58 protein-coding genes (1 of these 58 cut by a window edge) are annotated in these 54,457 nt (G+C 70.7%); 34 read left to right on the plus strand and 24 right to left on the minus strand.

Features of this window, described 5'->3' with window-relative positions; genetic code table 11:
* Nucleotides 1-200, minus strand: a 200-nt coding sequence (locus BM396_RS17860; RefSeq protein ID WP_210187140.1) for a transposase, incomplete at its 3' end; no start/stop codon positions are given.
* A gap of 203 nt (nucleotides 201-403) precedes the next feature.
* Between BM396_RS17860 and BM396_RS17865 the strand changes: the two genes are divergently transcribed.
* Both BM396_RS17865 and BM396_RS17870 read left to right on the plus strand, forming a co-directional pair.
* Nucleotides 404-2,155, plus strand: coding sequence for an LLM class flavin-dependent oxidoreductase (locus BM396_RS17865; RefSeq protein ID WP_043388937.1), 1,752 nt, complete (start codon nucleotides 404-406; stop codon nucleotides 2,153-2,155).
* Between the two features lie 284 nt (nucleotides 2,156-2,439).
* Entirely contained in the window at nucleotides 2,440-3,297 is an 858-nt protein-coding gene (locus tag BM396_RS17870) for a hypothetical protein (RefSeq protein WP_236952771.1), read from the plus strand.
* Between the two features lie 316 nt (nucleotides 3,298-3,613).
* On the opposite strand, the gene BM396_RS17875 is transcribed toward BM396_RS17870, so the two are convergent.
* Nucleotides 3,614-4,147 (minus strand): TetR/AcrR family transcriptional regulator, encoded by a 534-nt coding sequence (locus BM396_RS17875; RefSeq protein ID WP_244447712.1) that lies wholly within the window; start codon nucleotides 4,145-4,147, stop codon nucleotides 3,614-3,616.
* Between the two features lie 140 nt (nucleotides 4,148-4,287).
* Between BM396_RS17875 and BM396_RS17880 the strand changes: the two genes are divergently transcribed.
* From BM396_RS17880 to BM396_RS17890, 3 genes are all read left to right on the plus strand, one after another.
* Nucleotides 4,288-4,986, plus strand: a complete 699-nt coding sequence (locus tag BM396_RS17880) for a glutathione S-transferase family protein (RefSeq protein WP_043388943.1) — start codon at nucleotides 4,288-4,290, stop codon at nucleotides 4,984-4,986.
* Nucleotides 4,987-5,559: 573 nt separating this feature from the next.
* Entirely contained in the window at nucleotides 5,560-6,474 is a 915-nt protein-coding gene (locus tag BM396_RS17885; protein ID WP_043355261.1) for a manganese catalase family protein, read from the plus strand.
* Nucleotides 6,475-6,783: 309 nt separating this feature from the next.
* Nucleotides 6,784-8,919, plus strand: a complete 2,136-nt coding sequence (locus tag BM396_RS17890; RefSeq protein ID WP_043388945.1) for a S9 family peptidase — start codon at nucleotides 6,784-6,786, stop codon at nucleotides 8,917-8,919.
* Nucleotides 8,920-9,057: 138 nt separating this feature from the next.
* Here BM396_RS17890 and BM396_RS17895 read toward each other — a convergent pair whose 3' ends face one another.
* Nucleotides 9,058-12,513, minus strand: coding sequence for an AsmA family protein (locus BM396_RS17895; protein ID WP_043388946.1), 3,456 nt, complete (start codon nucleotides 12,511-12,513; stop codon nucleotides 9,058-9,060).
* A 500-nt stretch (nucleotides 12,514-13,013) separates the two neighbouring features.
* Here BM396_RS17895 and BM396_RS17905 point away from each other — a divergent pair, with 500 nt between their 5' ends.
* The 7 genes from BM396_RS17905 (at nucleotide 13,014) to BM396_RS17935 (ending at nucleotide 19,888) form a co-directional block, all read left to right on the plus strand.
* Nucleotides 13,014-15,395 carry an ATP-dependent helicase gene (locus BM396_RS17905; protein ID WP_043389230.1) on the plus strand — a complete coding sequence of 794 codons (2,382 nt, stop codon included), beginning with the start codon at nucleotides 13,014-13,016 and terminating at the stop codon, nucleotides 15,393-15,395.
* Nucleotides 15,396-15,814: 419 nt separating this feature from the next.
* The gene (locus BM396_RS17910) at nucleotides 15,815-16,531 is read left to right on the plus strand and encodes a PhoH family protein (protein ID WP_012321860.1); all 717 of its coding nucleotides are present in this window, start codon (nucleotides 15,815-15,817) and stop codon (nucleotides 16,529-16,531) included.
* A 133-nt stretch (nucleotides 16,532-16,664) separates the two neighbouring features.
* Complete coding sequence (locus BM396_RS17915) at nucleotides 16,665-16,913, plus strand: hypothetical protein (protein WP_043388949.1); 249 nt, start codon at nucleotides 16,665-16,667, stop codon at nucleotides 16,911-16,913.
* Between the two features lie 148 nt (nucleotides 16,914-17,061).
* Entirely contained in the window at nucleotides 17,062-17,346 is a 285-nt protein-coding gene (locus BM396_RS17920) for an accessory factor UbiK family protein (RefSeq protein ID WP_043346993.1), read from the plus strand.
* 290 nt (nucleotides 17,347-17,636) lie between these two features.
* Complete coding sequence (locus tag BM396_RS17925; RefSeq protein WP_043346992.1) at nucleotides 17,637-18,146, plus strand: type III secretion system chaperone family protein; 510 nt, start codon at nucleotides 17,637-17,639, stop codon at nucleotides 18,144-18,146.
* A gap of 14 nt (nucleotides 18,147-18,160) precedes the next feature.
* Nucleotides 18,161-18,964: a pyrroline-5-carboxylate reductase gene (gene proC, locus BM396_RS17930; RefSeq protein ID WP_170867487.1), complete on the plus strand. Its 804-nt coding sequence runs from the start codon at nucleotides 18,161-18,163 to the stop codon at nucleotides 18,962-18,964.
* A gap of 102 nt (nucleotides 18,965-19,066) precedes the next feature.
* Nucleotides 19,067-19,888 carry a hypothetical protein gene (locus BM396_RS17935; protein ID WP_043388951.1) on the plus strand — a complete coding sequence of 274 codons (822 nt, stop codon included), beginning with the start codon at nucleotides 19,067-19,069 and terminating at the stop codon, nucleotides 19,886-19,888.
* Between the two features lie 13 nt (nucleotides 19,889-19,901).
* On the opposite strand, the gene BM396_RS17940 is transcribed toward BM396_RS17935, so the two are convergent.
* Nucleotides 19,902-21,848: a methyl-accepting chemotaxis protein gene (locus tag BM396_RS17940; protein WP_081948919.1), complete on the minus strand. Its 1,947-nt coding sequence runs from the start codon at nucleotides 21,846-21,848 to the stop codon at nucleotides 19,902-19,904.
* A 540-nt stretch (nucleotides 21,849-22,388) separates the two neighbouring features.
* Nucleotides 22,389-22,823 carry a response regulator gene (locus tag BM396_RS17945; RefSeq protein WP_043346983.1) on the minus strand — a complete coding sequence of 145 codons (435 nt, stop codon included), beginning with the start codon at nucleotides 22,821-22,823 and terminating at the stop codon, nucleotides 22,389-22,391.
* A gap of 228 nt (nucleotides 22,824-23,051) precedes the next feature.
* On the opposite strand from BM396_RS17945, the gene argJ reads away from it, so the two are divergent.
* The 3 genes from argJ to BM396_RS17960 are packed head-to-tail and all read left to right on the plus strand — an operon-like array spanning nucleotide 23,052 to nucleotide 25,440.
* The gene (gene argJ, locus BM396_RS17950) at nucleotides 23,052-24,302 is read left to right on the plus strand and encodes a bifunctional glutamate N-acetyltransferase/amino-acid acetyltransferase ArgJ (protein WP_043388955.1); all 1,251 of its coding nucleotides are present in this window, start codon (nucleotides 23,052-23,054) and stop codon (nucleotides 24,300-24,302) included.
* Nucleotides 24,299-25,015 (plus strand): SIMPL domain-containing protein, encoded by a 717-nt coding sequence (locus BM396_RS17955; RefSeq protein WP_043388958.1) that lies wholly within the window; start codon nucleotides 24,299-24,301, stop codon nucleotides 25,013-25,015. Before argJ ends, BM396_RS17955 begins: the two co-directional genes overlap by 4 nt.
* Nucleotides 25,012-25,440 carry a (deoxy)nucleoside triphosphate pyrophosphohydrolase gene (locus BM396_RS17960; protein ID WP_043346979.1) on the plus strand — a complete coding sequence of 143 codons (429 nt, stop codon included), beginning with the start codon at nucleotides 25,012-25,014 and terminating at the stop codon, nucleotides 25,438-25,440. The genes BM396_RS17955 and BM396_RS17960 overlap by 4 nt, the downstream gene beginning before the upstream one ends.
* Nucleotides 25,441-25,610: 170 nt before the next feature.
* Here the strand turns inward: BM396_RS17960 and BM396_RS17965 are convergent, their stop codons facing one another.
* The 5 genes from BM396_RS17965 to BM396_RS17985 all read right to left on the minus strand — a co-directional run bounded on the left by BM396_RS17965 (nucleotide 25,611) and on the right by BM396_RS17985 (nucleotide 29,620).
* A complete protein-coding gene (locus tag BM396_RS17965) occupies nucleotides 25,611-26,588 on the minus strand; it encodes a Gfo/Idh/MocA family protein (protein ID WP_043388961.1) in 978 nt (325 codons plus the stop codon).
* Nucleotides 26,589-26,688: 100 nt separating this feature from the next.
* Nucleotides 26,689-27,510, minus strand: coding sequence for an alpha/beta fold hydrolase (locus BM396_RS17970; RefSeq protein WP_043346975.1), 822 nt, complete (start codon nucleotides 27,508-27,510; stop codon nucleotides 26,689-26,691).
* Between the two features lie 37 nt (nucleotides 27,511-27,547).
* Nucleotides 27,548-27,958, minus strand: coding sequence for a DoxX family protein (locus BM396_RS17975; protein ID WP_043388964.1), 411 nt, complete (start codon nucleotides 27,956-27,958; stop codon nucleotides 27,548-27,550).
* 34 nt (nucleotides 27,959-27,992) lie between these two features.
* Nucleotides 27,993-28,625, minus strand: a complete 633-nt coding sequence (locus BM396_RS17980) for an alpha/beta hydrolase (protein WP_043388965.1) — start codon at nucleotides 28,623-28,625, stop codon at nucleotides 27,993-27,995.
* 71 nt (nucleotides 28,626-28,696) lie between these two features.
* Entirely contained in the window at nucleotides 28,697-29,620 is a 924-nt protein-coding gene (locus BM396_RS17985; protein WP_043388967.1) for a ring-cleaving dioxygenase, read from the minus strand.
* Between the two features lie 119 nt (nucleotides 29,621-29,739).
* Here BM396_RS17985 and BM396_RS17990 point away from each other — a divergent pair, with 119 nt between their 5' ends.
* Both BM396_RS17990 and BM396_RS17995 read left to right on the plus strand, forming a co-directional pair.
* The gene (locus BM396_RS17990) at nucleotides 29,740-30,678 is read left to right on the plus strand and encodes a LysR family transcriptional regulator (RefSeq protein WP_043388969.1); all 939 of its coding nucleotides are present in this window, start codon (nucleotides 29,740-29,742) and stop codon (nucleotides 30,676-30,678) included.
* A gap of 284 nt (nucleotides 30,679-30,962) precedes the next feature.
* The gene (locus BM396_RS17995; protein WP_043346988.1) at nucleotides 30,963-31,658 is read left to right on the plus strand and encodes a GntR family transcriptional regulator; all 696 of its coding nucleotides are present in this window, start codon (nucleotides 30,963-30,965) and stop codon (nucleotides 31,656-31,658) included.
* Between the two features lie 42 nt (nucleotides 31,659-31,700).
* Here the strand turns inward: BM396_RS17995 and BM396_RS18000 are convergent, their stop codons facing one another.
* The 4 genes from BM396_RS18000 to BM396_RS18015 are packed head-to-tail and all read right to left on the minus strand — an operon-like array spanning nucleotide 31,701 to nucleotide 34,880.
* A complete protein-coding gene (locus tag BM396_RS18000; RefSeq protein WP_043388973.1) occupies nucleotides 31,701-32,279 on the minus strand; it encodes a GbsR/MarR family transcriptional regulator in 579 nt (192 codons plus the stop codon).
* A gap of 45 nt (nucleotides 32,280-32,324) precedes the next feature.
* Nucleotides 32,325-32,447, minus strand: coding sequence for a DUF2474 family protein (locus BM396_RS18005; RefSeq protein ID WP_043346965.1), 123 nt, complete (start codon nucleotides 32,445-32,447; stop codon nucleotides 32,325-32,327).
* Nucleotides 32,447-33,454 (minus strand): cytochrome d ubiquinol oxidase subunit II, encoded by a 1,008-nt coding sequence (gene cydB / locus BM396_RS18010; RefSeq protein ID WP_043388977.1) that lies wholly within the window; start codon nucleotides 33,452-33,454, stop codon nucleotides 32,447-32,449. Before cydB ends, BM396_RS18005 begins: the two co-directional genes overlap by 1 nt.
* A gap of 7 nt (nucleotides 33,455-33,461) precedes the next feature.
* Nucleotides 33,462-34,880 carry a cytochrome ubiquinol oxidase subunit I gene (locus BM396_RS18015; RefSeq protein ID WP_043388980.1) on the minus strand — a complete coding sequence of 473 codons (1,419 nt, stop codon included), beginning with the start codon at nucleotides 34,878-34,880 and terminating at the stop codon, nucleotides 33,462-33,464.
* 261 nt (nucleotides 34,881-35,141) lie between these two features.
* Here BM396_RS18015 and BM396_RS18020 point away from each other — a divergent pair, with 261 nt between their 5' ends.
* Nucleotides 35,142-36,362, plus strand: coding sequence for a pyridoxal phosphate-dependent aminotransferase (locus tag BM396_RS18020; RefSeq protein ID WP_043388983.1), 1,221 nt, complete (start codon nucleotides 35,142-35,144; stop codon nucleotides 36,360-36,362).
* A 131-nt stretch (nucleotides 36,363-36,493) separates the two neighbouring features.
* On the opposite strand, the gene BM396_RS18025 is transcribed toward BM396_RS18020, so the two are convergent.
* A complete protein-coding gene (locus tag BM396_RS18025) occupies nucleotides 36,494-37,420 on the minus strand; it encodes a dihydrodipicolinate synthase family protein (protein ID WP_043388985.1) in 927 nt (308 codons plus the stop codon).
* A 328-nt stretch (nucleotides 37,421-37,748) separates the two neighbouring features.
* On the opposite strand from BM396_RS18025, the gene BM396_RS18030 reads away from it, so the two are divergent.
* The 3 genes from BM396_RS18030 (at nucleotide 37,749) to BM396_RS18040 (ending at nucleotide 40,185) form a co-directional block, all read left to right on the plus strand.
* Nucleotides 37,749-38,525 carry an amino acid ABC transporter substrate-binding protein gene (locus BM396_RS18030; protein WP_043357466.1) on the plus strand — a complete coding sequence of 259 codons (777 nt, stop codon included), beginning with the start codon at nucleotides 37,749-37,751 and terminating at the stop codon, nucleotides 38,523-38,525.
* A gap of 221 nt (nucleotides 38,526-38,746) precedes the next feature.
* Nucleotides 38,747-39,427, plus strand: coding sequence for an amino acid ABC transporter permease (locus BM396_RS18035; RefSeq protein WP_043388988.1), 681 nt, complete (start codon nucleotides 38,747-38,749; stop codon nucleotides 39,425-39,427).
* Nucleotides 39,424-40,185 carry an amino acid ABC transporter ATP-binding protein gene (locus tag BM396_RS18040; protein WP_043388991.1) on the plus strand — a complete coding sequence of 254 codons (762 nt, stop codon included), beginning with the start codon at nucleotides 39,424-39,426 and terminating at the stop codon, nucleotides 40,183-40,185. The genes BM396_RS18035 and BM396_RS18040 overlap by 4 nt, the downstream gene beginning before the upstream one ends.
* An 18-nt stretch (nucleotides 40,186-40,203) precedes the next feature.
* Here BM396_RS18040 and BM396_RS18045 read toward each other — a convergent pair whose 3' ends face one another.
* Entirely contained in the window at nucleotides 40,204-40,932 is a 729-nt protein-coding gene (locus BM396_RS18045; protein WP_043388993.1) for an SDR family oxidoreductase, read from the minus strand.
* A 266-nt stretch (nucleotides 40,933-41,198) separates the two neighbouring features.
* Here BM396_RS18045 and BM396_RS18050 point away from each other — a divergent pair, with 266 nt between their 5' ends.
* A complete protein-coding gene (locus BM396_RS18050; RefSeq protein WP_043357508.1) occupies nucleotides 41,199-41,423 on the plus strand; it encodes a hypothetical protein in 225 nt (74 codons plus the stop codon).
* Nucleotides 41,424-41,805: 382 nt separating this feature from the next.
* Nucleotides 41,806-42,546 (plus strand): DUF4336 domain-containing protein, encoded by a 741-nt coding sequence (locus BM396_RS18055; protein ID WP_043388996.1) that lies wholly within the window; start codon nucleotides 41,806-41,808, stop codon nucleotides 42,544-42,546.
* A gap of 18 nt (nucleotides 42,547-42,564) precedes the next feature.
* Here the strand turns inward: BM396_RS18055 and BM396_RS18060 are convergent, their stop codons facing one another.
* The 4 genes from BM396_RS18060 to BM396_RS18075 form a co-directional block, all read right to left on the minus strand.
* Nucleotides 42,565-42,810, minus strand: a complete 246-nt coding sequence (locus BM396_RS18060) for a hypothetical protein (protein ID WP_043357477.1) — start codon at nucleotides 42,808-42,810, stop codon at nucleotides 42,565-42,567.
* 297 nt (nucleotides 42,811-43,107) lie between these two features.
* Nucleotides 43,108-43,371 (minus strand): hypothetical protein, encoded by a 264-nt coding sequence (locus tag BM396_RS18065; RefSeq protein WP_043357480.1) that lies wholly within the window; start codon nucleotides 43,369-43,371, stop codon nucleotides 43,108-43,110.
* A gap of 64 nt (nucleotides 43,372-43,435) precedes the next feature.
* Nucleotides 43,436-43,621 carry a hypothetical protein gene (locus BM396_RS18070; protein WP_043389000.1) on the minus strand — a complete coding sequence of 62 codons (186 nt, stop codon included), beginning with the start codon at nucleotides 43,619-43,621 and terminating at the stop codon, nucleotides 43,436-43,438.
* 20 nt (nucleotides 43,622-43,641) lie between these two features.
* A complete protein-coding gene (locus BM396_RS18075) occupies nucleotides 43,642-44,028 on the minus strand; it encodes a hypothetical protein (protein ID WP_043357484.1) in 387 nt (128 codons plus the stop codon).
* 238 nt (nucleotides 44,029-44,266) lie between these two features.
* Between BM396_RS18075 and BM396_RS18080 the strand changes: the two genes are divergently transcribed.
* Both BM396_RS18080 and BM396_RS18085 read left to right on the plus strand, forming a co-directional pair.
* Entirely contained in the window at nucleotides 44,267-44,530 is a 264-nt protein-coding gene (locus tag BM396_RS18080) for a hypothetical protein (RefSeq protein WP_043389003.1), read from the plus strand.
* 173 nt (nucleotides 44,531-44,703) lie between these two features.
* Nucleotides 44,704-44,892, plus strand: coding sequence for a hypothetical protein (locus BM396_RS18085; protein ID WP_043357488.1), 189 nt, complete (start codon nucleotides 44,704-44,706; stop codon nucleotides 44,890-44,892).
* 16 nt (nucleotides 44,893-44,908) lie between these two features.
* Here the strand turns inward: BM396_RS18085 and BM396_RS18090 are convergent, their stop codons facing one another.
* From BM396_RS18090 to BM396_RS18100, 3 genes are all read right to left on the minus strand, one after another.
* Complete coding sequence (locus BM396_RS18090; RefSeq protein ID WP_236961841.1) at nucleotides 44,909-45,154, minus strand: hypothetical protein; 246 nt, start codon at nucleotides 45,152-45,154, stop codon at nucleotides 44,909-44,911.
* Between the two features lie 196 nt (nucleotides 45,155-45,350).
* Nucleotides 45,351-45,680: a hypothetical protein gene (locus BM396_RS18095; protein ID WP_236952769.1), complete on the minus strand. Its 330-nt coding sequence runs from the start codon at nucleotides 45,678-45,680 to the stop codon at nucleotides 45,351-45,353.
* An 85-nt stretch (nucleotides 45,681-45,765) separates the two neighbouring features.
* Nucleotides 45,766-46,524 (minus strand): CDP-diacylglycerol diphosphatase, encoded by a 759-nt coding sequence (locus BM396_RS18100; protein WP_043357492.1) that lies wholly within the window; start codon nucleotides 46,522-46,524, stop codon nucleotides 45,766-45,768.
* A gap of 96 nt (nucleotides 46,525-46,620) precedes the next feature.
* Between BM396_RS18100 and BM396_RS18105 the strand changes: the two genes are divergently transcribed.
* The 5 genes from BM396_RS18105 (at nucleotide 46,621) to BM396_RS18125 (ending at nucleotide 50,599) form a co-directional block, all read left to right on the plus strand.
* Nucleotides 46,621-47,001 (plus strand): hypothetical protein, encoded by a 381-nt coding sequence (locus tag BM396_RS18105; RefSeq protein ID WP_043357494.1) that lies wholly within the window; start codon nucleotides 46,621-46,623, stop codon nucleotides 46,999-47,001.
* A 168-nt stretch (nucleotides 47,002-47,169) separates the two neighbouring features.
* The gene (locus BM396_RS18110) at nucleotides 47,170-47,472 is read left to right on the plus strand and encodes a hypothetical protein (protein WP_043357496.1); all 303 of its coding nucleotides are present in this window, start codon (nucleotides 47,170-47,172) and stop codon (nucleotides 47,470-47,472) included.
* Between the two features lie 352 nt (nucleotides 47,473-47,824).
* Entirely contained in the window at nucleotides 47,825-48,355 is a 531-nt protein-coding gene (locus tag BM396_RS18115) for a Ros/MucR family transcriptional regulator (RefSeq protein ID WP_043389007.1), read from the plus strand.
* Nucleotides 48,356-48,533: 178 nt separating this feature from the next.
* The gene (locus BM396_RS18120; RefSeq protein ID WP_043357512.1) at nucleotides 48,534-48,794 is read left to right on the plus strand and encodes a hypothetical protein; all 261 of its coding nucleotides are present in this window, start codon (nucleotides 48,534-48,536) and stop codon (nucleotides 48,792-48,794) included.
* Nucleotides 48,795-49,123: 329 nt separating this feature from the next.
* Nucleotides 49,124-50,599, plus strand: a complete 1,476-nt coding sequence (locus tag BM396_RS18125) for a protein adenylyltransferase SelO (RefSeq protein ID WP_043389009.1) — start codon at nucleotides 49,124-49,126, stop codon at nucleotides 50,597-50,599.
* A gap of 16 nt (nucleotides 50,600-50,615) precedes the next feature.
* Here BM396_RS18125 and BM396_RS18130 read toward each other — a convergent pair whose 3' ends face one another.
* A complete protein-coding gene (locus tag BM396_RS18130) occupies nucleotides 50,616-50,831 on the minus strand; it encodes a hypothetical protein (RefSeq protein ID WP_043357502.1) in 216 nt (71 codons plus the stop codon).
* A 259-nt stretch (nucleotides 50,832-51,090) separates the two neighbouring features.
* Between BM396_RS18130 and BM396_RS18135 the strand changes: the two genes are divergently transcribed.
* The 4 genes from BM396_RS18135 to BM396_RS18150 all read left to right on the plus strand — a co-directional run.
* On the plus strand, nucleotides 51,091-52,167 hold the full coding sequence (locus tag BM396_RS18135) for a glycine betaine ABC transporter substrate-binding protein OsmF (protein WP_244538905.1): 1,077 nt from the start codon (nucleotides 51,091-51,093) through the stop codon (nucleotides 52,165-52,167).
* A 118-nt stretch (nucleotides 52,168-52,285) separates the two neighbouring features.
* Nucleotides 52,286-53,476: an ABC transporter permease gene (locus BM396_RS18140; protein WP_043389013.1), complete on the plus strand. Its 1,191-nt coding sequence runs from the start codon at nucleotides 52,286-52,288 to the stop codon at nucleotides 53,474-53,476.
* Nucleotides 53,473-54,405 (plus strand): ABC transporter ATP-binding protein, encoded by a 933-nt coding sequence (locus BM396_RS18145; protein ID WP_043389016.1) that lies wholly within the window; start codon nucleotides 53,473-53,475, stop codon nucleotides 54,403-54,405. Before BM396_RS18140 ends, BM396_RS18145 begins: the two co-directional genes overlap by 4 nt.
* A protein-coding gene (locus BM396_RS18150) for an ABC transporter permease (protein WP_043389017.1) crosses the window boundary here: on the plus strand, nucleotides 54,402-54,457 show its start. Its footprint extends 688 nt past the window's final position; the window shows 56 of its 744 coding nt (coding positions 1-56); its start codon is at nucleotides 54,402-54,404; its stop codon lies off the right edge, out of view. Before BM396_RS18145 ends, BM396_RS18150 begins: the two co-directional genes overlap by 4 nt.

Consider the following 54,457-nt stretch of genomic DNA (forward strand, 5'->3'; position numbering starts at 1 on the left):
AAGGGATGCAGAACCCGGCTGGGGTCACGCCGGTCCGGGATCACGGCGGCGAGCTTGTCGGCGATGTCCAACCGCCGGGCGGCCTGGGCGAGCAGCAGGACGCCGCCATCCGAGGTCAGGCGTCCGCCATCGAAGGCGGCTGTGAGCTTCTTGCCCCGAACGGATGGAAACGCGAACGGGAGACACGTAGGATCGGACATGGCGGGCGTGGCAGGCTCGGTGCGGTCTGAAGGCTTGGCGTCAGCACCCAATCCCTAAGCCACATCAATGCTTTACGCTACGCTCGCCATCCCAGATCCACCGTCCTCGTGAATAAGACGGGCTAGCGTCGCAAGGCCCGCCTCAAACACGCGCGCGGCTTCCGTCCGCGACACCGCCCTCCTTCCGGCCGATGGATAGAGTTATGCTGATCGATCAGCGAGCGACGCGACCGCACATCTTCCTCAGTGCCTTCGACATGCACTGCGTCGTCCACCAGAACCCAGGCATGTGGCGGTATCCGGGAGACCAGACGCACAATTACAAGGATATCGAATACTGGATCGAGCTGGCCCGCGTGCTGGAGCAGGGCGGGTTCGATGCGCTCTTCATCGCCGACGTGCTCGGCTTCTACGATGTCTATGGCGGCAACCGCGATGCGGCGCTGCGTACGGCCGCGCAGGCGCCGGTCGGCGATCCGCTCATGACCATCGCGGCCATGTCGGCAGCCACGACCCATCTGAGCTTCGGGGCCACCGTCTCGCTGACCTACGAGCTGCCCTACAAGTTCGCGAAGACGATGACCACCTTGGATCATCTGACGAAAGGTCGTGTCGCCTGGAATATCGTGACGTCTTACCAGCAGAGTGCGGCCGTCAATCTCGGACTCGACACGCAAATCGCCCATGACGAGCGCTACAACATGGCCGATGAGTTCATGGAAGTCTGCTACAAATTGTGGGAAGGCTCCTGGGAGGACGATGCGGTGCGGCGCGATGTCGAGACCGGCCTCTACACCGACCCCTCCAAGGTTCACGACATTCGGCACGCGGGCAAATACTACAAGGTCCCGGGCGCACATCTGTGCGAGCCCTCCCCGCAGCGCACGCCCTTCCTGTTCCAGGCCGGCGCCTCCGCTCGGGGACGGAAGTTCGCCGCGCGCCACGCCGAGGCCGTCTTCCTCATCGGCACCAATCCCAAGGACACTCGCACCGTCGTCGATCAGTATCGGATGCTGGCGGCGGAACAGGGCCGCGATCCGCGCAGCCTGAAGATCATCATCATGCTGACGCCGATCGTGGCGGAGACCGATGCAGCCGCCCAGGAGAAGCTGGCGTTGATCAAGTCGCGCGCGCAGGTCGATGCGGCCCTGGCGCTCTGGGGCGGCTGGACCGGCATCGACCTCTCCGGCGCGGATCCGGACAAGCCCCTCGATCAGTTCCAGGGGGACGGCATCCGGGCCTTCAGCGATATGCTGACGCGCGTGGACAGCGAACTCGTCTGGACGCCGCGGCGGCTCGCCGAGTGGCTCTGCGTGGGCGGGATGAGCGCGAGCTGTGTCGGGTCCCCCAGGACGATCGTCGATCATCTGGAAGAATGGCTCGACGTCGCCGACGTCGATGGATTCAACATCGCCCGGGTGACGAATTACGGCACGTTCGAAGATTTTCGGGATCTGATCACCCCGGAGCTTCGCCGCCGCGGCCTGATCCCGGAGGATCGACCCGCCCGTCCTCAGACAGCCCGGGAGCGGGTCTACGGTCAGAGCCGCCTGCGCGACGATCATCCCGGCGCGGCCTTCAAGGTTGGCGCGGCCCAGGCGTCGGCTCGGCGCAGCGCGGGCCCGGTTACGCTGCGCACCTCACCCCGCAACGTCGGCCTTCTGGTCACGCTCAAGGCAAAGCCGGAGACGAAGGAGCAGCTGGAAACGTGGCTGCATGACATGCAGCAATTCGCCGAGGATGAGGCGGGCACGATAACCTGGTACGCCTTCCAGATCGACGACCTGACCTACGGCATCTACGACACGTTCCTCAGTCATGAGGGACGGGAGGATCACATCCACGGTCAGATCGTCAAATCATTGCGAACGCTGCAGCACGACATGCTGGAGAGCCCGCCCGACATCCGGCCCCTCGATCTCCTGTCCGTGAAGAGCTTCGCGCCGGGCCACTGAGAATCGGTCCGCGTTCGGCAATCCCGCCGGCGCAGCAGACGTCGCGCTCCCCCCGGCCGACGAACCTCGCACCTGTCCGGGACCGCCTGAATGAAAGGCATCGGACGGCGGCAAGGCACGTGAGCCGGGCCGCCCCTCTCCGTGAGCCTTGGCTGTTGACGGCCCGTCATCGCAACGCCTAATACATATAGCACAGGCTATAATGATGGGTCATGGCTATGCGGCAGACGTCCGCCCGACATCGGTCGCCGGTGTCAGGCCCCCTCCTGTGCGGGCTCGCGGTGATGCTCGGGCAGCTCACGGCACCGGCGCTTGCGCAGACCCTTCCCACCGCCGCCGAGAACCTGACGCCCGGTGACCTCGACAGCGAGCATCTGTTCGGGTTCACGGAAGGCAGCGACCTCGGCGTACCCGGGGAAGTCGAGCTGGAATGGGAGACGAGCGGGCGCCTGGGCAAGCGCCTGGGCCGTTTCCTGGCCGTCGACAGCGGGCTCGCTCTGAAGGTCCCACTCACCCGCGACTTCCGCCTGGCGCCGGGGATCACCTTCAACGCCTACGATATCGGCGTGCCCGGCGACCCGACCCGGACCACGGGCGGGTTCAACGGCGGCTTCCTCGAAACCCGTCTGCGTCTGCTGGACCGCCGCACCGCGCCCTTCGGCCTGACCCTCAACCTCGTGCCGGGATACGGGACCGTAGACGGGGGATCAGGCGCACCGGCCAGCAGCTTCGGCACCGAGGTCGGGCTTTTGGCCGACCGCGAGGTCATCCCTGACATGCTGATCGCTGCGGTCAACGTCGGCTTCGCATTCTCATCGGTCCGGATGAACGCGACGGACGCGCGCGTGGCTGGGTCAGGCGTCGAGGTCGCCGGCGCCTTGGCCTACCGCGTGCAACCGGGTTACTTCCTCGGCGGCGAGGTCCGTTATGCCTGGACCTATGATGGCCTGACGCTGGACCGGCTCGCGGGTCAGGCCGCGTATCTCGGGCCTACGGCCTATGTGACCCTGTCGCCGCATGCCTGGGCCTCATTCACCTGGAGCTTCCAGATCGCCGGGCAGTCGGCGGGTGAGCCCGGTCCGCTCGATTTGTCCAGCTTCGACCGTCATCAGATGCGACTGCGTGTCGGTTACAGCTTTTGATCGCGGCCAGGGCAAACGCGCAGCGAGGCTCCACCCACGCCTTCGCGGACAAAGGTGACGCCGTTCACCCTTGTTGTGCCGCGTGATGCCGCCCGCGCACCCCGCCGGGTTCGTCGCACGGCCGACGAACAGCTCCTCGGGAGATCGGAGATCTATCGGACGTCCGACTCGGGCCGGGAGGGCAATAGCCGCTTTGGGTGGATCTCAGCTGCTCCGCTTTCGAACGGCAACGCATCGACGCGGACCTCGCCTTGCCTCTCGCTGACGCCCCACCCCGGCCCCTCGGCGCGTCCCGTCATAGAATACGCGACCCAAGTCACGGGATAAGGCCGCTCTCCCGGTAAGCCGCAATGACATCGGTGTAGTGGGCGACTTCGTCCCGGCCGTGCGCGATCATCTGCGCGCCCGATACCGCCGCGAAGATGGCCTTCGCCCGCCGCCGGATCTCCTCCGGGGCATCCCCCTCCCCCGGGGCCAGCACCCGCGCGATCCAGCGCTCGTTCATCTCGCCCCACCGGACGACTTCGGTCCGGACCTCGGCAGGGAGGTCGTTCCGTTCCGCCGCCAGCATCCCGGCCAAACACATGCGATTGCCGTTCAGCAACGTGTCCCGGAACACGTCGGTGTACCGCCGCATCACGGTCGTGCGGTCCGTGGCGTCGTTCAGGACCTCGTCGAGGTAGCGCTCGTAGCGATCGATGTAGCGCCTCACGATCGCCTCGACCAACGCCCCCTTCGTCGGAAAGTAGTAGTGGATGCTGGCGCTCTTGATCCCGACCGTTTTGGCGAGCTCACGGAAGCTGAGTCCGCTGTATCCGAGATCCTGCACGGTCAGCCGCGCGGCCTCCATGATCCGGTCCCGCATCGTGACGCCACTCATCTCGGCCCCCTGCTACCTGACGCCAGATAGGCTTTGACAGGCCATGCGTGAAGCTCCTATTCCGACCGCACCTACCTGACGCACGGTAGGTGCCCGTGGAGGACGCTACGATGACGGACAAGCCCCGCCTCTTCACCTCGCCCTCGGCCTTCCCCAACCCCCAGCGCGTGCGCCTCTTTCTGCACGAGAAGGGCATCGCCAATCAGTTCGATGAGGTCATCTACGACATGGCCCCCGGTGGAGAGCAGCGGGGATGGCAACACCTCAAGATGAATCCCTGGGGCGAGACGCCGACCCTACGCCTCGCCGACGGCGAGATCCTGTCCGAGACGACCGCCATCGTGCGCTACCTCGACCAAGCCTTCCCCGGCCGCCGCATCCTGGGCGAAACCCCAATGGCTCAGGGCCTGGACGCGATGTGGGACAGCCGCATCTGGGTCCACATCCTCTATCGCATCACCACGATGTTCCACGTCCTGCACCGTGGGCTGGGTCCGAAGCTCGAACTGACGCACAATCCGGCCTGGGGTGAGCACTGCCGCAAGGAGGCGCTGGCTCACGCGGGGCTCGTGGACCGGCACCTGTCGGACGGCCGCGCCTGGATGTTGGGCGGGGATGCGCCGACCTTCTCGGACATCACGCTGGCGACGGCGGTGGCTTTCTCGAAATTCCCCGTCTGCGCCACGCCGCTGGACGAGCGGTTCGAGCACCTCGATGCCTTCTGGCGGCGATGGCAGGAGCGCCCGGCGTTTCGAGCGGCCTACGCCGATCGCAGCAGCGGCGTGCCGGAGCTGGACGACCGTCAGTAATCCCGGCGCGTGATACGGCGGTGATGGGGACCGGCCCGATCGCGAATGCCTCGGCGATCGGGGCCGATCTACCCTCTCACGGGAAGGGCGAAGCGTCCGCTCAGAACGTGATGTCTGCAATTCCGGGTGTGGAACGGCACCTGGCGGCCGCTTTCCACCGCGAGCCGAAGTTGACGGATGCGGGGCTGCTTTCGGGCTCGGCCGACGGCCGTCCCGGCGGCCGGCATGGGTCGGAGGCGGATGCCCCCTTCGGCGCGACGCGCCAGGGGCCGCGCCCCGTTCCAAGCCGAAGCTGCCGGCTGGCCGACAAGGGGCCGCGCCCCGGAACAAGGGGCCGCGCCCCGGAAGCGGCGACGGCGTTCCGCACGGCCGAAAGGGGGCGAAAGCGGGCCGGCCGGTGCGGATGGATATGCGACGGGCTGCTTCTCAGCTGCCACCGTATCGAGGCGGAATTCGTAATCCCGCCTGGCGTAATTGCCAGATCCTGCACCTGTCGATCTGCGAGGCGACAGGAACAATCATCCGCCCGAACAGATGCCATCTTGCGCACACCGCGCAAACGGAGCTGCTCGCATGTTCATGAAGCTCGACCGCCTTCAGGCTGAACTGCCCCAGCCGAAGAAGCCCGATCCCAACGCCGCTGCCGCCCTGCAGGAGCTGCTCGGCGGAAAATACGGCGAGATGTCGACGCTCGGAAACTACATGTTCCAAAGCTTCAACTTTCGCAACAAGTCGAAGCTGCGCCCTTTCTACAGCCTGGTATCGAGCATCTTCGCGGAGGAACTCGGGCATGTCGAGCTGGTCTCAACCGGCATCGCCATGCTGAACAACGGTCCGGGTGACGACACCGAGGAGGTCGACGTCTCCAAGGCCCCCTTCCACGACATGCAGGACATCCGGCTGGCCGGCAGCTTCCTGTCGAACGGCGGCGGCGCGACACCTGTCAACTCGAACGCCCAGTCGTGGAACGTCGACATGGTCACGACCACGGGCAACATCATCATCGACCTGCTGCACAACTTCCACTTGGAGTGCGGCGCCCGCCTGCACAAGCTGCGCGTCTACGAGACCCTGACGGACCCGACCGGTCGCGAGGTCTGCGGCTATCTCCTGGTGCGCGGCTCGGTCCACGCCCACGCCTACGCGCTGGCGCTCAAGAAGCTCACCGGCGTCGAGATCGAGAAGATGCTGCCCACGCCGAACATCGTCCTCGACAAGATACCGGAATGCCAGAAATACCTGCAGGAGGGCTCGCACCGGCGCCTCTACCGGTTCAGCCCCGACGACTACAAGGAAGCGGCGGGCGTGTGGTCGAACGACGAGGTAGCGCTGCCCGGCGATCCGCCTGGCAACCTGGAAGTGGTGGACGGTCTGCCCGAGGGTGGCAAGATCCCCGAGCTCGACGGCAATTACGGGGCATTCGCGCCCAACTACGCGCCCCAGGAGATCTTCGAGATCGCGAGCAAGCTCTACAAGAAGAGCCGCTGAACGGACGACGGTGGATGGAGATCGCCCCGCGGATGCGACGCCGCGGGGCGCGGCGGCTCTCTCGGCGGCTCTCTCGGCGGCTCTCTGCCGCTCGGACGGCCGAGCCGATGGCGTTCAGACCCCGGGCGCGGTGCGCCCGGCCCGGATGCCCCTGGACGGCGGGGTGACGCAGATCCCGGGATTACCGCGCCGTTCTGCCCCGCAACACAGCCCTCGCCCTGCCGCCCTGCGCCCCGGGTGCCTTGCATCCCGGCGCCGGGCGGGACACATCCCGTCACCCGAACGTGACGGGACCCGACGGGAGAGACAATGACGGAGATCGGCCACGGCTTGCTCGCTCACCGGTCCGGCGCGCCGGTCGCCGAGGTCCGGCCGCGACGCTTCAGCGTCCACGGGCATGAGATCACCGACGATTACGCTTGGCTGAAGGCCGAGAACTGGCAGACGGTCCTCAAGGACCCGTCGGCGCTGCCCGACGACATCGCCGCCTACCTGAAGGCCGAGAACGCCTTCGCCGAACAGGCGCTCGCCGGGAGCACGGAGCTGCGGCGGCAGCTGGTCGCCGAAATGCGCGGGCGCATCCAGGAGGACGAGAGCGGCGTCCCGGAGCCGGACGGGCCCTTCGCCTACTACACCCGCCATCGCGCGGGCGGCCAGCACCCGCTGATCTGCCGGCGGCCGGCCACGTCGCCCGACGTGCCCGAAACGGGGCCGGACCCGGACGAGACGATCCTCATCGACGGCGACCGCGAGGGCGAGGGCCTGCCGTTCTTCGAGATCGCCGCCGCGGTGCATTCCGACGACCACGAACGACTCGCCTGGAGCGCCGACACCAAGGGCTCGGAACTCTACACGATCCGGGTGCGCGACGTCGCCACCGGCCTCGATCTCGACGACCGGGTCGACGCGACCTCCGGCGAGGCGGTCTGGGCCGCGGACGGGGCAAGCTTCTGGTACGTGGCGGTGGACGCCAACCACCGACCCGCGAAGGTCATGCGGCACCGCATCGGCACGGGGCAGAGCGAGGACGAGACCGTCTACACGGAAGCCGATGCCGGCTACTTCGTCCATATCGGCAAGACCCAGTCCGGCGCCTTCCTCGACGTGACGGTGAGCGACCATGAGACCTCCGAGGTCCGGCTCCTCGACCGGCAAGCGGAGGACGCCCCCTTGCGCCTCGTCGAGCCGCGCACGCCGCTGCTGATCTACGGGGTCGAGCATCGCGGCGACCGGCTGTTCATCCGCACCAACGCGGACGGCGCCGAGGACTTCAAGATCGTCACCGCGCCGCTGGACGATCCGGGCCGCGCCCACTGGACCGACCTCGTGCCGCACCGGGCCGGGGTGATGATCCGCCACCTGCACCTGCTCACCGGCCACCTGATCCGTCTGGAGATCGAGAACGCCAAGCCGCGGATCGTCGTGCGCGACTTGGCCGACGGCGCCGAGCACACGGTCGCCTTCGAGGAGGAAGCCTATTCCCTCGGCCTGCGCGCCGGCCTCGCCTTCGACACGGCCACGATCCGCTTCGTCTACGCGTCGATGACGACCCCGTCGGAGACCTGGGATTACGACTGCGCGGCGCGCACGCGGGTCCTGCGCAAGCGTCAGGCGGTGCCGAGCGGCCACGATCCGGCCGCCTACGTGACCCGGCGGCTCTTCGCCACCGCGCCCGACGGCGCGCAGGTGCCGATCTCGCTGCTGCACCGGCGGGATCTCGTCCTCGACGGCAGCGCGCCGCTGCTGCTCTACGGCTACGGCTCCTACGGCACGCTGATGCCGGCGGCGTTCCGCACGAACCTGCTGAGCCTCGTCGACCGCGGCTTCGTCTACGCGATCGCCCATATCCGCGGCGGCACCGAGAAGGGCTGGCGCTGGTACCTCGACGGCAAGCGCGAGAAGAAGCCCAACACCTTCACGGACTTCATCGCCTGCGCCCGGGCCCTGATCGCGGCGCGCTACACCGCCGAGAAGCGCATCGTCGCCCATGGCGGATCGGCGGGCGGGATGCTGATGGGGGCGGTTGCCAACCTCGCGCCGGAGCTGTTCGCCGGGATCGTCGCCGACGTCCCCTTCGTCGACGTGCTCAACACCATGCTCGACGCGGAGCTGCCCCTGACCCCGCCGGAATGGCCCGAATGGGGCAACCCGGGGGAGAGCGAGGCCGCCTTCCGGACGATCCTGTCGTACTCGCCCTACGACAACGTCGCCGCCAAGGACTATCCGGCGATCCTGGCGCTCGGCGGGCTCACCGACCCGCGGGTGACCTACTGGGAGCCGGCCAAGTGGGTCGCGCGGCTGCGCGCCACCATGACGGGCGGCGGGCCGGTGCTCCTGCGGATCAACATGGAGGCCGGCCACGGCGGCGCCGCCGGCCGGTTCGACCGGCTGGAGGAGGTGGCGCTGATCTACGCCTTCGCGCTCATGGCGGTGGGGAAGGCTTGAGCGCCGTCGTCCGTGCGGGCGCATGGCCCATGACGGCGATGACGGGGCCATGACGGGGCCATGACGGGGCGCGGCGCCTGAGGCGTTCAGAGGGGCCGGTCCCACGGAGATGGGAGCTGCCTCAGGATGCGGCCGGCCTCATGGTCGGACCTCGGCGGGAGCCGGCGGTTGGGCGATCCCCTCGTCCGGATTGCGGGCCCGCTTCGCCGCCTCCTCGGCGGCCTTCTCCGCGGCGGCTTTCTCCGCGGCCGCTTTCTCGGCGGCAGCCTTCTCGGCCGCGGCCTTGAGAGCCGCCGCGCGGGCCCGGTCCATCTCGATCCGGGCGCGGCGGCGCTGCCGCTCCACCTGGTCGGCCTCGGTCAGCTCGATCGTCTCCAGCTCGCGCTGCAGCACGAAGGCGGCGAGGCCGTTCGACAGGGTGCCGACATCCAGCACCCGCTCCGGCGCGCCGAGGGGCCCGGTCAGGCCGAACTGGACCGCGGGCGGGCCGGCATTCCAGCCCCGGGGGACCGGGCCGCCCACAAGCGTGCCGCGGACGTCGAGGCGGCCGGCGCGCAGGTCGTAGCCGACGGTGCCGGCCCAGCGGGCCGGGCCGAGATCGAGGTCGAACGGCCCGGCCCGCAGGACGCCGCCCACGATGGTGGCGGCGGCCCGGGCGGATCCCCGCGCCTGCCCGCCGCCCCGGGCGAGTTCCTCGGTGACCAGGGCCTGGAGCCGCCCCTCGCGGAGCGGGTCGTCCATCTCGGCCGCCCGGGCCAGCACCCGGCCGAGGGCCGCGGGATCGGCCGCGGGCAGGCTCAGATCGGTCAGGGTGAGCACGCCGCTGCCCGAGAGGCTGTCGGCGAGGCCCGGCAGGGTCTCGGCCGTGGCGGCGAACCGCAGATCGGCGCTCAGGCGGCCGCCGATCGGGCCGCCGGCCAGCGTCGGGAGCGCCGCACCGTCGAGGCTGCCCGAGCCGGAGACCGCGGCGCCGGCCCCGAGACGGGCGATCGTCACCGAACCCACGAGCCGTCCCCCGGCGAGCTTGCCGGACAGGTCCCGCAGGATCAGGTTCCCGTCGGTGAGGCCCAGGGCGGCCGTCGCCTCCGTGGCGACGAGGCCGCGCCCGAGATCCAGGCTGGCGACGCGGGCGTCGAGGGACAGGGCCGGATGGGCCGTCGGCGGCCCGAACGTGCCGTTCGCCCCCGGCGGGATCACCAGGGCGGCGGCGAGCTGCGGCACGGACAGGCGGTCGAGGGCGAGGCGGCCGTGCAGGGCGCCGCCCGCCGCCCGCAGCAGCGTCCCGTTCACCCCCGAACCCGCGACCGTGCCGGCGATGGCGGCGGCGGCCTCGCCCTGCTGCCGCGACAGCGTGACGGTGAGGTCGGCCGGCCACGCGCCGGGGGCCAGGGTCGCGGCGCCGGCGAGCGTCAGGAACGGCGCCAGATCGGCCGTGTCGGCCCGGACTTCGCCGCCCGTGGGCACGAAGTCGGGACCGACCAGGATCGGGCGGCCGGTGGAGAGCCGGAGGCCCGCGACCGTGCCGTTCGCCGTCAGGGCGAGGGCCTGCCCGTCCGGCCGCTCGGCCGTCACGTGCAGTTCGGCGGGCTGCTGGAGGCCAACGATGTCGGTGCGGCCGAACCACGCCCCCGCCCGGGGCGCGGTGAGCGTGGCGGTGCCGCCCTCGATCCGCGTGCCGCGGCTCGCCAGGGTCAGGTCGAGGGTGCCGCCGCCGGCTCTGCCCCGCGCCTGAGTCCGCAAAGCCGCGGCCGCGCCGCCCGCCCGGTCGAGGGTGACGGCGAGGTCGAGGGGCGCGTCCCGCAGGACGGCGGGCAGCAGGCGGATCTCGCCCACCCAGACCCGCTCGAGCAGGCCGAGCAGCGGCGCCGCCGCCGGGGCCTTCAGCCGTCCGGAGACGCGGCCGGTCCCGTCCGCGCCGATCTGGCCGGACAGCCGGGCGCTGGCGCCGGCGAGATCGGTGACGTCGAGGCTGTCGACCGTGAGGCCGGCGCCGTCGGACTGGATCCGCGCCGCGATCGTCCCGGTGCCGGAGCCCGTGGCGCCGAACCGGACATCCTTCGCTTCCAGGGTCAGGGCGAGGTCGGTGTCGCGCAGGGTCCCGAGCGTCGTCCCAAGGGGCGGCAGGCCGGCGATGTCGAGGCCGCTGGCGCGGATCTGGGCCTCGAACCGGCCGCGCTCGGTGCCCTCAGCGGCGGTGTAGCGGGCGTTGCCGGTGATCCGCGCCGGTCCGAGTCCGAGGCGCAGGTTGCGCAGGGACAGGCCGGTGGCGGCGGCCGACAGGTCGGCGGCGGCCTCGACCGTGCGCCCGTCGAGGAGCGCGACGAGGGGCCCCTCGGCGCCGAGGCGGCGCAGATAGCGGCCCAGCGCCTCCGAATCGGGGGCGGTGAGCGCCACCGGGCCGGTGAAGCGCAACGGGGCCGTCTCGACCTGCCCGCTCGCCGCGACGGTGGCGTCGGCCGGGCCCGTCACCGACAGGCGGCGCAGCAGCAGGCCGCCGGCCCGTTCCAGGGTGCCGGTGAGGGCGAGGTTCGACCAATCCTCGCCGCCGAGCACGGCGCTGCCTACCGTGAGGTCGAGGTCGAGCATGGCCGGCAGGCTGCCGACCGAGCGCGGCAGGCCGCGGCCGATCAGGTTCTGGCCCTCCGCCGAGGTCAGGAAGGCGTCGAGGTCGAGGCGGCGGGCCTCGAGGGTCAGGCCGCCGCGCCACTGGCGGAGATCGAGCCGGCCGGTGCCGCCGAACCGCAGGCTCCGGCCCCCGGGATCGATGGCGAGGTCGACGCCCTCGAACCGCACCTGCGTGCCCCGGGCCTTGAAGGTGCCGGCCAGCGAGAAGGGCAGGTAGGCGCCCGCGGCCTGGGTCGGCGGCCCGACGACGAGGCGCGCCGAGCCCTCGGCCTCGACCAGGGAGCCGCCGGCTTCGCTCGGCGCGAGGCCGAAGCGTGCATCCGCCTCGAAGCGCGGAGCCGCGTCGCCGCCGCCGGAGATCTTGGCGGCGAGGCGCCCGTCGGGTCCCGGCGTGCCGCTCACTGCCCGGAACGGGATGCCGCCGCTCGTCCCCTCGACCCGCCAGGGGCCGACCAGGGCCGGCGCCTGCAGGTGCAGGTCCTGGACGTAGAGCTGGTCGGTCCGCCCGGTGGCGGGCACCTGCGTGGTGACCAGGAACTGCTGGATCTGCAGGTTCTCGATCGCGAGGTCGCGGTCGCGCAGGGCGCCACCGAAATCGGCCGGCAGCTTCAGGGCGTCGGGGCCGGCGACCGGGAGCTTGATCTCGGCCCGGCCGATCCGGGTCTCGGTGAAGCGGAACTCGCCCTTCAGGAGCGGCGCGAGGGCGATCTCGGCCTTGACGAACCGGGCGTCCAGGCTCGGCCGGTCCGGATCGGCGCCGAGATGCAGGCGGTCCACGCGCAGCCGCGGCGAGGGCAGCAGCCGGACCTCGATCCGGCCGTCGGTCCGGACCGGGACGCCGAGGGACCGGGCGAGCGCCCGGTCGACGAGCGCGCGATGGGCCTGCCAGTCGACGAAGGGCGGAACGGCGAGCGCCGCCACGAGAACCAGGATGACGGCGCACGCCAGCGCGGTCAGAAGATCACGCAATGGTCCTGTTCCGCACCATCTCTCCGCGAGGCCGCGCCATCACCGTGCCGCCGTGCCCCGCGTGCCCCCGCGAGTCAGTTGTCACGGCCATAGCACGATAAGCCCCCGGGAGCGCCAGCGGCGATGCCACGGTCCGGAGCGGTGCGCGCGGCTGTCCGCGGCACCCCGGGCGAGGGGTTCCGGACCGGGCGCGGGTCCCCTCTCCCGTGCGGGAGAGGGACAGGGTGAGGGATGCGACCTCTCCGGAAAGACCTGGTCCCTCACCCCAACCCTCTCCCGCACGGGAGAGGGGGCTTGTCGCGCTCCGCCGCCGCTGTCGGCCCCCGATCACACAGGTGCCGATCCGCGGCCACCGGGGAGACGGCGGCGCCCCGCAGCCGGCCGCGGGCCCCGAAGGGCGCGGATCGTCCCAGCGCGGACAGCCGCGCTTCATGGCTCCGCGCCCCCTCGGCGGCGCGAACGGCCTCGACGCCGTTCGCGATTTGGTCCAGGGATGCGGGATGCAGAACCGCCCGCAAGCGCAGCCCGCCGGGGACGGCGCGCCCGCCACGTCCATCACCGCCCGCGCCATGGGCGCCCTCCGCCGCGACGCCGCCGGCTATCTCGAGGGGCTCAATCCCGAGCAGCGCCGCGCCGTCGAGACCACGGAGGGCCCGATCCTCGTGCTGGCCGGCGCCGGCACCGGCAAGACCCGGGTGCTGACCACCCGCATCGCCCACCTGATCGCCACCGGGCGGGCGCGCCCCTTCGACATCCTGGCGGTGACCTTCACCAACAAGGCCGCCCGGGAGATGAAGCACCGGATCGGCACGCTGATCGGCCCCGCCGGCGAGGGCATGCCCTGGCTCGGCACCTTCCACGCCATCGGCACCAAGATCCTGCGCCGCCACGCCGAGCTGGTCGGGCTCAAATCCGACTTCACCATCCTCGGCACCGACGACCAGCTCCGGCTGATGAAGCAGGTGATCGCCGACCAGAACGTCGACGAGAAGCGCTGGCCGGCCCGGGCCCTGTCCCACGCCATCGACGGCTGGAAGAACCGCGGCCTCGGCCCCGAGCAGGTGCCCCCGGGCGAGGCTGCCTCGTTCGCCTTCGGAAAGGGCGGCGCGCTCTACACCGCCTACCAGGCCCGGCTCGCGACGCTGAACGCCGTCGATTTCGGCGATCTCCTGCTGCTCTGCCTCAAGCTCTGGCGGGAGAACCCCGACGTCCTGGCCAATTACCAGGACCGGTTCCGCTACATCCTGGTGGACGAGTACCAGGACACCAACGTCGCGCAGTACCTGTGGCTGCGCCTGCTGGCGCAACAGCGCAAGAACATCGCCTGCGTGGGCGACGACGACCAGTCGATCTACGGCTGGCGCGGCGCCGAGGTCGACAACATCCTGCGCTTCGAGCACGATTTCCCCGGCGCGGTGGTGGTGCGGCTGGAGCGCAACTACCGCTCGACCGGCCATATCCTCGCCGCCGCCTCGGGGCTGATCGCCAAGAACGAGAGCCGCCTCGGCAAGACCCTGCGCACCGATGACGAGCCGGGCGAGCGCGTCACCGTCACGGGCGCCTGGGATTCCGAGGAGGAGGCGCGGATGCTCGCCGAATCGATCGAATCCCTCCAGGTGAAGCAGCATCCCCTGTCGGAGATCGCCGTGCTGGTGCGGATTTCCGCGCAGATGCGCGAGATCGAGGATCGGTTCGTCCAGCTCGGCCTGCCCTATCGGGTCATCGGCGGCCCGCGCTTCTACGAGCGCGCCGAGATCCGCGACGCCCTGGCGTATCTGCGCGCCACCGTGAACGTCAGCGACGACCTCGCCTTCGAGCGGATCGTGAACACGCCCAAGCGCGGCCTGGGCGACGCCACCCTGCAGCAGCTCCACACCTACGGCCGCGCCAACCGGCTGCCCCTGCGGATCGCCGCCGAGCGCCTGTGCGAGACCGACGAGCTGAAGCCCCGGGTCCGCTCGACCCTGCGGGCGCTCACCGAGAGCTTCGCACGGTGGGCGCGGCTGGTGGAGGCGCAGCCGCACAGCGAGGTCGCGCAGACGATCCTCGAGGAATCCGGCTACACCGAGATGTGGCAGAAGGACCGCTCGGCCGACGCCGCCGGCCGGCTGGAGAACCTGAAGGAATTCGTCCGCTCCATGGAGGAATTCCCCGACCTCGCGGCCTTCCTGGAGCACGTCTCCCTGGTGATGGAGGCCTCCGAGGCCGAGGGCGCCGAGCGGGTCTCGCTGATGACGCTCCACGCCGCCAAGGGGCTCGAATTCGACACCGTGTTCCTCCCCGGCTGGGAGGACGGCCTGTTCCCGAACCAGCGGGCGCTGGACGAGAGCGGCCGCGCCGGCCTGGAGGAGGAGCGGCGCCTCGCCCATGTGGGCCTGACCCGGGCGCGCAAGCGGGCGAAGCTGTCCTTCGCGGTCAACCGGCGCATCCACGGGCTCTGGTCGTCGACCATCCCGTCGCGGTTCATCGACGAGTTGCCCGAGACCGCCGTCGACGTGGTCGAGGCCCCCGCCCACTTCTCGGCCGGCGCCTCGCGGTTCGACCGCAACCCGGCGCCGTTCGGATCGAGCTACGGCACGCCGGGCTGGCAGCGGGCGCAGGCCAACACCGCGCCGGGTGGCCGGTCCGGGTCCGGCGGCGGCTTCCGGTCGGCGGGCCCGGGGGGCCGCTCCGGCGGCCAGTCCGGCGGACCCCGCCAGATCGAGGGCGAGCTGATCGCCAAGTCGACGGGCGCGCCCTCGGCCTTCCAGGCCGGCCAGCGGGTCTTCCACACCAAGTTCGGCCCCGGAACGGTCGCGGGCGTCGATGGCAACAAGCTCACCGTTGACTTCGACAAGGCCGGCCAGAAAATGGTGCTCGACAGCTTCATCCAGGCCGGGTGAGGCCCGTCCCGCCGACCAAGCCCGGACGTTTCAGGGCGGCAGGGTCGGCCGGCTTCGCCCCTGCGGGCGGGGAGGATCGTGATCGTGCCGGATGCCGCGTCATCGCGTCTCCCCCGTCCCGAACCTGATGCATCCGCGCCAGCCGCGCGGCTTTTTCGAAGCCCCCTCGTCCACCGTCACCCCTTGGTCACACCCGGCGCGCATTCGTCGGATGCGAATCGCACTGGTGCGCCAGTTGCATCGTGTATTCGGCCGCGCACGGATCGTCGTGACGCTCTCCACAGGCGGACGAGCGCGGGGCGGAACCTTCGGCCTGGGGCCGGTATTAAGTTTCGCAAACGAATAGAACCGGGAGCACGCAGGTAAACGGCAGTTCAGATACAGATCCAGGTTGGCTAGTCCCGTTGGAGTGTACATCCATGAAGAGACGCCGCGCACGACTTGAACTGGTTGAAGACCGCACGTCCCGCATTCACCGCACACGCTTCGACGAAGAACGCAACCTCGCCCCCATCCAGCCGCTCACCGAACGCCAGGCCGAGTATCTCGACGCCCTCGCCCGCTCCCCGCAGGTCATCGTCCTGGGGCCGGCCGGCACCGGAAAGACCTTCATCGCCGGCACCCGCGCGGCGGACCAGCTCCGCCAGCGCCGGATCGCCAAGGTCGTCATCACCCGCCCGAACGTGCCCTCGGGCCGGTCCCTCGGCTACTTCCCCGGCACGCTGGAAGAGAAGATCGCCCCCTGGGTCGCCCCGCTGACCGAGGCCATGAAGGAGCGCATGGGCGCCGCCGCCTTCGAGATCGCCCTCAAGACCGGCGACATCGAGATCGTCCCCTTCGAGGTGATGCGCGGGCGGACCTTCAAGAATTGCCTCGTGATCCTCGACGAGGCCCAGAACACCACGATCAACGAGATCAAGATGTTCCTGACCCGGATCGGAGACGATTGTCAGGTCATCATCAACGGCGATGTGTCGCAGACCGACCTGCGCGAGACCTCCGGCCTGCGCACCGTCATGCACATGGTCAAGAGCCGGATGATGCCGATCCCGGTGGTGGAGTTCACCCGCAACGACATCGTGCGCTCGGGAATCTGTGCCGAATGGGTGAAGGCCTTCGAGGAAACGAATCTCTGACTTGGCAGTTGATGGCGGCGGGTCCTCGCAGACCCGCCGTGCCGCCCCGCGGCACGAGACGACTCTCCGCACCTCCCGTCCGGGAGGAGGAACCGGGCACCCGACCCGGCCACCAGAAAATTGGAGTCTCCTCGTGAGGAAACTGACCTTCGCCTTTGCCGTGCTGGCCTCCCTGGGCGGCGCCGCTCTCTTCCAGCCGGCCTCGGCGGCTCCGGCGATGCCCGGCGCCGTCACGGCGCCCGACGCCGTGACCCATGTCCGCATGACCCCGATGGAACACCGCATGATGCACCGCCGGATGGAGCGCCGCATGATGCACCGCCGGATGGAGCGCCGCATGATGCATCACCGCATGCATCGCCGCATGATGCGCCACATGTGATCAGCCGGCGAAGCGGGGGCCTCGCGCCTCCGCCTCGCCGTCCCGGACCGACCGGGCGTTGCTCCCCATCGCGAAGATTCCTATCTCGTCCTCTCGAATCGCGCCGTCAGGCGGCCGCCGCGGCAGCCGGCCGATCCGGGAGACCTCGATGCCCCCCTCCAATCGACTGTTCGACGACCTCGCCCGCCTGATGACCGACGCGGCCGGCGCCGCGCAGGGCGTCCGCCGCGAGGCAGAGACCGTGGCCCGGGCGCAGCTCGAACGCGTCATCCGCGACCTCGACATCGCCTCGCGCGAGGAGCTCGACGTGCTCCGCGACCTCGTGACTCAGCTGCAGGCGCAGAACGAGGCCCTGTCGGCCCGTATTGCGGCCCTGGAGGCGAAATCCGGTGCCGCCGGAGCGGGCGCCGCGGGCCTGAGCGAGGCCGTCTGAGTCTCCGCGGCAACGCCCCCGGCTTTTACACAGGAAGCCGCGGCGACGATCCGGTTTCCTGTTCACCGATTGTGACCTGCACTTTGTGTCGCGAGTCACGGCCGGTCTATAGTCGGGCATAGGGTGATTCGGGGGCTGCAGGGCGATGTCCGCAGAGCTTCGACAGTCGATCGCATCACCACCGGCCTAGATCTGCCGATCGTTCCAGTTCTCGGAGTGTTCTCACGCTCCGGTTTCGCGTCACCGTCACGTCGGGCCGGATCTCGTCCGGGCCGTCCTTTTGGATCGTCATGCCGCTTCTCAACGTCGACTTCCACGACCCGGACCGGAACGAGCATCCGCTCGACGTCGTCGAGCGGCTGGCCTCCCTGCGCGATTGGATCTTCGACCGGGCCGAGACCGACGAGATGTCGGTCACGAGCCCCGGCCGGTGGACCGACTACAACGTGGCCTTCACCTGGATCGAGGATGTCGAGGCGCTTCACGTCGCCTGCGCATTCGACCTCAAGGTGCAGGAGCGGCAGCGCACCGAGGTGATGCGCCTGATCGCGATGATCAATGAACAACTGTGGGTCGGCCATTTCGACCTTTGGACCACCGACAATGTCGTGATGTTCCGGCACGCCCTGCTGCTGACGGGGGGCGCGGTGCCGACCCACCCGCAATGCGCCACCATGATGAAGACCGCGGTGGACGCCTGCGAACGCTACTTCCAGGCGTTCCAGTTCGTGCTCTGGGCCGGCAAGAGCGCCCGCGAAGCGCTGGACGCTGTCCTGTTCGAGACCGAAGGCGAGGCGTGACCGGCCCGATGCCGATGCCCGCCTCGCTGGTCCTGGCCGGGGCCGGCAAGATGGGCGGCGCGATGCTGGCGGGCTGGCTGGATGCTGGCCTCGACCCGCGCCGGACGACGATCATCGACCCCGTGCCGTCCGGCGCGATCATGGACCTCTGCACCGAACGGGGCATCGCCCTGAACCCCCCGGCCCCCGAGCCCGGCGCCGTTCTGGTCCTCGGCATCAAGCCGCAGGGTCTGGAGACGGCCGCCCCGGGGCTCGACCGGCTGATCGGCCGCGACACGCTCCTCGTCTCGATCCTGGCGGGCAAGACCATCGCGGATCTCCGCGCCCGCCTGCCGCGGGCGCGGGCCGTCGTCCGGGCCATGCCGAACCTGCCGGCGAGCATCGGCCGGGGGGCCACCGGCGCCTGCGCGAATCCCGAGGTGACGCCCGCGCAGCGCGCGGCCGCCGAGGCGCTGTTCGCGGCGAACGGCACGGTGGCGTGGCTCACCGACGAGGCGCAGATCGACGCCGTGACGGCGGTCTCGGGCTCCGGGCCGGCCTACGTATTCCTGCTCGCCGAGACCCTGGCGGATGCCGGCATCGCGGCCGGCCTGGATCCCGACGTGGCCCGCAGCCTCGCCCGGGCGACGGTGGCGGGGGCCGGTGCGCTCCTCGACGCGGACCCGGCCGAGGCGGCGGACTTGCGCCGCAACGTCACCTCCCCCGGCGGCACCACGGCGGCGGCCCTCGACGTGCTGATGCGGCCGGACGGCCTCGGCGCGCTGATGCGGGAGGCCGTGGCGGCGGCCCGCAGACGGGCGGAGGACCTCGCCGGCTGACACGGTGCGGCGTCCGTGCGGCATGGCCGCGCGACGGCCCTGCCCTTCGCCGCCGGCTCGCCTACATGAGGCGTCACGACCGACAGACCGGGCGACCGATCCATGACCGACAGCAGAGCCACTTCCAAGCGTCCCCGCAAGGGCGCGACGTCCCCCAAGGCGAGCAGCGCCCCCGAGAGCGCCGCCCCCGCGGCCTCCGTTCAGGATGGCGCGGCGCGGAGCGCCGGTGCGGCGCCGGAGGATAGCGCGCCGAAGCTGCCGCCCCGGGAGGCCGCCGTCGAGGCTCTGATGCGGCTCGCCGCCGAGCAGCCCTGGAACGACATCGAGGTGAGCGACATCGCCCGGGAGGCGGGTCTGACGCTCGCCGAACTGCGCGACCTGTTCCCGTCGAAGGGCGCCGTGCTCGGCGGCCTGACCCGCATCATCGACCGCAAGGTCCTGGAGGGCGATCTCGCCGGCCTCGAGGAGGAGCCCACCCGCGAGCGGCTGTTCGACGTTCTGATGCGCCGCATCGATGCGATGGAGCCCTACAAGCCCGCCCTGCGCCGGATCGCCTACGCGCTGCGCGGCGAGCCGCTGTCGATGCTGGCGCTGAACGGCGTGATGCTGAACTCGCACCGTTACATGCTGGCGGCGGCCGGGATCGACACCGAAGGCCCCCTCGGACAGCTCAAGCTGCAGGGCGTGGTCATCGCTTTCGCCCGCGTGACCCAGGTCTGGCTCGACGACGACGACCCGGCCCTGGCCCGGACGATGGCGAAGCTCGACAAGGAAATCCGCAACGGCGAGCGCGTCATGGAACGCGCCGAGGATGTCCGTCGGTTGACGGCGCCGCTGCGCGCCCTCGGCCGCTCCTTCCTCGATCGACGCCCCCGCGAGCGGCGGACGCGCGACGGCGACGAGACGGACACCGCCGCCATCTAGGCCGCCCTGGCCTTCACGCCGCCTGAATGTCGTCGAGGAAGCTGTCGACCTCGCGCTTGACCGTCAATGACTGGGTGGCAAGCTCGGACGCAGCGCTCTGGACCTGCGCGGCTGCGCTGCCGGTCTCGCGGGCGGCGGCCAGCACGCGCGTGACATTGGCCGACACATTCTCCGTGCCCCGCGCCGCTTCACCGGCATTGCGCGAGATCTCGCTCGTGGCGGCCGTCTGCTGCACCACCGTCGCGGCGATGGCGCCGCTGATCTCGTTCACGGCGGCGATCGTGCGGCCGATCTGGGCCATCGCCTCCGCGGCCTGCCCCGAGGCCGCCTGGATCGCGGCGATCTGGCCGCCGATCTCCTCGGTGGCCCGCGCCGTCTGCGAAGCGAGCTCCTTCACTTCGGAGGCCACGACGGCGAAGCCGCGCCCCGCCTCGCCGGCCCGCGCCGCCTCGATGGTGGCGTTGAGGGCCAGCAGGTTGGTCTGGTTCGCGATGCCGGAGATCATGATCACGGCAGCGCCGATCTGCTCGGCGGCGGCGCGCAGGCTCGCCATGGCGGCGTTGGTCGCCTCGGCCTCGTGGGCGGCGTGACCGGCCACCTCGTTGGAGCGCACGACCTGCCGCTCGATCTCCTGAAGCGAGGAGACCATCTCCTCGGCGGCCGCCGCGACGGTCTGGACATTGGCCGAGGTCTGCGCGGCGGCCGAGCTCGATGTCACCGCCTGACTGTTGGTGTTGTCGGCCACCCGGGTCATCGCCTGCGCGGTCGCGTCGAGTTCGCTGGTCGCCGCCGTGACGATGGCGAGCGAGGCGGCGATCTTCGCCTGGAAGGCTTGGACGCGCTGCTCGACCCGCTCGGCCCGGCGCAGGCGAGCCTCCCGTTCGGCGGCCTGCGCCGCCTCAAGTTCCGCTCGGGCGACCGCGTTCTGCCGGAAGATGTCGACGGCCTTGGCCATCGCGCCCATCTCGTCGGCCGCGTCGCGGTACGGCACCACGACCTGAAGGTCGCCGCCGGCCAGCCGCGTCATCGCCTCCGTCATGCCGGCGATCGGCCGGATGATGCTGCGGGCCAGCATGAAGGCCAGGACGCCCCCGAGGAGCAGGGCCGCGCCGACGAGGCCGATCAGGATGTAGCGGGCCCGTGACGCGGCCGACGCGGTCTCCCGGGAAATCCTCTCGCCGGCGGCCACGATCCGGTCGCGCAGCGCGATGCCGAGCCGTTCGATCGCGTCGGTGTGGGGCTTGATCCCGGTTTCGAACGTCGCCTTTGCCGAAGCCACCGCCTGATCGTACGCACGGAAGCCGGTCGCGGCGGCGACCAGCGCGTCGCGAACGGCCTTGACCTGCTGCGCGAAGACCGCGCCGCCCTGCGTGTCCTTGAACGCATCCAGGGCCGCAAGAGCCTGCTCGACCCGCTGCTCGAAGGTGCTGCGGTCCTGCGGATCCAGGCCGATCACGAAGCGGGCCGATGCGATGCGGGACCGCAGGACGGCATTCTCGATGTGCTCGATCCGCGCCAGCATTGCCTCGCCGCCTCGGGCGCGCACGTCCGCGAGCAGGTTTCCGAGAAGAACGGTGAGTGTATTGCCGGTCTCGTAGAGTTTCGCCCTGGCTTCACGCAGGGTCGCGCCCGAGGCCGCGAGGCGCTCCAGCTCCGGCTTCATCGCGCGGGCGGCCTCCCGCACGTCGTCGTACAGCTTCCGCCCGCCGTCGGTCATGGCCAGCGAGAAGTACTTGTCGCAGGTCTGCTCGATCGCCCGCCGGGCCTGCTCCATCGCGACGATCAGATCGGGATCCGGCTGGATCCGGTACCGTTCGGCGGTTCCGATGAGGCGTGCGGCGTGACCGTCGATCATCAGGACCGATTGCGCACCCCGCTCCACCCGCTCCCGGAGCGCGTGGTCTTCGCTGATCACTCCTTGCTGGTAGATCGCGAATGCACCGATGATACCCGTGATCATGACGAGCATCGCAAATCCCGCGTAGAGGCGAGAGCGTATCCCAGTTCTCACAGGCGCATCTTCCACAGAACAGGCCAAGTTCTCGGCCGAACGATAGACGCCTCAATCATGACAACATCGTGTCACGCGATCAATTTCAACTTGTACTATAGATATTTGGCGGCAATGTCTCGAGATATATTTGATATTCAGGCCAGGCAAGTCAGCCGCAGACGCAGGTCGGCACGCGCAAACGGCAATCGGGGCGTTCTCGTCGCGATGGACCAGTTCTGACAACGCGTCCTGGGCCGACCGAAAGATTCGCCTTGCGCGTGTCCGCTGCTGAGCCGCGCTAAAACTGCGCGCCGATCCCTCTTTCACCGGATCACGCGGCCGCTGCATTTGGATTGCCGTGCGGCCCGGCCTGCGTTGCTGACATCGAGCGGGCCGTCCCGATTGCAACAGTCCCGAACCGGTACGGAGGCGCGGCGACGTCGTGAGTCGCGTCGGCCGCGATTCGCTCGACGCCTCGCGAGGCCCCTCAGGCCGTCGCGCCGGACCTCAGGCCGCGCGGTTCGCCAGCGCCTCGCGCATCATCGTGGCGACCATGCCGTTCTGAAGCTGGTCGCGCGGGACGCGCAGCGCGTCGGGCACGCGGGCCGACGCCTCCGGCTCCATCGCGTCCACCGGGTCGCTGGCGAGGATGATGCGCAGGGCCGGGCGCAGGGCCCGCGCCTCGACGGCGAGCTGCGCGCAGCACAATCCCCCCTGGAGCGCGGTATCCACCACGATCACATCCACGGGGAGGCCGAGGGCCAGCACCGTCATGGCATCGACGCCGCGATCGCAGGCGGTGACCTGATAACCCAGCATCCGGACTTGCGCGGAGACCTCGTCGCGCCAGCGCTTGTGGCAGCCGACCACCAGAACCTGGATTCGATAGCAGCTCCCCTGGGGAAGGCTGCCCGAGGCAGTCTCGACGTCGGCTGGGGGCATTCCGCACTCGACCTCGCGCTGACTTTGCGATGCAGCATGCTAGGCTGGGATGCAATCCACACGCAAGCCCGACGCCGTGATACCGCCGTATTCGGCGCCGTCGGTGCACAAAACCGAAGCAGCTCGAAGCGTGGCCATAGGCTGAGCACACGGTTGACGCCGCAGGGGTCGCGCGGGCAACACCGGGCCGCCGCGGAACCTGAGCCGCGCGTGCCGGAGCCTGAGCCGATGTCATCCGCGAAAGCCCCTCCCGTCTCCCCGCTGGCGCCCACCGCGATGCCCGAGCTGCCCCCCTTGCCGGGCGTGCGCATCGCCACCGCTCAGGCGGGGATCCGCTACAGCGGCCGAACCGACGTGCTGTACGTCGCGCTGGAATCCGGCACCCGGGCCGCGGGGGTGTTCACCCGGTCGAAATGTCCCTCGGCACCGGTGGATTGGTGTCGCGACGCCCTGGCCGACGGATCCGCGCGGGCGCTGGTGGTCAATTCGGGCAATGCCAACGCCTTCACGGGCCGGCTCGGACGCGACGCGGTGGCGCGCACCGTCGAGATCGCCGCGCAGGCGGCGGGCTGCCGCACGGGGGAGGTGTACGTGGCTTCGACCGGCGTGATCGGCGAGCCGCTTCCGGCGGAGCGGTTCGAGGGCGTGCTCGCGGAGTGCGCGGCCCGGGCCGAGGATGGACCGGCCGCCTGGAATGCGGCGGCCCGCGCGATCATGACCACCGACACCTTCCCGAAGCTCGCCACCCGCACGGCCGAGATCGCCGGCGTGCGCGTGACCATCAACGGGATCGCCAAGGGCGCCGGCATGATCGCCCCCGACATGGCGACGATGCTGTCCTTCGTCTTCACCGACGCGGCCCTGCCGCAGGACGTGCTGCAGGCGCTCCTCTCGGCCGGGACGAAGACGAGCTTCAACTGCGTGACGGTGGACGGCGACACGTCCACCTCCGACACGCTGATGCTGTTCGCCACCGCGAGGGCCGGCCATCCGGCGATCACGGATCCCGCCGACCCGCGTCTCGCCGGCTTCCGGGAGGCGCTCGACGGCCTGCTGATCGAGCTGGCCCAGCTCGTCGCCAAGGATGGTGAGGGCGCGCGCAAGTTCGTCACCGTGCGGGTCACCGGCGCCGAGAGCGACGCCTCCGCGCACCGCATCGCGATGTCGATCGCCAACTCGCCGCTGGTGAAGACCGCGGTGGCCGGCGAGGATGCCAATTGGGGCCGCGTCGTGATGGCCGTGGGCAAGGCCGGCGAGCCCGCCGACCGCGACCGGCTCGCGATCTGGTTCGGCGACGTCCGGGTGGCCGTCCAGGGCGCCCGCGACCCCGATTACAGCGAAGCGGCTGCCAGCGCCGTGATGCGCGAACCGGAGATCGAGATCCGGGTCGATCTCGGCCTGGGCGACGGCCATGCCCGCGTCTGGACCTGCGACCTGACCAAGGCCTATGTCGAGATCAACGGGGATTACCGCTCGTGAGGGCCATCCTGTCCGGCGCCCTGCTGGTCACGGTCCTGGCGGCCCCGGTTCAGGCCGACGACGCGGCGTGCAAGCGGCATATCAGCGTCGTCGGACGCGCGGCGGAGACGCGGGCACCGGACTTCGCCGAGGTGACCGTCGGCATTGAGGCGCGCGCCGCGACCGCGGCAGCCACCCTCGACGCGGCCTCGAAGGCGGTGTCCGGCGTCTCGGCGCAGGCCCGTGCCCTCGGGGTCCCGCCGGCCGATATCGGTACGGCCGCCGTCACCCTACAGACGGCGACCCGCACCGTCGCCCGGCCCGGAGGCGCCGTGACCGAGGAGCCCGACGGCTACCGCGCCAGCAACCTCGTCACGGTCCGCCTCGCCGATATGGACCGCCTCGGCGACCTTCTCCGGCAAGCACTGGAATCCGGGGCGAACCGCATCGACGGCGTGAGCTTCGGACTGCGCGACCCGGACAAGAGCGAAGCAGCCCTTCAGGTCGCGGCGACCCGGGACGCCCGGAGCCGGGCCGAGGCGCTCGCCGAGGCGGTCGGGGCCAAGCTCGGCGCGCTTTGCACGCTGACCACCACGGTCGGGACACCGTACCGCCCGGCGCTGGAGATGGCCCGCGCGGCACCGATGGCTGCCAAAGGGCGACGGGTGCCGATCGAGGCGGGCACGATACAGATGTCCTCAGAGGTCACGGCCGCTTTCGCGGTGGCGCAATGAGTGGGCTCGAAGGCGGCGCGCTGCGCCTGCTCCTGGTGGTCGCCGTGGCCCTCGTCGACGTCGACGGCCGGGTGCTGGTGAGCGAGCGTCCGGCGGGCAAGCAGCTCGCCGGCCTGTGGGAGTTCCCCGGCGGCAAGGTCGAGCCCGGCGAGCGCCCCGAGCAGACCCTGATCCGGGAGCTCGCCGAGGAACTCGGCATCCGGGTCGAGGAGCCGTGTCTCGCGCCGCTGACCTTTGCCAGCCATGCCTATCCGGACTTCCACCTTTTGATGCCGCTCTACGTCTGCCGGCGCTGGACCGGCACGCCGCGCCCGATGGAGGGACAGGCGCTCAAATGGGTCCGGCCGAAGGCGCTGCGCGATCTCGCCATGCCGCCCGCCGACGCGCCGCTGATCCCGTTCCTGGTCGACCTGCTGGGAAGCTGAACGCCTCACGGTCCGGGTCGCTCGGTCCCGGTCCGCTCCGTCATCGCGAGCGCAGCGATCCAGGGTAGCGGGAGGCCAACTCGCGTCCCGCGGCCTGAATGGCCGCCCTCCGCTCGAAGACGGCGGAGCCTCGGCGGGTTCGTTCTTCGGGCGTGGCCCGCGCCCGGCCCTCACAAGGCCAGAATACCCTCTACGACCTCCTGCACGGCGAGCGCCTCCGCGAAGGTGGCGAGGGGGTGGGGTTCGCCGCGGGCCATCCGGACGACGCCCTCGAGCTGTCGCCGGAGGGTGATCGGCCGCAGCCGCTCGTTGGGGATCGCGTCCGGCTCCGGCTCGAAGCGCCCGTCGGCGCCCCGACGCTCCGCGATGGCCCAGTCGCGCAGCCGGACGGCGCCCGCATCGCCCTCCAGCGTCCACGTGTTGTGGTCGTCGGCCTCGACGCCCCCGACCCGGCCGGTCAGGGTGACGGGAATCCCACCCGCGGTGAGCGTCACGTCGATCGCGCGCTCGGACCGGCCCGGCTCCGGGAAGGCGATCCGTCCGGCGAGACCCTGGAGCGGGCCGAGCTGGCGGCGGGCCAGGAACAGGAAATGCGAGACCACCTCGCGGGTGAAGCCGCCCTCCGCCCGGGCGTCGAGCCAGTGCGCGGCGTCGGCCTGCCAAGGGCGCGGCCAGCGAGCGAATGCCACCGCGATGGTGAGCGCCCGGGGCGTGCCGACCGCGCCCGCTTCGATCCAGCGCTCGATCGTCGCCACGCCCGGCGACGAGGCGAACGGGAAATTGACCGCGCCGGCACCCGTGGTGTCCGCCACGAAGGCGCGGGCATCGGCCAGATCGATGGCGAGCGGCTTCTCGCAAAAGACGCTCCGGCCGGCGGCCAGGGCGGCGCGGGCATAGCCGAGATGCGAGGCGGGCGGCGAGGCGACGTAGACGCAGTCGCTGGCCGCCACGACCGCGGCGGCGTCGGCCACGCGCGGCACCGCCGGGAAGGCCGCGCCGATCCGGGCCAGGGCCTCCTGAGCCGGATCCCAGATCGCCGCGACCCGCACGGGCGAATCCGCCGCCCCGTGGATCGCGCCGAGCAGGCGCTCGCCCATGATGCCCGCGCCGATGATCCCGAGGGCGAGGGGTGCGTCGGAGGTCGGCATGCGAGGATCCACGCGGAGGTTCGGGTCTGACGGACCGCGGCGTGCGGCCCGTCGCAGGCTTTAGGAGCCCGGACCCGCGCGGGAAAGGCCGCCGGTCTCCTCAACCTTGGATGAAGGCGAGCAGGTCTGCGCTGAGCCGGTCCTTGTGGGTGGCGGCCAGCCCGTGCGGGGCGCCCGGATACTCCTTCAGCACGGCGTTCGGCACGAGCTTGACGGCGGCGCGCGCCGCGGCGTCGATCGGCACGATCTGGTCGTCGTCGCCGTGCACGAACAGGGTCGGCACGTCGATGCGCTTCAGGTCCGCGGTGAAGTCGGTCTCCGAGAAGGCCGCCACGCAGGCGTGCACGTTCCGCAGGCCGGCCATCATGCCCTGCATCCAGAACGTGTCCCGCAGGCCATCGCTGACAGCGGCGCCCGGTCGGTTGGCGCCGTAGAAGGGGCCGCTCAGGTCCTTGAAGAACTGGGACCGGTCGCGGAGGACCGAGTCGCGGATGCCGTCGAACACCTCCCTGGGCTGGCCGCCCGGATTCGCGGGGGTCCGGACCATCTGGGGCGTCACGGCCCCGACCAGCACCGCCTTGGCGATGCGCGCCGTGCCGTGCCGCCCGATGGTGCGGGCGACCTCGCCGCCACCGGTGGAGTGGCCGACCAGCACCGCGTCGCGCAGGTCGAGATGGGCGATCAGCCCGGCGAGATCGTCCGCATAGGTGTCCATGTCGTTGCCGGACCAGGGCTGCTCGGAGCGACCGTGCCCCCGGCGGTCATGGGCGATGACCCGGAACCCGTGCTGCCCGAGGAACAGCATCTGGTCCTCCCAGGCGTCGCCGTTGAGCGGCCAGCCGTGGCTGAAGACCACCGGCTGCCCGGTGCCCCAATCCTTGAAGTAGATCTGCGTGCCGTCCTGCGTGGTGAAGTAGGGCATGGTGGTCTCCCGATAGTCGCAACAGTCGAAGGACGGGTCAGGCCCGGCCCTGCCGCGCGTCGAGGCTGAACGGACCGGCCCCGAAGGCCGCGACCTGGAGCAAGCCGCCGGCCATGGCGAGGTTCTTCAGGAAGTGGAACATCTGGTTCTGGTCGCCGAGGGCCGCGTGGAAGGTCACCGCGGTGGCGACCGCGAAGAGCGCGAGGATCAGGGCGACGAGCCGGGTGCGGTAGCCGGCGATGAGCAGCAGCCCGCCGACGACCTCCACGCTTGTCGCCGCCGCGTAGGCGAGAGGCGGCAGCGGCAGATGGGCGGCCTCGATGGTGGCGAGCGTCGCGGCGGGGGCGGCGAGCTTGCCGGCGCCGCTCACGAGAAAGATCGCGCTCATCAGGACCCGGCCGGCCACCGGCAGCAGGGCGGTCGCGCCGGGAGAGGAAATCGGGGACATCGTCAATCGCTCCATCCTGTCGTCAGTTGCGGAATCAGGCCGCTTCGGGGCCTGGGAGGCTGCGAAGCCATGCGAGGGCCTGACTGACATCGGCCTGCGACAGGCCGTGGCCGGCCGGCAGGATCCTATGCTCCACGCGCGCCCCGGAGGCGGAAAGCTGCTGCGCGAGGCGCCTTGCATTCTCGACGGGTACGATCGGGTCCATCGCCCCGGAGAGGATCAGGACCGGCCGGCCCGCGAGGTCCGCGGCCGGGGGCTCGGCGAACGGCACCATCGGGCGGATCAGCACGGCACCCGTCAGGGTCTCCGGCCGGAGCATCAGCAGCGAGGCGGCGATGTTGGCGCCGTTCGAGAATCCCAAAGCCAGGGGGGCCCCGAGGCCGTACCGTGCCCGGGACGCCGCCACGAAGGCGGCGAGGTCGCCGGTGCGCCGACGGAGATCCGCCTCGTCGAAGACCCCTTCGGCCAGGCGCCGGAAGAAGCGCGGCATGCCGTTCTCGCTGACGCCGCCGCGCGGCGCGAGCAGGGCGGCCTCCGGCGCGACCATGCGGCCGAGGGGGAGGAGGTCGTTCTCGTCGCCGCCGGTCCCGTGCAGGAGCATCAGGGGACGCGTGGTGTCGGGACCGGGCTCGAAGCGGTGGATGAAGCCGGTGGTATCCTGGGTCATGATGGCCTCACGGCTGATGGGGCGCGGTCCCGCCCCGCACGGATGCGGGGCGGGCATGATGGTGTCGCGGCTCAGGCGACCTTGGGCAGGACGGCCTCGATCTCGGCCCGGTGCGGCTCCAGGCCGGCGGGGAGCTTGAGCGCCTGGCCGAGGGCCTCGATCGGCTCGTCCACCGCGAAGCCGGGCGCGTCCGTGGCGATCTCGAACAGCACGCCGCCGGGCTCGCGGAAGTAGACCGAGCGGAAGTACTGCCGGTCGCGCTGCTCCGTGACGTGCAGGCCCCGCGCCGCGAGCGCCTGCCCCATCGCAGCCTGCGCGGCGTCGTCCGCCGCCCGGAATGCGATGTGGTGGACCGAGCCCGCCCCCGGCCGTCCGGGGAGGAAGCCGCCCACCGCCCGCAGGGTGACGAGCCCGCCGAGTTCGGCGCTGCCCGCGAAGCGGATCAGGCTGCCCTCGCGGCCGACCTCCTGCAGGCCGAGCACCTCCGTGAGGATCGCGGCCGTGGGCTCGGCCCTGTCGAGGAGCAGCGTCACCCCGTGGAGGCCGCGGATCGCGTGCTCGGCCGGTACCTCGCTCGACGCCCAGCCCTCCGCATCGCCGACATCGACGCCCACCAGGGCGAGCATCATGCCGTCCGGATCGCGGAATCGCAGGGTCGGCGCGCCGAAGACCTGAACGAGCGGCTCGTGGGCGACGCCCTTCTCGATGAAGCGATGGGTCCACCAGCCGATGGAGGCGCGGGGAACCCGGAAGGCGGTCTCCTGGGTCTCGCCGATCCCGACGCGGCCCGGCGCGGCGTGCTCGATGGGGAAGAAGGTCAGGATCGTGCCCGGGCGCCCGGTCGCATCGCCGTAATACAGATGATAGGTGCCCGGATCGTCGAAGTTGACGGTCTTCTTAACCAGACGCAGCCCGAGGACGCGGGTGTGGAAGTCGAGGTTGCGGAGGGCCGGGCCGGAGAAGGCCGTGACATGATGGAGGCCGGTCTGAACCATGGCGATGTCTCCCGACAGGCCACCGCGGAGGGCGGCGTGTTTCGATGACGGGAATGTGCCCCTTGCCATGTCTCGCGAAAATAGAAACGATGGAAACCTATCGTTTCTGGAATTGACCGATGCGATTGCCTGATTTCGAGGCCTGGGCGGTGTTCGCCAAGGTGGTGGAGACCGGCTCCTTCGGTCGGGCTGCCACGGAGCTCGGCCTGTCGAAGGCCACGGTCTCGAAGGCTGTGAGCCGGCTCGAGGTCCGGATCGGTGCCCGTCTGTTCAACCGCACGTCCCGGAAACTCGCCCTCACGGCGGCTGGGCAAGGCGCCAAGGACAGCGCCGCACGCATCCTGGCCGAAGGTGAGGCCGCCGAGGCCCTCGCGACGGCGAGCGCCACAGAGCCGCGGGGCCTCGTGCGCCTCGCCGCGCCGATGACCTTCGGGGTGATGCACGTGGCGCCGATTCTGCCGACCTTCCTGCAGCAATACCCATCCGTTTCGGTCGACCTGCACCTGTCCGACGCGGTCGTCGACTTGGTCGGGGGCGGATTCGATGCCGGGCTGCGCATCGCCGCCCTGCCCGACTCATCGCTGCGGGCGCGCCGGCTCTGCGGGATCCGCCGCTCGCTGGTGGCCACGCCCGCCTATCTCGACCGGCACGGCAGGCCCGAACATCCGGACGATCTCGTCCATCACACCTGCCTCGGCTACGCCTACCTGCCGACGCCCGATCGCTGGCGATTCGTGGACGGAGCCGGGACCGAGGCCGTCGTGGTGCCCGCGGGCCAGCTTCGGGCGAACAATGCCGAGGCCCTGACACCGGCGCTTCGGGCCGGTCTCGGCCTCGCCCTGCAACCGGACTTCATGATCTGGGAGGATCTCGAGGCCGGGCGCCTCGAACGGGTCCTGCCCGCTTGGTCGCCGCCCCCGATCGCGCTGCATCTCGTCATGCCCCCCGGCGATCCGAGGCCTGCGCGGGTGACGGCGCTGATCGCATACCTGGGGCAGACCCTCGCCCAGTCGCCTTGGGCCGATCCGCACCACCGGCGCGATCCGCCAGAACGATAGGCCGCGCGACGGGGCCGTGCCCCACCCGGTTTCGGTCCTGGTTTTCGCAATCTGGATCAGTGCCGTCCACGTCTGCGTGCGTTATCGGCGATCAGCAGGCGAGTCGCATGATGTCCCTGCCGGCGGAATGACCTCGCGGGCGGGGGCCGAGACGTACAACCAAACCGCAGGGGCCCGCAAATTTGCAACCTCAAGTTCGCTCAGGACAATCTGGCATTGGACATGCGAGCGTTTCCGCGGCATGACGGTGTCCTGCATAAATGTATACATTCGGCGAGGCGTTGATGTCCCCTGCGGTCCCCGGACGACCGGCGCCAGATCGGCTGCGGCACAAGACCGTGTCCGCGGCCGTCGCGGACTCGTTGCGTCAGCAGATCCTGAACGGGGACCTGCCGCCCGGGGTGCAGCTTCGCCAGGATGCCCTGGCTGAGGAATTCGGGATCAGCCGGATCCCGATCCGCGAAGCTTTGCTCCAGCTGGAAGCCAGTAATCTCGTGAAGATCATGCCGCATCGGGGTGCGGTCGTGACGGGCCTGTCGCTGCAAGAGGTCGAGGACATCTTCCAGCTGCGCGTCCAGCTGGAGCCGCAATTGCTGCTGCTATCGGCCCCTCACCTGTCGCACGACGAGATCCGGGATCTCGACGCGCTCGCGCAGGAGTACGGCGCGGCGCTGGAGACGGGCGAGGTCCTCCGATGGGGCGACCTGAACAGCCGTTTCCATCTCGACCTGCTCCGCCACGCCAATCGCCCGCGGTCGCTGACGATCGTGTCCGGACTGCTGCAGGATTGCGAACGGCCGACGCGGCTGCAGATCTCGACCTCCAACGACGCGACCCGCGCCCTCAGCGAACATGCGCAGATCCTCGACCTGTGCGAGGCGCGCAGGTTTGAGGAGGCCGCGGCCTGCCTGCGCGGCCATATCGAGCATGTCGGCACTTCCCTCATCGCCCTCTACCGGCGTGCTCTCGCCCGGGCTTGATCGGACCTGGCGAAGCCGTGCGCCCCGGTGCATCCGGCCGACTCAGTCCGGCTTGGGCGCCCGACCGCCGATCCGCCCCGGCAGACGGGTCAGGCGATCCTTCATCTCGAGCACCTTCTGGACCTTTGCGCCGAGGGTGAGGAGCTGGACGAGGCGCTCTGTTTCGAGGCGGCGCACGTCGGCGTACCAGCCCGCGAACAGCTCAAAGAGGTCATGCATCTCCTTGAGACGCTCCTGGGCGTGCCGCTCCTCCTCGGTGGCGGCGTCCTGCATCAGGAGCTCGCGCAGGAGGGTCAGCGTCGGATCGACTTCCCGCTTCTTGCGCTCCTCGACCAGCGTCCGGACGATCTGCCAGATGTCCTCGGGCGTCGTGAAGTAGTCGCGCCGGTCGCCCGGCCGGTGCTGGAGGCGCACGAGATTCCAGGCCTGCAGTTCCTTCAGGCCCATGCTGACGTTGGAGCGCGACACGCCGAGCCGTTCCACGATCTCGTCGGCGTTGAACGGCCGCTCGGCCACGAACAGCAGGGCGTAGATCTGCCCCACGGTCCGGTTGATGCCCCAGCGCGAGCCCATCTCGCCGAAGTGCAGCACGAAGGTCTGGACGAGGGGAGGCAGCTGCACGGCGAGGGTCCGACGCGGGGAAGGTACGGGGTCGCCCCCGGCTTATCAGGACTTGAGCCAGAACCGGAGGAGCGTCGCCACGAAGGCGAGGCCGACGACGCTCGAGGCCCAGAGCACCGCGAACCAAGCGAGGCGCTTCCAGAGGGGTTGTGCCGATGCGGGTGCCATCAGTGATATCCGTGCGCGTCGACCTTGCCGCGGAAAACCCAGTACGCGTACGCGGTGTAGGATAGGATGATCGGGATCAAAACCGAGGCGCCGGCGAGGAGAAAGATCTGGCTCGCCTCGGGAGCGGCCGCCTGCCAGATTGTGATCCGGCCCGGCACGACGTCGGGGAAGATGCTGATGCCCAGTCCCAGGAAGGTCAGGGCGAACAGGCCCAGGGCAATCAGGAAGGGCGCCCGCTCGGCGCCGCTGCGCAGGGCCCGCCACAGGGCGTACGCGGCGAGCGCCACGAGCAGCGGCACCTGCGCGGTGACGAGCACGTTCGGCATCGCCAGCCAGCGCTCGGCGTAGCGGCCCTGGAGGAACGGCGTCACCGCACTGACGAGGGCGATGGCCGCGACCGTCGCCACGGTGAGGCCCAGGGCATAGCGCCGGGCCTGCGCCTGGAGCTGGCCCTCGGTGCGCATCACCAGCCACGTCGCCCCGAGCAGTGCGTAGGCGACGACCACGCTCGCGCCGACGAGGATGCTGAAGGGCGTGAGCCAGTCCCACCAGCCGCCGGCATAGGCCCGCCCCTCGACGGTGATGCCCTGCAGGAGGGCGCCCAGCGTGATGCCCTGGGCCAGGGCCGCCACCAGCGAGCCGCCCGCGAAGGCCACGTCCCAGGCGGCGCGGTGGCGGGGATCGCGCCAGCGGAACTCGAAGGCGACGCCGCGGAAGATCAGGCCGAGCAGCATCGCGATGATCGGCGCGTAGAGCGCCGGCAGGATCACCGCGTAGGCCAGGGGGAAGACGGCGAACAGGCCGCCGCCGCCCAGCACGAGCCAGGTCTCGTTGCCGTCCCAGACCGGGGCGACCGAGTTCATCGCGGTGTCCCGCTCCGCGCCGGGCCGCAGGAGGGGGAACAGGAGGCCGATGCCGAGATCGAAGCCATCCATGACGATGTAGGCGAAGACCGCGAAGGCGATCACGAACGCCCAGACCACCGTGAGGTCGAAGCTGTAGGCCATGGGTTCCTCACTCGGCCGGCTGGAGATGGCGGTCGGGATCGATCGCCGGGGCGGGGGTGAGGCCCGCCGTCCGGATCGGCACGCCGGGCTCGATGCCGCGCTCGCCGGCATGCGGGGGCTTGGCCATCAGGCGGAGGATGTAGGCGGTGCCCATGGCAAAGACCGCGAAGTAGATCACCACAAAGGCGGTGAGCGAGGCCGCCACCGCGGGCGCGTGGAGCGGCGAGGCGGACTGCGCCGTGCGCAGCAGGCCGTAGACCGTGTAGGGCTGGCGCCCGACCTCGGTGGTGATCCAGCCGGCCAGCACCGCCACGAAGCCGGCCGGGCCCATCGCCACCGCGAAGCGGTGCAGCGGCGGCCACGTGTAGAGCGTCCCGCGCCAGCGGGCGAGGAGGCTCAGGGCGCCGAGCAGCAGCATCAGCATCCCGAGACCGACCATGATGCGGAACGACCAGAACACGATCGGCACCGGCGGCCATTCCGCCCGCGGCAGGCTGTCGAGCCCCGTCAGGGGCGCGTTCGGATCGTGCTTCAGCACCAGCGAGGACAGCTTCGGAATCTCGACCGCGTAGCGGACGGTGCCGGTCTCCTGGTCGGGCAGGCCGAACAGGATCAGCGGCGCGCCGTCCGGGTGGCTCTGGTAGTGCCCCTCCATGGCCATGACCTTGGCGGGCTGGTGCTCCAGCGTGTTCAGGCCGTGCGCGTCGCCGGCGAGGATCTGGACCGGCGCCACCAGCGCGGCCATCCACATCGCCATCGAGAACATCGTCCGGGCAGCCGGATTGGACCGGTCGCGCAGGAGGTGCCACGCGCCGACCGCGCCGACCACCAGGGCGGTGGTGAGATAGGCGGCCAGCACCATGTGCACGAGGCGGAACGGGAAGGACGGGTTGAACACGATCGCCCACCAGTCGAGCGGCACGAACTGGCCGTCCGCGTTCGTGCCGTAGCCCGCCGGGGTCTGCATCCAGGAATTCACCGACAGGATCCAGAAGGCCGAGAAGAAGGTCCCGAACGCCACCATCAGCGTCGCGGCGAAGTGCAGCCGCGGCCCGACCTTCGTCATGCCGAAGAGCATCACGCCGAGGAAGCCCGCCTCCAGGAAGAAGGCCGACAGCACCTCGTAGGCCATCATCGGGCCCAGCACCGGGCCGGTCTTGTCCGAGAAGACCGACCAGTTCGTGCCAAACTGGTAGGACATCACCAGCCCCGACACGACGCCCATGGCGAAGGCGATCGCGAAGATCTTAATCCAGTACTTGAACAGGTCCATGAAGACCTGACGCCCGGTGGCGAGCCAAAGCCCTTCCAGCACGGCGAGGAAGCTCGCGAGGCCGATCGAAAAGGCCGGGAACACGATGTGGAAGGCCACCGTGAACCCGAACTGCATGCGGGCGAGGATCAGGGGATCGAGATTGGCGAGCACGTCGGGCCTCCGGCACTGAGCGCGACTCGGCATATAGCAATTTCAGAAATGTCTGAAAAGTCAGAATGCAGAACGGCCGCGCGTCGGGGCGGCCGCGCGCGTCGGCCTCCGGGGCTGATCCGGGCGACGCGCGGGTCTGGACGTCCGCGCTTGAACGCGGCAGGGTCGCGGCCTTCCCCACAGGTCGGGATCCTGCAGGCGCTCCGGTGCATGCCGCGCCACGGCACGCCGCGTCCCGACGCAAGCAGAGCACGCGCCGCCATGGCCGATATCCCCGCATCCGCCGCGCCCGTCGATCTCGCCTCCGCCCTCTCGGCGCGCATCCGCGGCATCGGGACGAGCCAGATCGGGCTGGTGGCGGATCGCGGGCGGGACGACCCGGAGGTCGTGAAGCTCTGGATCGGCGAGGGCGATCTGCCGACCCCGCCCTTCATCGTCGAGGCGGCCCACAAGGCGATGCTTGCCGGGCACACCCGCTACACGACCTCGCTAGGGCTGCCGGCGCTGCGCGCGGCGCTCGGCGCCTATCACGCCCGCCATTGGGACGTGGAGATCCCGCCCGACCGGTTCGCCGTCACGGCGGGCGGCATGAACGCGATCATGCAGGCCGCCCAGGTGCTGCTGGAGCCGGGCGACGAGATGATCATCCCGTCCCCGGCCTGGCCGAATCTCGGCGAGGCGGTCCGCATCGCCGGCGGCGTCCCGGTGACGGTCCCGTACCGCAGGCTGCCGGACGGACGCTTCGCGCTGCCGCTCGCCGATATCGAGGCGGCGCTCACCCCGCGCACCCGGGTGATCATGGTGAATTCACCCTCCAATCCCACCGGCTGGACCATGCCGCTGCCGGAGATGAAGGCCCTGCGCGACCTCGCCCGGGAGCGCGGCCTCTGGATCCTCTCGGACGAGGTCTACGCGCATTTCACCTACGGCAACCGGATCGCGCCGTCCTTCCTGCAGATCTGCTCGGAGGACGACCGGCTGATCGTCACCAACACCTTCTCGAAGAACTGGGCCATGACCGGCTGGCGCGCCGGCTGGGTGATCTATCCCCGTGGCCTCGCGCCCACCTTCGCCAAGCTCGGACAGTACAGCACCACCTCGATCCCGACCTTCGTCCAGCACGCCTGCATCGCGGCCCTCGAGGAGGGCGACGGCTTCATCCGCACCATGGTCGACCGCTGCGCCGAGGCCCGGGCGATCCTGATGGAGGGCTTGTCCCGTCTCCCGGGCGTCACGGTCGCACCGCCTGACGGGGCCTTCTACCTCATGGCCCGGATGGGCGGCGACGAGCCCAGCCTCGACCTGGCGCTGCGCCTGCTGCGGGAGGCCAAGGTCGGGGTGGCGCCGGGGACCGCCTTCGGGCCGGAGGGCGAAGGTCTGGTCCGGATCTGCTTCGCCATCAGCCCGGCCCTGGCGCGAGAGGCGGTGCGGCGGCTCTCGGGCGCGCTCGGGACCCGCGACCCGGCCGCGTCGGCGCATTGAGCCGGGCGGGTTAGGCGGCCCCGCTCGCCTTGCACGCGCGGCGAAGAAGCAGGGACGGTGAAGCAGGGATGGTGAAGGTCTACGGGTCGTCCTTGCTCAGGGAGTCGCCTGTCCGAGGCCGCAGCGCCCTCTCAGCGCCCCCAGCGCAGGACCAGCGCATCGTTCCGGCGGGCCAGTTCGATCAGCCCGGCGCGCGTGTCGGGGTTCAGCGGCTGGATCGGCAGCCGCGCGGTCTCGTGGGCGATCACCCCGCCCTCGGCCATCAGCGCCTTGCAGGCCAGCAGGCCGCATTGCCGGTTCTCGTAGTTGATCAGCGGCAGCCAGCGCGCGTAGGCGTCCATGGCCTCGTCCCGGCGGCCCGCCGCGTAGGCGTCGGTGATTTGCCGGATCCCGTCCGGATAGGCCCCGCCGGTCATCGCTCCGGTGGCGCCGGCATCGAGGTCGGCCATCAGGGTGATCGCCTCCTCGCCGTCCCAGGGGCCCACCACCGCTTCGCCGCCCAGCGCGATCAGCTCGCGGAGCTTGGCTGCAGCCTGCGCCGTCTCGATCTTGAAATAGGCGACGTTGGCGATCTCCCGGGCCATGCGCGCCAGGAACGCGGCCGAGAGCGGCGTCCCCGAAACCGGAGCGTCCTGGATCATGATCGGGATCGAGATCGCGTCCGAGACCGCGCGGAAGAACTCGTAGATGCCGAGGTCCGGCACGCGGATCGTGGCCCCGTGATAGGGCGGCATGATCATCACCATGGCGGCCCCGGCCTCCTGCGCCAGCCGCGAGCGCTCGGCACAGACCTGCGTGGCGAAGTGGGTCGTGGTGACGATCACGGGCACGCGGCCGGCCACGTGCTCCAGCACGGCGTGCATGACGGTCTCCCGCTCCGCGTCGGTGAGGACGAACTGCTCGGAGAAGTTGGCGAGGATGCACAAGCCCTGGCTGCCGGCGTCGATCATGAAGTCGATCGCCCGGCGCTGCCCGTCGAGGTCGAGGGCGCCCGCGGCGTCGAAGACCGTCGGGGCGACCGGGAAGACGCCCCGGTAGGATTGGGCAGGCGAGGTCATGCGCGCTCCTTCCATCGAGAAGGCCGCGTTCCCCGGCGCGTGAATCGGTCCGGATTCGAGACCCGCTTCCTCCTAGCACGGAGCCGGCCTGTCCGCGGCCGCATCATATCCCCGGGACGATGCCCCTGTCGGTAGGCGTCCCGGGTTCCCCTTGATATGGGAAGCGCGGCCTTCATGAGCGTGGCGCCATGCGGCGGCATGCCCTGACGGTCCATCAAGTCCCGGCCACGCGCTGGCCGCCCGAAACCTTTACTGCGTCCCGCGTCGACAGCTGAGAGCGACCTCGGCGACAGCGGCAGGACCTTCCATCGCGCTGGAGCCAACCACGATGCGCTTTGTCTCGACCCGCCTCGCCCTGGTCCTCGCCGCTGCGGCATGCCTCCTCGGAATGCCCGCGCAGGCGGACGACCTCGACGCGATCCGTGCGTCCAAGACCCTGCGCATCGGGACGGAGGGCACCTACGCGCCGTTCACGTTCCACGACGCCTCCGGGGCGCTCGTCGGCTTCGACGTGGAGATCGGCCGCAAGGTCGCCGAGAAGCTCGGCGTCACGCCGCAATTCCTCGAAGGCAAATGGGACGGCCTGATCGCCGGCCTCGACGGCAAGCGCTACGACGTGGTGATCAACCAAGTCGGCATCACCAAGGAGCGTCAGGCGAAGTTCGACTTCTCCGAGCCCTATATCCGGGCGCGGGCCGTGCTGATCACACGCGCGGACCGGGCGGACATCACGTCCTTCGCCGACCTGAAGGGCAAGAAGGCCGCGCAGAGCCTGAGCAGCAACTTCGCGCGCCTTGCCGAGCAGTCCGGTGCCGAGCTCGTCGGCACGGACGGATTCGATCAGTCGGTTCAGCTCGTGGCCACCGGCCGCGCCGACGCGACCGTCAACGACAGTCTGTCGTTCCTCGACTTCCACAAGCAGAAGCCGAATGCGCCCGTGAAGATCGTCGCCGAGCAGACGGACGCGGACGCATCCGGGATCATCATGCGCAAGGACAACCCCGCGCTGAAGGCTGCCATCGACAAGGCGCTGGAGTCGATCAAGGCCGACGGCAGCTACGCGGCGATCGCCCAGAAGTACTTCGGCGCCGACGTCTCGAAGTAGCCGTCCGGAAGGGGCCCGTCGCGGCGCGCCTGCGGGTCGCCTGCAGGCCCCTGCAAGCCTGAAGGCTGCGAGGATCCGGGCGCGCCTCTGAAGGCAGAGCGCATCGGGATCCCTCCCCGAGGGGACGCGGGGATCCGCACATATCCTTCGGCGAAGGCCATGCCCCGAGGCCGAACCTGCGAAACCCGTAACCCTGTCCGACCGAAAGGAAACGTCCCCCCGTGCCGCACTGGCTCGACCTCATGCTCCAGTCGCTGGGGCCGCTGCTCGCGGCCGGCCTCCGCTTCACGGTCCCGCTGACCCTGATCGCCTTCATGCTGGGGCTCGGCCTCGGGCTCGGAACCGCGCTCGTGCGCCTGTTCGCCCCACGCCCGCTGGCGGCTTTGGCCTGGTTCTACGTGTGGATCTTCCGGGGCACGCCGCTCCTCGTGCAGCTCTTCGTGATCTTCTACGGGCTGCCGAGCACCGGCATCCTGATCGACGCCTTCCCTGCGGCCGTGATCGGGTTCACGCTCAATGTCGGCGCCTACACGTCCGAGATCATCCGCGCCGCCATCGCCTCCATTCCGAGGGGACAATGGGAGGCGGCCTACGCCACCGGCATGACGCCCGCTCAAGCCCTGCGGCGCACGATCCTGCCTCAGGCAGCGCGGGTGGCGGTGCCGTCGCTCGCCAACTCCTTCATCGCGCTGGTCAAGGACACCTCGCTCGCGGCCGCGATCACCGTGCCGGAACTGTTCCAGGCCGCCCAGCGCATCGTGGCCGTCACCTACGAGCCGCTGATCCTCTACATCGAAGTGGCGCTGATCTACCTCGTCCTGTCCACGTTCCTGTCCTGGCTCCAGACGCTGTTGGAGCGGCGGCTCGGGCGATACGGCGGATATCTGGAGGCGCGCGCATGATCGCCCTGTCGGCCATCGAGAAGAGTTTTGGCGGCAACGCGGTCCTGCGGGGCATCGATCTCGCAGTGCCCGAGGGCCGCGTCACGGCGCTGATCGGCCCGTCCGGCTCGGGCAAGTCGACGCTCCTGCGCTGCGTCAACCTGCTGGAGATGCCGCGGTCCGGTACGCTCGACCTCGGCGATATCCGACTCACCTTCCGACCGGACCGGCCGCCGACCCGGCGGGAGATGCTCGCGGTGCGCCGCCAGACCGGCATGGTGTTCCAGAATTTCCAGCTCTTTCCCCATCGCACCGTCCTCGAGAACGTCACGGAGGGGCTCGTCACCGTCGCCAAGTGGCCGCAGGCCAGGGCGCGGGCGCGGGCGCTGGAGTTGCTGGAGCGCGTCGGCCTCGCCCACAAGGCGGGGGACTGGCCTGCCAACCTGTCAGGCGGCCAGCAGCAGCGGGTCGCCATCGCCCGGGCGCTCGCCCCCTCCCCGCGCCTGCTCCTCTGCGACGAGCCGACCTCGGCCCTCGACCCGGAACTCGCAGCCGAGGTGGTGGATGTGCTGGCCAGCCTCGCGGGGGAGGGCATGACCATGCTGATGGCAACCCACGACCTGCGCCTCGCGCGGCGCGTCGCCGACACGGTGGTGTTCCTGGAGGGCGGCACGATCGTCGAGCGGGGACCGGCGCCGGACCTGTTCGCCCACCCGAAGGATCCGCGCACCCGCCGCTTCATCCGGACCCTGCTCGGTGAAGCCGCGGAGGAGGCGTAAAGGGCGATCCGGCCCGGATCAGATCGTCCAGCCGCCGTCGATCATCACGGCTTGGCCGGTCGTGTAGGTCGCGCCCGCCAGGTAAACGGCGAGGTCGGCGATCTCCTCGGCGGTACCCAGCCGCCCGATCGGCTGCCGCGCGATGAAGGCCGCGCGGGTCTGCGCGTAGTCGCCCTGCGCGCGGATGCGCTCTTGGAGCGACGGGCTCTCCACCGTGCCGGGGCAGATCGCGTTGCAGCGGATGTTGTGGCCGACATAGTCGGCCGCCACCGCCTTGGTCAGGCCGATCACCGCCGCCTTCGTCAACCCGTAGGCGAAGCGGTTGGGCACGCCCTTCACCGAGGAGGCAACCGACGCCATGTTGACGATGGCGCCGTCGCGGCGCTCCAGCATCCCGGGCAGAACCGCGCGGATCGTACGGATCATCGCCTTGACGTTGAGATCGAGGGCGAAGTCGAGGTCGTCGTCGCGCATCTCCAGGATGGTGCCGGCATGCACGATGCCGGCGCAGTTGAACAGGACGTCGACCACGCCGATCCGCGCGACCAGGGTGCTGACGGCGCCCGCATCGAGAACGTCGAGGATCGCGGTGCTGAGACCGTCGGCGCGCAGCCCGGCGAGGGCATCCGCGTTGATGTCGGTGGCGTGGACCCGAGCCCCGGCTTGGGCGAAGGCGAGCGCGCTCGCCCGCCCGATCCCCTGCCCCGCCGCCGTGATCAGGACCGTCTTCCCGGACAGATCTGCCATTGTTCGCTCCCAGCAGGCTGCACTTCGCCGCGTCGGCTCCCGGACCGGGATACGCCGGCCAGATCCGGGCATCCGGGCTGAGTGCCCCCCAGCGTTGTAGGTTCCGGATGGGCGGGGCTCCAGGCCCGATCGCCCCGTCCATCCGACCCGACGCCGCCGCCCGGAGCGACGCAATCAACCGACCGCGCGGGATGACCGGCACGGCGGCGGATCTCTGGATGCCCGTCCGGCGTTCTCACGACGAAACCGTTTCGTGGAGGATCGCCGTGGGGCTTGCCGCCTTCGTCTTCTTCGTCGTGCCCTGGATGGCCGTGGCGATCTGGCTCTCGCTGCGTCCGTCCGGCGCCCGCCTGGGCGCCCCGGCTGCTCCCTGGCGTCCGCTGACGGATTATCCGCCGCCGACGCGGGACCAGCAGGACAGCGCAGAGACGCAGAGCTTGGCTTCGGGTGCGGCGCATGACGGCAAGCACGCACCGATCCAGGCCGTGTAGGGCCCGCTGAGGCGGCGGATGGTGGAGGTGGAGATTTCCACCTCCCGGCCAACAAGCGCCACATCATCCCATCCGCCGCGCCCGCCCTGCGCCTCGAGCCGTTCGGACCCTGGGCTGCACCAAAGGGGGCGGCGGCGACGCGCATCTGGATCGGTCCGGACGGTCCGGCTCTCGGCGGGCCTGCCACGCGCCGACACGATCCTCAGGATCGTGAGCGCGCTTCGACGCGCCGTCCTGGTTCCTGTGAGGAGGCCGGGCGCGCCGGCCGCGGCGGGGGCGTGGCCCGCCGGCCTGCGGCGATCCATCCGGGAAATCCGTTGCGCTTCCGCGGTTGCACAGGTTCGTGGGCGCGACCTTGCGCGGCCGAGGAAGAGACCGGGACTTGCCCGAAGCCACCTATCCGCCCCTCGACGTCCTCAAGCCGGTGGCCGATGGCGTCTGGATCGTCGACAGCGGACCGCTCCGCGTCGTCGGCATCCCCCTCCCGGTCCGCATGACCGTCGTCCGCCTAGGCGACGGCGGACTCTGGCTGCACTCACCGACACGGTTCGATCCGCACCTGTACCGCGAGATCGCCGCATTGGGGCCGATCCGGCATCTGGTCGCCCCCAACATCGCCCACTGGACCTTCCTGAAGGCGTGGCAGGCGCATTGTCCGGAGGCGCTGACCTGGGCAGCTCCGAACCTGCGCCAGCGTCGCCCGGTCCGCCGCGCCGGCCTCCGCATCGACCGGGTTCTCGGGGATGACGCCCCCTCCGATTGGGCGGCCGATTTGCGCCAGATCGTCGTGCCGGGCGGCTTCGGGTTCCGGGAGGTCGCGTTCTTCCACGGGGCGAGCCGGACGCTGATCCTGACCGATCTCGTCCTCAACCTGGAACCGGAGAAGATGCCGGCGCTCCTGCGTCCGTTCCTGCGCCTCGCCCGCATGACGCGACCGCACGGCCAGCCGCCACCCTACCTGCGCCTCGTGATCAAACTCCGCCGGCACGACGCCGCGAGAGCAGCGAGCGACCTTCTCACCTTGGCTCCCGAGCGGGTCATCTTCGCACACGGCCTCTGGTTCGCCGGGGACGGCGCAGCGCGCCTCAGACACGCGCTCCGCTGGCTCGCGAAAGGCCTCTGAGGGCGGGCGGTATCGGGATCACGCCGCAGCGATCAGCCGCCGCATGATCCAGGCCCGGGCGGCCGCGAGATCCGCGAAGAGCGGCGGACAAGCCGGTGCGAGCGGGCCGAATCCGGCCTCCAGGAACCACTTTCCGGTGTCCTCGCCGTGCTGCGCCGAGAGGCGGACCAACACCGCGACCAGAAATCCGTCGGCGAAGACGAGCTGGCTCTCGGTATCGTCGCTGCTGGTCGCGACCTGCACGGCCTGCAGGCTCAGGATCATTCGGCCATCGACTTCAAGGCGAAGACTTCGGCCGGATCAGTCCATCGCACGTTGGCGACGGGCGCAGATCTCCGTACCGATCCCTCTGGTCAATCGACCCTTCGCGCCGAAGTTCCGACGTCGATAGGGTCCGGCCGGCAGCCGCCCCCCCGCGATGGCGCAAACGGGGATCGCCCGCCCCGCGCAGCAGGCGTGCAGATGGATGACGGCCCGCGCGCCGATTCGGTCCGGGCTCGGCCTGGCCGACGCCTTCGCGCGGGGCACCGGCGATGCGTGGACCGGGAGAAGGGCGGCCGTTCAGGGCTCTTCCGGCGGGTCAGCCGCGACGGTGACGGCCCCCTCGATCGAGCGGGCGAGTTCGGTCAGCACCTCCTCCACCATCGGCGGCCAGGGTGCCTTCTCCTCGTCCATGAGGCGGGCAGCGCCGACCAGGGCGGCGATCTGCGCCTCATAGACGGGACGGCCGACGAGCTGCGCGTAGCGCACCCGCGCCGCAAGCGCCGTGGCGAGGCGCTGGACCTCCGCGATCTTCACGCTCGGCGCGCCGCTGCCGTCGCTCATCCGTCCATCCCTCCGGATCCTTGCCGATCCTCATAGGCCATGGGCGGGATACAGTCAGGACCGGCTACCAAGCGTGGAGGATCCAGCCGCAGGCGAGGGCGACGACGACGCCGGCCAGCAACGCCAGGGCGATGTCCCACAGCGGAGCGGTGAACGCTCCCGGCTCCGAGACAAAGCGTGTCAGACTCTCGGGCAGGACCGGTGCCGGCGGCCCGCGCCGCCAGCGCAGGCCAGTGCGGATGCGGCGCATGCGCAGATCCCCCGACCCTCTCAGGCGGTCTCGGCCAGGCGGCCGGCGGCGGCCTGCGCCTTCCGCGCCCCGCCCTTGGTGCGGACGAATTCGCCGAGCGGCTTGCAGGCCGGAAGGCCGATCACCTCCGCGGGCCGCATCCCGGCCGGTGGCACCGGATCGCACCGGGTCAGGGTGCCGGCGGCCTCCGCGGTCCCGGCGGATCCGCCATCCGCGCTGGGCAGGTCGACGCGATGCCCGATCAGGTACGCTTCGAGGTCGATCAGGCGGTGGCGCAGGCGCCAGATGTCGTTCTCGACGCCGTTGATCTGGACCAGCAGGTCGGAGACGGTGCCCTGGCGCGCCGCGATGGCCGACAGCACGGCGGCCCGCTCGTTCAGCAGAACGGCTTTGACGGTCGGGTTCATGACGCACGCCTCCGAATGTTACTGCGCCACGATCCGCCAATTCCGCCTGCGAAATACCTCTCAAAATTGATTAGCCATTACGCCCGAAGTTTAAGCGCGGAATTCGACGGCATCGCCGCGAAACGACGCCTCCGAATGCACCACATGCCGGCACGGGCGCGTCGCGGGCGCGGGAACTTCATGAACGGACAGGCGTCGGTTTCTCGCAGACCGACGCACGCAGTTCCGGGAGCTTCACATGCGCAGATCCGCAACCCTCGCCATGGCCGCCACCCTGAGCCTGGCTTCAGCCACCGCCTGGGCCGACCCCGTCGGCAGGACGGGAACCGGGGGCGGCCCCGATACGACCGCCAAGGCGCCCCACACCGCCGCGACCGGCCAGACGGTGCCCAACCCCGGCGCTCTCGGCCCGAGCGAGACCGGCAGCATCGAGCGGCGGGATGCCATCGAGGAGCGCAACGACGCGATCACGCGCGGAATCTGCATCGGCTGCAGCCGCTGAGACCGCAGGCCGTCCGGCCCCATCGCGCCCGGCCAAGCGGGCCATCTGCAGGGCGCCCCCAAGGGTATGACGAACCGTCATGGCCGGGGCGCCCTGTTCCGGGCGGGGGTTGAAGCCGCGGCCGCCGCAGCCCAAATCATCGGCCCTCACCCACCATGAACAGGAGTCGAAGCGTGGCGAACGAGTCTGTCGAACAGGCGACAGAGAAGACCTATTTCGGGCTGACCCTCGCGCAGCATGCGGAGCGGATCCGAAAGCTCGCGACCGAGCGCGGCCTCACCGGCGATGTCTTCGACCGCGTGACCGCGAAGGCCGTCGCGATGATCCCGACCGTCAAGGTGAACGACGCCGCCCAGCGGTGAGCCCGGACGGGCCGGATCAGCCTTCGGCCCGCAGACCCTTGATGATGCGCCGGGCGATGGTCCGCACGGCCTCATCGTCCCGCGCCTCGCCCTCGACCGGATCCCACAGGTGGGCGAGGCTGCCCTCAAGCTCGTCCAGCAATTCCGGATGACGCTGCGCCAGAAACCGAACCGTCCCGAACAGCAGATGCTCGGTCGCCATCTCGCGACGACGGGCCTCGGCGACGGCATCGGGATGAAGCTTGGGATTCTGCGCGCTCATGGATGCCCAACGATCGGCGGCGGCGGCGGTTCGTCCCGCAAGGCGTGGTGCGACGCCGCGGAGCGGGCTTCAGCGAACGCGATATCCGCGACGGTTCGTGAGCGTCGCGGACACGCAGCGCACAAGATCGTGCCGGCCAGATCGTGCCGGCCCGGTGCGACTGGATCGGACGCGAGAAACGCGGCACGGGGCGCCCTCAGCGCCGCAGCGCCCCGAACCAGGTGACAAGGGGCTCCGCGAACGCGGCCCAGGTCCGCGACCACACCGTGCCGGTGCGTGCGTCCGCCGGGCGGGCGCCGGCCATCAGGGATGCCACCAGGGCATCCTCGCGGGACTTGCACTCGTCGAGGGCGTTGCGCTCGTCCCCGGCGCGGCTCTGACCCGTCGGCTGATGCCCGGAGGCGTCTCGAAGGCAGCGGTGCCACGCGCGCTCCAGCTCGGCCGGATCGGACGCTCCGGCGACCGGACCCGCGACGGCAGGACCGGTGGTCAGGAGGAGCATCGCGGACAAGCTGAGCACCGGCATGCGCATGATCGCTTTATGACCGATTCGCGCCCAGCTCGGATAGAACGTAGCAGCAACAGTGGCCGTGACTCGGGACGGCGGCCGATCAGCCGTGCCGGCCGGGCTTGGCCATCCGGCAGCTGTGATCCATCAGGTACTCGGCGCTGGCCTCCGGCTCCCGATAGGCCAGGAGGATCATCCCGCCCTGCGGATCCCCGGGATCCGCCTCCACCGCCGCGAAGCTCGCGTCGTGCAGATGCCCCTGCCAGCCCGGCACCCGGGCCAGCGCCGCGAACGGGTTGAACTCCGCCACCGCGTCCGGGGGAATCCGCAGCGCGACGTAACGCGCCTCCGCCAGCGGCACGGGGAACGGGGCCCAGGTCTCGCCGACGGCGCCGCCATGGGCCTTCAGGGCCGCCATGACGCTCCGGTGCATGCAGTCGAGATGGATGTGAAGCTGGTCCTGGCTGCGGCCGCCGACGGAATTCACCTCCAGACCCACCGCCGCGACCGGCAGCCGGCCCGGCAGCGCATCCGACACAAAGTGCCGGGCCGCGAGCGCCGCGCGCCAATAGGCGGCGCCCCGCGGTCCCTGGAGCACGGGCGCCTCGATGCCCGAGATGCTGTCGGTGGGCATCACCACCGTGTGGGTAGGCTGTCCCGGCGCGCGCAGCACCGCCGTCCCCGGGCGCGTACCATCGCCGAGGTCGACGGAGAGGCAGGGAAAGCTCCGGCCCGCCGCCTTCTTGGCGAGCACGCAGCCCTGCAGCGCCACCCAGAGCACGTCCCGCACCGGGTTCGCCGCGATGGCGGCCGGCACCGTGGCGAAGGCGAACAGGATCGCGGCGACCAGACGACGAAGCATGAGCAGATGTTCCGGTCCCCGGCCGCCGTTATGCTACAGGCGGCAGCGCGCCATCACTGTACGCGGGCGCCGTCGGCGCGAGGTTACGATTCCGCGATGCTGAGAGGGAAGGTGCCGTGGCTCGGCCTGATCCGGATCGCGGCCTGGATCCTGGTGGCCCTGATCGCCGCCGTCACGCTGGTGCCGATCGGGCTCCGCCCCGTCGTCACGGCCGAACCCAGCATCGAGCGCTTCGCCGCCTACGCGCTCGCCGGGCTGCTGATGGCCATGGGCTACCCGCGGCACGGGCGCTGGATCCTCGTCGGCAGCATCCTCCTCGCCGGCGGCCTGGAGTTTGGGCAGACCCTTACCGGGACCCGCCACGGCCGGTTCGACGATTTCCTCGTGAAAGCCGTCGCGGCCTTGGCCGGCGCGGTGGCGGGCCGCCTGCTCGCGGTCCTGGGCCGCGGGCGCCCGGACGACGCGACCTGCCGATAAATCCGGCCCGGCCGGACCGTCGCCGCGGACGCGGACGTTTGCACATGTCCCAATGCATGTCGCCGATGCATGTCTGCGCCGCCAGCCCGGCATCCTGCGGTCGGTCTCCGGCGGAAACCGCCGAGCTTGACCCACGTTGGCTCAGGGGGCTCTCACGCGAGGTGCGGCATGTTCGGCGCAGCCAAGCTCACGGGACGGTTCTGGTTTCGCAAGACGTGGACGGGCAAGCTGGTCCTGCTCGTCGAGGAAGAGAAGCCCCGGTGGCTCAGCCGGACCGGCCTCACCAAGCGCCGCTGGCGCGACGCGCGCCTTCTCGACCTGGCTGAAGCCCCGATGCACGCGCTGATGACGCTCGAGCGCGGTTATCGCGGAGATCCCGCATCCGGTCCGGCGCGGATTCTGCAATCGGTGGTCCCACCCGGGACGCGCGGCGCGATCGCCACGCCGATCGGGACCGCCGTCAACGCGTGAGCGCCGCAGGGGCGCGGGCCGAGCATGGAGGGGCAGGGCTCGGCCCGCCTGCCGTTCGGCTTCTTACCCCCAAAGCCGGAGCGACCCTGCCACTGATCACGGCAGGATTAACACTTCCTGAAGCCGCCCGCCCGGGCCCGCGCCGCAGACCCCCGTGCGGACGATCCGAGGGAAGCCGCGCTGCCAGCTCCGACCGGAATGATCCAGCGGCAGAATCGCTACTGATCTATGTTGGTATTCGCCCAGACATTCGGTAGATAACAGCCATAATAGGTTATCTTCGCTCATATATGGACTTGACTGTCGAGAGGCGGATCAACGTTCATGCATCACTCCAACGTGAGAGGCGTTCATGGAAGATAGCAATCCCGCACCGCATCAGGATCCAGTCGATTTCGTGGAGCTGACGGCCGACATTGTTTCCGCTTACGTCGCCAACAATTCCGTCCCGGTCCCCGATCTGCCGTCGCTGCTGTCCGGCGTTCATGCCGCGCTCGCCGGCCTGAGCCAGACGACGGTCTCGGCCGAGCCGGAATTCAAGAAGGCGACGCCTGCGCAGATCAAGAAATCGATCACCCCCGACGCCCTGATCAGCTTCATCGACGGCAAGCCGTACAAGACGCTGAAGCGGCATCTCACCGGCAACGGCATGACGATCGAGCAGTATCGGCAGCGCTACGGTCTGCCGCCGGACTATCCGACGACCGCATCCACCTACTCGGCGATGCGGGCCGAGTTCGCCCGCAATGCCGGCCTGGGCCACAAGCGCCGGAGCCCGGCCGCGAAGCGGGGCGAGCCTGCGGCGTCCGCCGCGGCGCCGGATGCGGACGGCACGAAGGTGGCCAAGGGCCGCAAGACCCGGAAGGCTGACGCGGAGGCGTGAGCCCTGAGGTTGCGGGCCCTGACGTGCGATCCCGGGGCCCGGACTCGGAATGACGGGATCGGGCACGGCCGGGGCGGCCGCATCCACCCGTCAAGACCGCGGCGCGGAGTGCCGGAACGACGCCTGCGGCCATCCGTTGGCCCAGCGGAATGCCCGGCTGAACGCCACGGAGCCCAACGTGAACCGACCGATCCCCGCCCTTCTCCTCGCCGCCGCGACCGTGGCCGCCCTCCCGGCCGCAGCTTGGGCGCAGGATCGGCCCGGAACCGGACCGGCGCCCCGGACCGAGACCGCACCGAAGCCGGCGGCCGATACGAAGGATCCCGGCCGGACGGCGACGGAAGCCGTAACCCATCCGTCGGCCGTTCCGCCGACGGAGGGTCAGGTCGGCACCGGCAAGCCCCCGGCCACCGGGACCCCTCCGACGACGAGCCGCTAGCGCCCCGTCACAGCCCCGGCGCCCCCAGCCGAACTAGGGCAGCCGCACGGGCCTGTCCCCGCCGGGGCGCGACATCGAGGGATATCGGTCCGGCGGGACAGACGCGGCATGGCCCCGCCGCCGTGGCGGTCGTGCCCCGCGGATCGGGCCGCCATCACAGGCCGCGCCTGCCGGTGGGGCCAGAGCGGGTGCACGGAACCGGGCCCGTCTGCCGCGAGCGCTGCGGCACGCATCGGTGGAAACGAACCGGCCGGCCGGCGGTGACGCGATCGACGAGCTCCTTCCGGCTTCCGCTTGTCCCCCGTGCCCACCGTCCATAGATCCCGACGATGACGGCACTCCCCTTCGACAACAGCTACGCCCGCCTGCCGGAGCGCTTCTACGCGCGCCGGCCGCCGACGCCCGTGGCGGCCCCGCGTCTCGTCCGGCTGAACCGGGCGCTCGCCGCGGAGCTCGGCCTCGATCCGGACTGGCTTGCCGGCCCGGACGGCGTGGCGGCCCTTGCGGGAAACGCCGTCCCGGAGGGCGCCGATCCGATCGCGGCGGCCTATGCCGGACATCAGTTCGGCCAGTTCGTGCCGCAGCTCGGCGACGGCCGCGCGGTCCTCCTGGGCGAAGTGCTCGACCGGACTGGGCAGCGCCGCGATATCCAGCTGAAGGGCGCGGGCCCGACACCGTTCTCCCGGCGGGGCGACGGGCGGGCAGCGCTTGGTCCGGTGCTGCGCGAGTATCTCGTCAGCGAGGCCATGGCGGCGCTCGGCATCCCGACCACCCGGGCGCTCGCCGCCGTGACGACCGGCGAGCCGGTGGTGCGCGAGACGCTCCTGCCGGGCGCGGTCCTCACCCGCGTGGCCGCGAGTCACATCCGGGTCGGGACGTTCCAGTTCTTCGCGGTCCGGGGCGATGTCGAGGGCCTGCGGGCGCTCGCCGACCACGTCGTGGCCCGGCACTATCCCGAGGCCGCTTCGGCCGCGAACCCCTACCGCGCGCTGCTGGAGGGCGTCATCGCCGCCCAGGCCGAACTCGTCGCCCGCTGGCTGCATGTGGGCTTCGTCCACGGGGTCATGAACACCGACAACATGTCGATCGCCGGCGAGACGATCGATTACGGACCCTGCGCCTTCCTCGACGCCTACGATCCCGGGACCGTCTTCAGCTCCATCGACCGCAACGGCCGCTACGCCTACGGCCAGCAGCCGCGCATCGCGCTGTGGAACCTGACGCGGCTGGCCGAGACCCTGCTGCCGCTGCTCGCGGAGGACGAGGCGGGCTCGGTCGCCGAGGCCGAGGCGGCGCTGGCCTCCTATGCGGCGCGCTTCGAGACGGCCTATCACGGCGGCCTCGCCCGCAAGCTCGGCCTCGCCGAGACCCGGGACGGCGACGCCGCTTTGGCGGGCGACCTCCTCAAGCGCATGGCCGAGAATCGGGCCGACTTCACCTTGACGTTCCGCACGCTCTGCGCCGCCGCGGAGCGGCCGGAGGCCGACGCGGGCGTGCGCGACCTGTTCGTCGATCCAACGGCCTACGATGCCTGGGCGAAGGACTGGCGCGGGCGGCTCGCGCAGGAGGCCCGCGACCCGGCCGAGACCGCCGCCGCGATGCGCCGGGTCAATCCGGCCTTCATCCCGCGCAACCACCGGGTCGAGGCGATGATCGAGGCAGCCGTGGAACGGGGGGATTTCGCCCCGTTCGAGACGCTGCTGACCGTGCTGTCCCGCCCCTACGTGGATCAGCCGGATCAGGCCGCCTTCGCCATGGCGCCCGATGACGGTGGCGTCGGCTACCGCACCTTCTGCGGCACCTGAGGCGGCGCGCCGGCGGTCACTGCCGCGGCCAGGTGAAGATCTCGCGCACCCCGCCCTCGTGCCGAAACCAGTGGACGCGGGTGGCGGGGTTGAAACCGTGATCCCGGTACGACGTGGCTATCACGGAAACGAGAGTCTCCGCCGCCGACCGGTCGTGAATGTCGTAGGCCAGAAGTTTGGGAGCACCGCCAGGTTCGCGGGCGAGATCGCGGACCAGAATCGAATACGACATACTCCCCTCCTTTCGACGCAAACGATCTACTCAACATTATATCTCTAAGGCTAGGATTGTTCGCGTCAGGATCGCGTAAAGGTTAAACATTATTAACCGGAGTGCGTTGATTTGATACAGTCGAGGTCGGAGGCGCCGGGCGCGGAGGTCATCCCTGTCGTCACGAGCCTCGCGAGGGGACCGAGAGCGGCGCGGGAGCGATGAGCGGCGCGTGGCCGGATCCCTCAGCTGCGCGTGCAAAGGCGGCGAAGCCATCCCCATGAAACGGAAGTCGAATCGCGTCGCGACCGTGGCCGCCGGCCTGTCTCTCGGGCTCAACGGGATCATCGCCCGCCCCAGCCGGACATCGCGCGCGGCAGGCGCCCGCCGAGACCGGACGACGCGAACGGGGGATCCGAAGGCCAAGGTGAGGCGGATCCTCGCGTGGTTCGTCGCGCCGGCCCTGGCGCTGCTGGTCGCCCAATGTGGCCCGACGCCCGGCGCGCCGGCGGCCGGGATCGTCGTGGCCTCCAAGATCGACACGGAGGGCGGGGTGCTCGGCAACATCATCCTGCAGGCCCTGCAGGCCCGGGGCCTCCCGACGGTCGACAAGATCCAGCTCGGCGCCACCGCGATCGTGCGCCAGGCCCTGATCGAGGGTCAGATCGACATCTATCCGGAATACACCGGCAACGCGGCGTTCTTCTTCGGGAAGGCGGATCTCCCGGTCTGGAAGGATCCCGAGGCGGCCTACCGGACGGCCCGGGACCTGGATCGCGCGGCCAACGACCTCGTCTGGCTGACGCCGGCCTCGGCCAACAACACCTGGGCGATCGCGGTGCGCCAGGAGATCGCGCAGGCCGCGGGCCTGAAGACCCTGAGCGACTTCGGCCGCTACGTAGCGGGCGGCGGCGCGATCAAGCTCGCCGCCGCGTCGGAATTCGTGACCGCCCCGGGCGCCCTGCCGGCCTTCGGCAGGACCTACGGCTTCACCCTCAAGCCGGAGCAGCTCGTCATCCTGGCCGGCGGCGACACGGCCGCCACGATCGCCGCGGCGGCGCGGGGCACGTCCGGCACGAACGCCGCCATGGTGTTCGGCACCGATGGCGCCCTCGCGGTCGCGCGCCTCGTGACGATGGACGACGACAAGGGCGTCCAGCCGGTCTATCAGCCGGCGCCGGTGGTCCGCGGGGCGGTCCTCATGGCCCATCCCGAGATCGCCACGGTGCTGGATCCGATCTTCCGCAGGCTCGACCTGGCGACGCTCCGGGATCTCAACGGCCGCGTCCAGATCGGCGGCGAACCCGCCTCCGCGGTCGCGGCGGACTTCCTCCGGCAGAACGGATTCGTGCGCTGACACGCGTCGACAAGCCGAGACTCTGCCGGCATGGGTTCTCGGCGGGTCGCGGGGACTCGTCGCGAGGCCGGCCACTTTTGCGCGGGCCCGCGCGCGCCGGCGCCGTCGGAGCTTGAGGATGGGGGGACATTCCGCGACGGGGCTGCTCCGCCCGGGCGTCGATCCGCTGGGCTCGGCCTTCGCGGCCCTGCTGGGACTGAGCCTGCTCGCCCTGCCGCTGATGACGACCCGGCCGAACCGGATCGCGGCCGGCACCGGGCTGACGGCCTGGTCCGCCCTCCCGTCGGATGCGGTGCTCCTCCTCGGAGGCGTCGTCGCCCTCGGCCTGCCGCTGCTGGCGCTCCGGGCGGCGCCGCCCCTGCGCCTCGCCGCCGCCGCCGCGATCCTCCTGCTCCTCGGCCTGTCGGCCGGCTGGGCGGCCGATCACCTGACCCTGCCGGGCGACAGGTACGGCCGGGTCTCGCCGGATGCAGGCTGGTGGCTCGCCTTCGCGACGGCGGCCCTCGCCGTCGGCGACGGGCTGGCGCGGCTGCGGCCGGGACCGATCCTGCGGATCGCCCTGCTGGCCCTGCTGGTCGCCGCGACGGGACTCGCCCTGCGGACCGGGTTCTGGAACAACCTCTCGGTGCTGCGGGAATATGCCAGCCGCTCCGACACGTTCGGCCGGGAGTTGCGGACCCATGCCGCCCTCGCCCTCACCTCGGTGGCGGCCGCCGCCGCTCTGGGGATCCCGGCGGCCATCCTGGCGCGCCCGGTTCCTGCGCTGCGGACGGGCCTGCTCGCGACCCTCAACGTCGTGCAGACCATCCCCTCCATGGCGCTGTTCGGGATGCTGATCGCGCCCCTGGCCTGGATCGGCCGGGCGGTCCCGGGCGCGGCCGCCCTCGGCATTGCGGGAATCGGCGCCGCGCCGGCCTTCGTGGCGCTGTTCGCCTACGCGCTCCTGCCCGTGGCCGCCGCGACTGTCGCGGGCCTCGATGCCGTGCCCTGGCCGGTGCGCGACGCCGCCCGGGGCGTCGGCATGACCGCGCGGCAGCGGCTGCTCCAGGTGGAGCTGCCCCTCGCCCTCCCGGCGATCCTGACCGGAATCCGGATCGTCCTCGTCCAGAACATCGGGCTTGCGGTGATCGCGGGGCTCGTGGGCGGCGGCGGCCTCGGCGTGTTCGTCTTCCAGGGCATCAGCCAGAATGCGGGCGACCTCGTCCTCCTCGGCGCGCTGCCGACCGTCGCCATGGCGACCGGCGCCGCGGTGCTGCTCGACGCGGTCGTCGATCTGAGCCGGGGCCGGGCGGCGGAGCGGGTTCCATGATCGACCTCGCCCAGGTGAGCCGCGTCTTCGAAGGACGCACGGTCGTGGCGGACGTGACCCTCCGGGTCGAGGCCGGGACGATCCTGACGGTGGTCGGCACCTCGGGATCGGGCAAGACCACCCTGCTGCGGATGATCAACCGCCTGATCGAGCCGAGCGCCGGCACGATCCGGATCGCAGGCCGCGACATCCGGGACGTGCCCCCGCATCTCCTGCGGCGCGGGATCGGCTACGCCATCCAGGGACACGGGCTGTTCCCCCACCGCACGGTCGCGGAGAACATCGCGGTGGTGCCGAAGCTGCTCGACTGGGACCGGAGGCGGATCGCCGCCCGGGTCGACGAACTCCTCAGCCTGTTCAACCTCGATCCGGCGGCCTACCGGGATCGCCTGCCGGCGGCGCTCTCCGGCGGCGAACAGCAGCGGATCGGCGTCGCCCGGGCGCTCGCCGCCGAGCCGCCGATCCTGCTCATGGACGAGCCCTTCGGCGCCCTCGATCCGATCATCCGCGGTCGGGCGCAGGAGGATCTGCGGACGATCCAGCAGCGCTACAACACCACGATCGTGCTGGTGACCCACGACATGGACGAGGCCCTCCACCTCGGACACCGGATCGCCGTGATGGATGCCGGGCGCCTCGTGCAGGAGGCGCCGCCGGCAGACCTTCTCGGCGCACCCGCCACCGCCTTCGTCGGCACCCTCCTCGGCAGCGGCGACCGGGCCTTCCAGCTCATGGCCCTGCGCGTGGTGGACGATCTGGTGGAGCCCGGCCCGGCGCCGGGCCCGCCCATCCCGGCCGGGACCTCGGTACGGGCCGCCCTCGCGGAGAGCCTGTGGTCCCGGCGCCCGGCCCTGCCGGTCAGCCGCGACGGCGTCATCCTGGGACGGGTGACGCGGGCGGCCCTCGAGGCGCAGGGCGGCCGGCCGTGAGCCGGGCCCCGCCTCTCGCCTGGGCCGCGCTCCTCGCCCTCCTCGGCGTGTT

This window comes from Methylobacterium sp. UNCCL125, from assembly GCF_900116795.1.
GTDB lineage: Bacteria > Pseudomonadota > Alphaproteobacteria > Rhizobiales > Beijerinckiaceae > Methylobacterium > Methylobacterium fujisawaense.

Excerpts from the sequence above, each read along its gene's own strand:
- BM396_RS17865 (WP_043388937.1), top strand. The coding sequence starts at position 404 with ATGCTGATCGATCAGCGAGCGACGCGACCGCACATCTTCCTCAGTGCC.
- BM396_RS17870 (WP_236952771.1), top strand. The coding sequence starts at position 2,440 with ATGCTCGGGCAGCTCACGGCACCGGCGCTTGCGCAGACCCTTCCCACC.
- BM396_RS17875 (WP_244447712.1), bottom strand. The coding sequence starts at position 4,147 with ATGGAGGCCGCGCGGCTGACCGTGCAGGATCTCGGATACAGCGGACTC.
- BM396_RS17880 (WP_043388943.1), top strand. The coding sequence starts at position 4,288 with ATGACGGACAAGCCCCGCCTCTTCACCTCGCCCTCGGCCTTCCCCAAC.
- BM396_RS17885 (WP_043355261.1), top strand. The coding sequence starts at position 5,560 with ATGTTCATGAAGCTCGACCGCCTTCAGGCTGAACTGCCCCAGCCGAAG.
- BM396_RS17890 (WP_043388945.1), top strand. The coding sequence starts at position 6,784 with ATGACGGAGATCGGCCACGGCTTGCTCGCTCACCGGTCCGGCGCGCCG.
- BM396_RS17905 (WP_043389230.1), top strand. The coding sequence starts at position 13,014 with ATGCAGAACCGCCCGCAAGCGCAGCCCGCCGGGGACGGCGCGCCCGCC.
- BM396_RS17910 (WP_012321860.1), top strand. The coding sequence starts at position 15,815 with ATGAAGAGACGCCGCGCACGACTTGAACTGGTTGAAGACCGCACGTCC.
- BM396_RS17920 (WP_043346993.1), top strand. The coding sequence starts at position 17,062 with ATGCCCCCCTCCAATCGACTGTTCGACGACCTCGCCCGCCTGATGACC.
- BM396_RS17925 (WP_043346992.1), top strand. The coding sequence starts at position 17,637 with ATGCCGCTTCTCAACGTCGACTTCCACGACCCGGACCGGAACGAGCAT.
- proC (WP_170867487.1), top strand. The coding sequence starts at position 18,161 with ATGCCCGCCTCGCTGGTCCTGGCCGGGGCCGGCAAGATGGGCGGCGCG.
- BM396_RS17935 (WP_043388951.1), top strand. The coding sequence starts at position 19,067 with ATGACCGACAGCAGAGCCACTTCCAAGCGTCCCCGCAAGGGCGCGACG.
- BM396_RS17940 (WP_081948919.1), bottom strand. The coding sequence starts at position 21,848 with ATGATCACGGGTATCATCGGTGCATTCGCGATCTACCAGCAAGGAGTG.
- BM396_RS17945 (WP_043346983.1), bottom strand. The coding sequence starts at position 22,823 with ATGCCCCCAGCCGACGTCGAGACTGCCTCGGGCAGCCTTCCCCAGGGG.
- argJ (WP_043388955.1), top strand. The coding sequence starts at position 23,052 with ATGTCATCCGCGAAAGCCCCTCCCGTCTCCCCGCTGGCGCCCACCGCG.
- BM396_RS17960 (WP_043346979.1), top strand. The coding sequence starts at position 25,012 with ATGAGTGGGCTCGAAGGCGGCGCGCTGCGCCTGCTCCTGGTGGTCGCC.
- BM396_RS17965 (WP_043388961.1), bottom strand. The coding sequence starts at position 26,588 with ATGCCGACCTCCGACGCACCCCTCGCCCTCGGGATCATCGGCGCGGGC.
- BM396_RS17970 (WP_043346975.1), bottom strand. The coding sequence starts at position 27,510 with ATGCCCTACTTCACCACGCAGGACGGCACGCAGATCTACTTCAAGGAT.
- BM396_RS17975 (WP_043388964.1), bottom strand. The coding sequence starts at position 27,958 with ATGTCCCCGATTTCCTCTCCCGGCGCGACCGCCCTGCTGCCGGTGGCC.
- BM396_RS17980 (WP_043388965.1), bottom strand. The coding sequence starts at position 28,625 with ATGACCCAGGATACCACCGGCTTCATCCACCGCTTCGAGCCCGGTCCC.
- BM396_RS17985 (WP_043388967.1), bottom strand. The coding sequence starts at position 29,620 with ATGGTTCAGACCGGCCTCCATCATGTCACGGCCTTCTCCGGCCCGGCC.
- BM396_RS17990 (WP_043388969.1), top strand. The coding sequence starts at position 29,740 with ATGCGATTGCCTGATTTCGAGGCCTGGGCGGTGTTCGCCAAGGTGGTG.
- BM396_RS17995 (WP_043346988.1), top strand. The coding sequence starts at position 30,963 with ATGTCCCCTGCGGTCCCCGGACGACCGGCGCCAGATCGGCTGCGGCAC.
- BM396_RS18005 (WP_043346965.1), bottom strand. The coding sequence starts at position 32,447 with ATGGCACCCGCATCGGCACAACCCCTCTGGAAGCGCCTCGCTTGGTTC.
- cydB (WP_043388977.1), bottom strand. The coding sequence starts at position 33,454 with ATGGCCTACAGCTTCGACCTCACGGTGGTCTGGGCGTTCGTGATCGCC.
- BM396_RS18020 (WP_043388983.1), top strand. The coding sequence starts at position 35,142 with ATGGCCGATATCCCCGCATCCGCCGCGCCCGTCGATCTCGCCTCCGCC.
- BM396_RS18025 (WP_043388985.1), bottom strand. The coding sequence starts at position 37,420 with ATGACCTCGCCTGCCCAATCCTACCGGGGCGTCTTCCCGGTCGCCCCG.
- BM396_RS18030 (WP_043357466.1), top strand. The coding sequence starts at position 37,749 with ATGCGCTTTGTCTCGACCCGCCTCGCCCTGGTCCTCGCCGCTGCGGCA.
- BM396_RS18040 (WP_043388991.1), top strand. The coding sequence starts at position 39,424 with ATGATCGCCCTGTCGGCCATCGAGAAGAGTTTTGGCGGCAACGCGGTC.
- BM396_RS18045 (WP_043388993.1), bottom strand. The coding sequence starts at position 40,932 with ATGGCAGATCTGTCCGGGAAGACGGTCCTGATCACGGCGGCGGGGCAG.
- BM396_RS18060 (WP_043357477.1), bottom strand. The coding sequence starts at position 42,810 with ATGATCCTGAGCCTGCAGGCCGTGCAGGTCGCGACCAGCAGCGACGAT.
- BM396_RS18065 (WP_043357480.1), bottom strand. The coding sequence starts at position 43,371 with ATGAGCGACGGCAGCGGCGCGCCGAGCGTGAAGATCGCGGAGGTCCAG.
- BM396_RS18070 (WP_043389000.1), bottom strand. The coding sequence starts at position 43,621 with ATGCGCCGCATCCGCACTGGCCTGCGCTGGCGGCGCGGGCCGCCGGCA.
- BM396_RS18075 (WP_043357484.1), bottom strand. The coding sequence starts at position 44,028 with ATGAACCCGACCGTCAAAGCCGTTCTGCTGAACGAGCGGGCCGCCGTG.
- BM396_RS18080 (WP_043389003.1), top strand. The coding sequence starts at position 44,267 with ATGCGCAGATCCGCAACCCTCGCCATGGCCGCCACCCTGAGCCTGGCT.
- BM396_RS18090 (WP_236961841.1), bottom strand. The coding sequence starts at position 45,154 with ATGAGCGCGCAGAATCCCAAGCTTCATCCCGATGCCGTCGCCGAGGCC.
- BM396_RS18095 (WP_236952769.1), bottom strand. The coding sequence starts at position 45,680 with ATGCCGGTGCTCAGCTTGTCCGCGATGCTCCTCCTGACCACCGGTCCT.
- BM396_RS18100 (WP_043357492.1), bottom strand. The coding sequence starts at position 46,524 with ATGCTTCGTCGTCTGGTCGCCGCGATCCTGTTCGCCTTCGCCACGGTG.
- BM396_RS18105 (WP_043357494.1), top strand. The coding sequence starts at position 46,621 with ATGCTGAGAGGGAAGGTGCCGTGGCTCGGCCTGATCCGGATCGCGGCC.
- BM396_RS18110 (WP_043357496.1), top strand. The coding sequence starts at position 47,170 with ATGTTCGGCGCAGCCAAGCTCACGGGACGGTTCTGGTTTCGCAAGACG.
- BM396_RS18115 (WP_043389007.1), top strand. The coding sequence starts at position 47,825 with ATGGAAGATAGCAATCCCGCACCGCATCAGGATCCAGTCGATTTCGTG.
- BM396_RS18125 (WP_043389009.1), top strand. The coding sequence starts at position 49,124 with ATGACGGCACTCCCCTTCGACAACAGCTACGCCCGCCTGCCGGAGCGC.
- BM396_RS18130 (WP_043357502.1), bottom strand. The coding sequence starts at position 50,831 with ATGTCGTATTCGATTCTGGTCCGCGATCTCGCCCGCGAACCTGGCGGT.
- BM396_RS18135 (WP_244538905.1), top strand. The coding sequence starts at position 51,091 with ATGAAACGGAAGTCGAATCGCGTCGCGACCGTGGCCGCCGGCCTGTCT.
- BM396_RS18140 (WP_043389013.1), top strand. The coding sequence starts at position 52,286 with ATGGGGGGACATTCCGCGACGGGGCTGCTCCGCCCGGGCGTCGATCCG.
- BM396_RS18145 (WP_043389016.1), top strand. The coding sequence starts at position 53,473 with ATGATCGACCTCGCCCAGGTGAGCCGCGTCTTCGAAGGACGCACGGTC.